The 54,981-nt window shown below is 54.5% G+C and carries 55 protein-coding genes and 2 pseudogenes (1 of these 57 cut by a window edge); 22 read left to right on the top strand and 35 right to left on the bottom strand.

From position 1 onward, the window contains the following. Positions 1-131 precede the first annotated feature (131 nt). The 18 genes and pseudogenes from AB1724_15280 to AB1724_15195 all read right to left on the bottom strand — a co-directional run bounded on the left by AB1724_15280 (position 132) and on the right by AB1724_15195 (position 11,865). The gene (locus tag AB1724_15280; GenBank protein MEW6079171.1) at positions 132-602 is read right to left on the bottom strand and encodes a DNA phosphorothioation-associated protein 4; all 471 of its coding nucleotides are present in this window, start codon (positions 600-602) and stop codon (positions 132-134) included. Continuing rightward, complete coding sequence (locus AB1724_15275; protein ID MEW6079170.1) at positions 603-2,630, bottom strand: AAA family ATPase; 2,028 nt, start codon at positions 2,628-2,630, stop codon at positions 603-605. It lies immediately after the preceding gene. Further along, positions 2,617-2,784: a hypothetical protein gene (locus AB1724_15270; GenBank protein ID MEW6079169.1), complete on the bottom strand. Its 168-nt coding sequence runs from the start codon at positions 2,782-2,784 to the stop codon at positions 2,617-2,619. Before AB1724_15270 ends, AB1724_15275 begins: the two co-directional genes overlap by 14 nt. Positions 2,785-2,808: 24 nt before the next feature. Then, entirely contained in the window at positions 2,809-3,696 is an 888-nt protein-coding gene (locus tag AB1724_15265) for a phosphorothioated DNA-binding restriction endonuclease (protein ID MEW6079168.1), read from the bottom strand. 154 nt (positions 3,697-3,850) lie between these two features. Beyond that, complete coding sequence (locus AB1724_15260; protein ID MEW6079167.1) at positions 3,851-4,351, bottom strand: hypothetical protein; 501 nt, start codon at positions 4,349-4,351, stop codon at positions 3,851-3,853. A gap of 68 nt (positions 4,352-4,419) precedes the next feature. Continuing rightward, positions 4,420-4,710: a 3'-5' exonuclease gene (locus AB1724_15255; protein MEW6079166.1), complete on the bottom strand. Its 291-nt coding sequence runs from the start codon at positions 4,708-4,710 to the stop codon at positions 4,420-4,422. Then, positions 4,703-4,960 (bottom strand): annotated as a pseudogene (locus AB1724_15250) (restriction endonuclease). The gene AB1724_15255 and the pseudogene AB1724_15250 overlap by 8 nt, the downstream one beginning before the upstream one ends. Before the next feature lie 237 nt (positions 4,961-5,197). Further along, positions 5,198-5,554 carry a four helix bundle protein gene (locus tag AB1724_15245; GenBank protein ID MEW6079165.1) on the bottom strand — a complete coding sequence of 119 codons (357 nt, stop codon included), beginning with the start codon at positions 5,552-5,554 and terminating at the stop codon, positions 5,198-5,200. Between the two features lie 3 nt (positions 5,555-5,557). Beyond that, on the bottom strand, positions 5,558-5,866 hold the full coding sequence (locus AB1724_15240) for a hypothetical protein (protein ID MEW6079164.1): 309 nt from the start codon (positions 5,864-5,866) through the stop codon (positions 5,558-5,560). A 319-nt stretch (positions 5,867-6,185) separates the two neighbouring features. After that, positions 6,186-6,422 carry a hypothetical protein gene (locus AB1724_15235; GenBank protein ID MEW6079163.1) on the bottom strand — a complete coding sequence of 79 codons (237 nt, stop codon included), beginning with the start codon at positions 6,420-6,422 and terminating at the stop codon, positions 6,186-6,188. 66 nt (positions 6,423-6,488) lie between these two features. Then, a pseudogene (locus AB1724_15230) lies at positions 6,489-6,836 on the bottom strand (Abi family protein). Continuing rightward, positions 6,829-6,987: a hypothetical protein gene (locus AB1724_15225; protein ID MEW6079162.1), complete on the bottom strand. Its 159-nt coding sequence runs from the start codon at positions 6,985-6,987 to the stop codon at positions 6,829-6,831. Before AB1724_15225 ends, AB1724_15230 begins: the two are co-directional and overlap by 8 nt. Before the next feature lie 164 nt (positions 6,988-7,151). Next, the gene (locus AB1724_15220; GenBank protein ID MEW6079161.1) at positions 7,152-9,002 is read right to left on the bottom strand and encodes an NERD domain-containing protein/DEAD/DEAH box helicase; all 1,851 of its coding nucleotides are present in this window, start codon (positions 9,000-9,002) and stop codon (positions 7,152-7,154) included. Between the two features lie 368 nt (positions 9,003-9,370). Next, positions 9,371-9,607 (bottom strand): hypothetical protein, encoded by a 237-nt coding sequence (locus AB1724_15215; protein ID MEW6079160.1) that lies wholly within the window; start codon positions 9,605-9,607, stop codon positions 9,371-9,373. A gap of 435 nt (positions 9,608-10,042) precedes the next feature. Beyond that, positions 10,043-10,732 (bottom strand): hypothetical protein, encoded by a 690-nt coding sequence (locus AB1724_15210; protein MEW6079159.1) that lies wholly within the window; start codon positions 10,730-10,732, stop codon positions 10,043-10,045. A gap of 7 nt (positions 10,733-10,739) precedes the next feature. Further along, positions 10,740-11,114, bottom strand: coding sequence for a DUF5615 family PIN-like protein (locus AB1724_15205; protein ID MEW6079158.1), 375 nt, complete (start codon positions 11,112-11,114; stop codon positions 10,740-10,742). A gap of 4 nt (positions 11,115-11,118) precedes the next feature. Next, positions 11,119-11,346, bottom strand: a complete 228-nt coding sequence (locus AB1724_15200) for a DUF433 domain-containing protein (protein MEW6079157.1) — start codon at positions 11,344-11,346, stop codon at positions 11,119-11,121. 210 nt (positions 11,347-11,556) lie between these two features. Then, entirely contained in the window at positions 11,557-11,865 is a 309-nt protein-coding gene (locus tag AB1724_15195) for a hypothetical protein (protein ID MEW6079156.1), read from the bottom strand. A 225-nt stretch (positions 11,866-12,090) separates the two neighbouring features. On the opposite strand from AB1724_15195, the gene AB1724_15190 reads away from it, so the two are divergent. Together AB1724_15190 and AB1724_15185 are read left to right on the top strand one after the other, a co-directional pair. After that, positions 12,091-12,822 carry a TerC family protein gene (locus tag AB1724_15190; GenBank protein MEW6079155.1) on the top strand — a complete coding sequence of 244 codons (732 nt, stop codon included), beginning with the start codon at positions 12,091-12,093 and terminating at the stop codon, positions 12,820-12,822. Between the two features lie 265 nt (positions 12,823-13,087). Continuing rightward, the gene (locus tag AB1724_15185; GenBank protein ID MEW6079154.1) at positions 13,088-14,113 is read left to right on the top strand and encodes a hypothetical protein; all 1,026 of its coding nucleotides are present in this window, start codon (positions 13,088-13,090) and stop codon (positions 14,111-14,113) included. Between the two features lie 16 nt (positions 14,114-14,129). On the opposite strand, the gene AB1724_15180 is transcribed toward AB1724_15185, so the two are convergent. Together AB1724_15180 and AB1724_15175 are read right to left on the bottom strand one after the other, a co-directional pair. Then, positions 14,130-15,407, bottom strand: coding sequence for a glycosyltransferase N-terminal domain-containing protein (locus tag AB1724_15180; protein ID MEW6079153.1), 1,278 nt, complete (start codon positions 15,405-15,407; stop codon positions 14,130-14,132). 25 nt (positions 15,408-15,432) lie between these two features. Beyond that, positions 15,433-15,669: a hypothetical protein gene (locus AB1724_15175; GenBank protein ID MEW6079152.1), complete on the bottom strand. Its 237-nt coding sequence runs from the start codon at positions 15,667-15,669 to the stop codon at positions 15,433-15,435. Between the two features lie 360 nt (positions 15,670-16,029). Here AB1724_15175 and AB1724_15170 point away from each other — a divergent pair, with 360 nt between their 5' ends. The 3 genes from AB1724_15170 to AB1724_15160 are packed head-to-tail and all read left to right on the top strand — an operon-like array spanning position 16,030 to position 20,966. Then, positions 16,030-17,616 (top strand): radical SAM protein, encoded by a 1,587-nt coding sequence (locus AB1724_15170; GenBank protein ID MEW6079151.1) that lies wholly within the window; start codon positions 16,030-16,032, stop codon positions 17,614-17,616. A 13-nt stretch (positions 17,617-17,629) separates the two neighbouring features. Then, positions 17,630-19,432 carry a tetratricopeptide repeat protein gene (locus AB1724_15165; GenBank protein ID MEW6079150.1) on the top strand — a complete coding sequence of 601 codons (1,803 nt, stop codon included), beginning with the start codon at positions 17,630-17,632 and terminating at the stop codon, positions 19,430-19,432. Positions 19,433-19,436: 4 nt separating this feature from the next. Further along, complete coding sequence (locus AB1724_15160) at positions 19,437-20,966, top strand: radical SAM protein (GenBank protein MEW6079149.1); 1,530 nt, start codon at positions 19,437-19,439, stop codon at positions 20,964-20,966. Positions 20,967-20,997: 31 nt separating this feature from the next. Here AB1724_15160 and AB1724_15155 read toward each other — a convergent pair whose 3' ends face one another. After that, positions 20,998-22,404, bottom strand: coding sequence for a radical SAM protein (locus AB1724_15155; GenBank protein MEW6079148.1), 1,407 nt, complete (start codon positions 22,402-22,404; stop codon positions 20,998-21,000). A gap of 165 nt (positions 22,405-22,569) precedes the next feature. Here AB1724_15155 and AB1724_15150 point away from each other — a divergent pair, with 165 nt between their 5' ends. From AB1724_15150 to AB1724_15135, 4 genes are read left to right on the top strand one after another with little or no spacing between them, the layout of a single operon-like run. Next, positions 22,570-23,619 carry a 3-oxoacyl-ACP synthase III gene (locus AB1724_15150; protein ID MEW6079147.1) on the top strand — a complete coding sequence of 350 codons (1,050 nt, stop codon included), beginning with the start codon at positions 22,570-22,572 and terminating at the stop codon, positions 23,617-23,619. Next, the gene (locus AB1724_15145; protein ID MEW6079146.1) at positions 23,619-24,524 is read left to right on the top strand and encodes an alpha/beta fold hydrolase; all 906 of its coding nucleotides are present in this window, start codon (positions 23,619-23,621) and stop codon (positions 24,522-24,524) included. The genes AB1724_15150 and AB1724_15145 overlap by 1 nt, the downstream gene beginning before the upstream one ends. Positions 24,525-24,583: 59 nt before the next feature. Next, the gene (locus tag AB1724_15140) at positions 24,584-26,230 is read left to right on the top strand and encodes a fatty acid CoA ligase family protein (protein MEW6079145.1); all 1,647 of its coding nucleotides are present in this window, start codon (positions 24,584-24,586) and stop codon (positions 26,228-26,230) included. After that, a complete protein-coding gene (locus AB1724_15135; GenBank protein MEW6079144.1) occupies positions 26,227-27,228 on the top strand; it encodes an NAD-dependent epimerase/dehydratase family protein in 1,002 nt (333 codons plus the stop codon). Before AB1724_15140 ends, AB1724_15135 begins: the two co-directional genes overlap by 4 nt. A 20-nt stretch (positions 27,229-27,248) precedes the next feature. Here AB1724_15135 and AB1724_15130 read toward each other — a convergent pair whose 3' ends face one another. Beyond that, entirely contained in the window at positions 27,249-27,722 is a 474-nt protein-coding gene (locus AB1724_15130) for a LysM peptidoglycan-binding domain-containing protein (protein MEW6079143.1), read from the bottom strand. 220 nt (positions 27,723-27,942) lie between these two features. On the opposite strand from AB1724_15130, the gene AB1724_15125 reads away from it, so the two are divergent. Continuing rightward, positions 27,943-29,142, top strand: coding sequence for an aminopeptidase (locus tag AB1724_15125; protein ID MEW6079142.1), 1,200 nt, complete (start codon positions 27,943-27,945; stop codon positions 29,140-29,142). A gap of 15 nt (positions 29,143-29,157) precedes the next feature. Here AB1724_15125 and manA read toward each other — a convergent pair whose 3' ends face one another. The 10 genes from manA to AB1724_15075 form a co-directional block, all read right to left on the bottom strand. After that, entirely contained in the window at positions 29,158-30,372 is a 1,215-nt protein-coding gene (gene manA / locus AB1724_15120) for a mannose-6-phosphate isomerase, class I (GenBank protein MEW6079141.1), read from the bottom strand. Between the two features lie 27 nt (positions 30,373-30,399). Beyond that, positions 30,400-31,707 (bottom strand): HEAT repeat domain-containing protein, encoded by a 1,308-nt coding sequence (locus tag AB1724_15115; protein MEW6079140.1) that lies wholly within the window; start codon positions 31,705-31,707, stop codon positions 30,400-30,402. A gap of 93 nt (positions 31,708-31,800) precedes the next feature. After that, positions 31,801-32,715 (bottom strand): formylglycine-generating enzyme family protein, encoded by a 915-nt coding sequence (locus AB1724_15110; protein MEW6079139.1) that lies wholly within the window; start codon positions 32,713-32,715, stop codon positions 31,801-31,803. A gap of 208 nt (positions 32,716-32,923) precedes the next feature. Continuing rightward, complete coding sequence (locus AB1724_15105) at positions 32,924-33,124, bottom strand: cold-shock protein (protein MEW6079138.1); 201 nt, start codon at positions 33,122-33,124, stop codon at positions 32,924-32,926. Between the two features lie 271 nt (positions 33,125-33,395). After that, a complete protein-coding gene (locus AB1724_15100; protein MEW6079137.1) occupies positions 33,396-34,124 on the bottom strand; it encodes an energy-coupling factor ABC transporter ATP-binding protein in 729 nt (242 codons plus the stop codon). Position 34,125: 1 nt separating this feature from the next. After that, positions 34,126-34,875: a cobalt ECF transporter T component CbiQ gene (cbiQ, locus tag AB1724_15095; GenBank protein ID MEW6079136.1), complete on the bottom strand. Its 750-nt coding sequence runs from the start codon at positions 34,873-34,875 to the stop codon at positions 34,126-34,128. A gap of 10 nt (positions 34,876-34,885) precedes the next feature. Continuing rightward, positions 34,886-35,572, bottom strand: a complete 687-nt coding sequence (locus AB1724_15090; GenBank protein ID MEW6079135.1) for a hypothetical protein — start codon at positions 35,570-35,572, stop codon at positions 34,886-34,888. 46 nt (positions 35,573-35,618) lie between these two features. Then, the gene (gene cbiM / locus AB1724_15085; GenBank protein MEW6079134.1) at positions 35,619-36,209 is read right to left on the bottom strand and encodes a cobalt transporter CbiM; all 591 of its coding nucleotides are present in this window, start codon (positions 36,207-36,209) and stop codon (positions 35,619-35,621) included. 35 nt (positions 36,210-36,244) lie between these two features. Next, the gene (locus AB1724_15080) at positions 36,245-37,021 is read right to left on the bottom strand and encodes a DUF4198 domain-containing protein (protein ID MEW6079133.1); all 777 of its coding nucleotides are present in this window, start codon (positions 37,019-37,021) and stop codon (positions 36,245-36,247) included. Positions 37,022-37,219: 198 nt separating this feature from the next. Then, entirely contained in the window at positions 37,220-37,864 is a 645-nt protein-coding gene (locus AB1724_15075; protein ID MEW6079132.1) for a YkgJ family cysteine cluster protein, read from the bottom strand. Between the two features lie 234 nt (positions 37,865-38,098). Between AB1724_15075 and dksA the strand changes: the two genes are divergently transcribed. Genes dksA through AB1724_15055 form a run of 4 tightly spaced genes read left to right on the top strand, consistent with a single transcriptional unit; the run spans position 38,099 to position 41,069 of the window. Further along, on the top strand, positions 38,099-38,461 hold the full coding sequence (dksA, locus tag AB1724_15070) for an RNA polymerase-binding protein DksA (protein ID MEW6079131.1): 363 nt from the start codon (positions 38,099-38,101) through the stop codon (positions 38,459-38,461). Continuing rightward, the gene (locus tag AB1724_15065) at positions 38,451-39,347 is read left to right on the top strand and encodes a PHP domain-containing protein (GenBank protein MEW6079130.1); all 897 of its coding nucleotides are present in this window, start codon (positions 38,451-38,453) and stop codon (positions 39,345-39,347) included. The genes dksA and AB1724_15065 overlap by 11 nt, the downstream gene beginning before the upstream one ends. An 8-nt stretch (positions 39,348-39,355) precedes the next feature. Then, positions 39,356-40,054, top strand: a complete 699-nt coding sequence (gene rnc, locus AB1724_15060; GenBank protein MEW6079129.1) for a ribonuclease III — start codon at positions 39,356-39,358, stop codon at positions 40,052-40,054. Continuing rightward, positions 40,047-41,069: a radical SAM protein gene (locus AB1724_15055; protein MEW6079128.1), complete on the top strand. Its 1,023-nt coding sequence runs from the start codon at positions 40,047-40,049 to the stop codon at positions 41,067-41,069. The genes rnc and AB1724_15055 overlap by 8 nt, the downstream gene beginning before the upstream one ends. Position 41,070: 1 nt before the next feature. Here the strand turns inward: AB1724_15055 and AB1724_15050 are convergent, their stop codons facing one another. After that, a complete protein-coding gene (locus AB1724_15050) occupies positions 41,071-42,042 on the bottom strand; it encodes a magnesium transporter CorA family protein (GenBank protein ID MEW6079127.1) in 972 nt (323 codons plus the stop codon). 367 nt (positions 42,043-42,409) lie between these two features. Here AB1724_15050 and AB1724_15045 point away from each other — a divergent pair, with 367 nt between their 5' ends. From AB1724_15045 to AB1724_15020, 6 genes are all read left to right on the top strand, one after another. Beyond that, positions 42,410-43,147 carry a CsgG/HfaB family protein gene (locus AB1724_15045; protein ID MEW6079126.1) on the top strand — a complete coding sequence of 246 codons (738 nt, stop codon included), beginning with the start codon at positions 42,410-42,412 and terminating at the stop codon, positions 43,145-43,147. A gap of 54 nt (positions 43,148-43,201) precedes the next feature. Next, complete coding sequence (locus tag AB1724_15040; GenBank protein MEW6079125.1) at positions 43,202-46,987, top strand: hypothetical protein; 3,786 nt, start codon at positions 43,202-43,204, stop codon at positions 46,985-46,987. Positions 46,988-47,004: 17 nt separating this feature from the next. Beyond that, positions 47,005-47,991 (top strand): hypothetical protein, encoded by a 987-nt coding sequence (locus tag AB1724_15035; protein ID MEW6079124.1) that lies wholly within the window; start codon positions 47,005-47,007, stop codon positions 47,989-47,991. Continuing rightward, the gene (locus AB1724_15030; protein ID MEW6079123.1) at positions 47,975-48,694 is read left to right on the top strand and encodes a CsgG/HfaB family protein; all 720 of its coding nucleotides are present in this window, start codon (positions 47,975-47,977) and stop codon (positions 48,692-48,694) included. Before AB1724_15035 ends, AB1724_15030 begins: the two co-directional genes overlap by 17 nt. A 140-nt stretch (positions 48,695-48,834) precedes the next feature. Then, entirely contained in the window at positions 48,835-50,136 is a 1,302-nt protein-coding gene (locus AB1724_15025; GenBank protein MEW6079122.1) for a lipocalin family protein, read from the top strand. Between the two features lie 24 nt (positions 50,137-50,160). Continuing rightward, complete coding sequence (locus AB1724_15020) at positions 50,161-51,252, top strand: lipocalin family protein (GenBank protein ID MEW6079121.1); 1,092 nt, start codon at positions 50,161-50,163, stop codon at positions 51,250-51,252. A 101-nt stretch (positions 51,253-51,353) separates the two neighbouring features. Here AB1724_15020 and AB1724_15015 read toward each other — a convergent pair whose 3' ends face one another. Next, positions 51,354-52,325, bottom strand: a complete 972-nt coding sequence (locus tag AB1724_15015; GenBank protein MEW6079120.1) for a DHH family phosphoesterase — start codon at positions 52,323-52,325, stop codon at positions 51,354-51,356. 208 nt (positions 52,326-52,533) lie between these two features. Between AB1724_15015 and AB1724_15010 the strand changes: the two genes are divergently transcribed. Next, on the top strand, positions 52,534-53,781 hold the full coding sequence (locus tag AB1724_15010) for a nucleoside transporter C-terminal domain-containing protein (protein MEW6079119.1): 1,248 nt from the start codon (positions 52,534-52,536) through the stop codon (positions 53,779-53,781). Positions 53,782-53,813: 32 nt separating this feature from the next. Beyond that, entirely contained in the window at positions 53,814-54,374 is a 561-nt protein-coding gene (locus tag AB1724_15005) for a carboxymuconolactone decarboxylase family protein (protein ID MEW6079118.1), read from the top strand. 63 nt (positions 54,375-54,437) lie between these two features. On the opposite strand, the gene AB1724_15000 is transcribed toward AB1724_15005, so the two are convergent. Then, a protein-coding gene (locus AB1724_15000) for an ABC transporter ATP-binding protein (GenBank protein MEW6079117.1) crosses the window boundary here: on the bottom strand, positions 54,438-54,981 show its final stretch. The gene runs 569 nt beyond the window's last position; only the last 544 of its 1,113 coding nucleotides appear in the window; its start codon lies off the right edge, out of view; the stop codon is at positions 54,438-54,440.

Raw genomic sequence — 54,981 nt, 5'->3', positions numbered from 1 at the left:
TTCTTGACGCGTTTTACCATCTGGGTACCTCCTTTTATATTGTCGGTTCTTCGTCAAACCTCAATATAACAGGAGCCCCAGATGGTTCCTTCTATTTTATGCTAATGGCCGTGCAAAATTCAGGTATTATCTTAAAAAGGGACTTCTGAAAGAACCTGTTCAGAATCTATGGCGTTAGCAAGAAAACCTTCTTCCTTAAGTGCTGATATAAGTGCTTGATAACCTATCGTGTCATCTGGCTTTCTTTTTAACCATGAGTCAATAATTTCGAAGCCACCATTAGCATATTCTTCAAAAATTATTAAAACTTCATTTTCATTCTCATCTCGGAGAATTTCAATAGATTTTTCTTCGACTAATGCTATAAGATTGAATAGATCAACTGTAGTTGGATGGCCGGAAAAAATACGGCCATCAATTTCTAGCGTTTGTTCTTTAGGTTTAAAGGGAACTCTTTTCTCATATTGAAAACCCAACACAGCCGCAAAACACATAAATTCTCGCATTGTTGGGAAAATGGATCTTGCGGATAACTCATCTCTATTGTCGCAGAATGATCTAACGATTGTTTCATATTTAATGGAACGTCTTACCCCCCTCATTTATAAAATCCTTTCTATTCGAGATAAATTCTTCTCACAGTTATAAAACAATCTATCATATGATTTTCCATTTAAAAAAATTGTGTCGCTGCTTTTTTTATCACGGCGAGAGCCTTTATTCTCTGCAATCAAAATATATTCAGCGCCTATAAAAGGACGAATGGCATCAAGAACAGTTTCATCACCTTGAGAGCTTGATACAAGCATAACAATTTGCGAAGCCATTTGAGGTATTTGTTTTGCTATTGACGCTTTATACTTTTTATCTAATTGCCCATATGGTGAATCAAGGATTAAAGGGGCAATTGTTCCAGGCCTAATGATTTGGCTTTCCAAATCAATTAAACTTTGAGAATATTTTATAAGGGATGATAGAAACATCAAGCTTAAAATCTGATTTTCACCATCACTTTTAGGTACAGGCAACATACTGTCAGAATATAGTAGTTCTATTGAAAAGTCATTATTAAATCTGAAAGAATAATCTTTCCTAGCTGTTTCTTCTAACATTATGTTTACCAATTTAGATATTTCTTCTCTTGCACTTACTTCATAGTCTTTCAAAATTATTTCAAGCATAAGAAATGCTGTTTGAGCGAGTTGTCTCCTAATAAAAATCTTCCTCACTTTCTGGCTTTGACTAGCAAGAACAGCCAACTCTTTTTCTACAGATGGTATTCGTTTTTCAGTCTGTTTTATTATCGTATCACAGTTGCCAATTGTTATTTGAAGTTTACTTAGCTCTTTTTCAATATTATCTCTAGCTTTTTCTTGTTCATTAATTTCTTGGATATTAAGATTTGTTATCTGACTTTTTAATTCTTGAATTTTTTGCTCTAACTTTGACAACTGGTCATGATCACGTGCAATACGCTTTTGTAAATCCTCAAAAGCACTGGGCGCATCCCCTGCTTTCTTCTGGAGGTATTGAATCGTCGCACGTGATCTTGTTACTTTACTTAATAAATTTGCACTACTTGCTTTATTTAGCAATGCAGTGACTGATCTCCACTCTTGGCTTTCAGGTTCAATCCTTCTGCCACATATACATATTTGTGCTGACAATATATCTTCAACAAACTTCTCATCATAAGGGCTTGGAATTCTACCTTTAATTTCTTCTTCGTTTATAAAATCAAGTGTAATTTGCGAAAGTTTTTTACTTACAATTGATGTTGCATAAGCACTAATCCATTTAATTAAATTCAATTCTCCTTCTTTAATATCAGCTAGCTTTTCCTTGTATTCATCTTCTTTTGATAATCTTTGTGAATGTATTTCTTTAGCCCTTATATTTTTTTCTAATTTCTTATTAATTTCATTTTTTAATTTTACTTGAGTTTCAATTTCTTCTTCAGTTTCATCCTTCTTAGCTTTATATTTATCAAGTTTTGTTTTAAGTTCATCCAACTCTTTCTCTTTGTTCTTTATTTGTTCATCATCTGCACACGAACCTATTTTACTGTCGAGTTTTCCTACAATAAATTTTAAATCACTCATAGCTGTCTCTGCAAGCTCACAGCCAAGCATGTTTCTTATAGCCTTACCAATTAATTTATAATTTTTTTCGGCAGAGAATCTTTCTGCAGCTTCTCCATCGAAAAAAAAGTATTTTGCCATTTCTTTAGGAATAACGGAGTTTATAAAAGATACTGGTGCATTAAGAGGGGTAGATATGCTATTGGATATTTTTAAAACACTGAAGTCAGAAGGATTTTCTTTCTTCCCTTCAACAAAATGTCTTTGAGCATTATAAAAAGTACCCTCATGTTCAAAATCCACTGAAACAGAAGCATCCTTTTTCCCTTCTGCAATTGCTTCAAAATTTATAATTTTTTCCTTTTGTTCAAATTTGGATGTAACCAAGTTAAAAAAACACCATAATACAGAATTTAAAATTGTTGTTTTGCCAACACCATTTTCAGCATGTATAAGTGTAACATTTTTGTCTTTATTTGTAGTCAACTCAATATATTGGTTACCATAAAATTGCCTAAAATTATATAAGCTTATTTTATTGATTTTCATTGTCTATTTCCTTAACAGAAAAATTGTTTATCAACTCAGCTAGTTCTTCTCTTCGTTTAGTCTTTTTATTAACATCTTCGTCAGAATACTTTCTCTCTAACGTCATCAGCTTTAACAAAAAATTTATCGCAATATTTTTATCAATTTCAATCATAACTCCTCCTAATATCCATATATTTTAATATTCTCTGGCTCGCCCCTTAAAAACTTGATTTTCATGCCACTTAAGATATTTCGGTTTTGGATAATATGTTTTTCGCAAGGGAGGGGAGATCATTTTGGTATGAAAGGCCAACACCCAATCGTTGAATCCTTGTGTGCCATTGACAATTTCCGAAACAACTATTTTCATTTTGTTATTAACTGTAAATGCGCCTCTGTCAAATAGCTTGTGATGCAGAGAGCATAAAGCTAAACCATTATCCTCTTGGTCTGGCCCATCAGCTTGATACCATTGAATATGCGCTGCCTCCAAAGTCACTAGGGTATCGCCCACCCGCACATTGAAGCCACACACTGCACATTGGTACTGATAAGCTTGCATAATTCGATTACGGAAATTAGGGTCTCGAAATTTTGTTTTAAAAGAAATGTTTCCAATATCTAAGCCAACTGCCTGGAGAATATCTTCATGAATGGAGCTTGGAAAACTGGTATCCAGAATACGAAAGACGACATCAGAGACAAACTTCTTATCCGAAATAAAATGATGAAAAACGTCTTGAGGCAAGCCGCCACTGACATTATGGGTAATTAAGTCTGTCCTGCGGGCATCACCAGAAGAGGTCAATGCCACTTTATGTGGTTTGTCCACTTCCCAAAGGCCATCCTCTTGAAGTCGCCAGAAAGAATATTGCGGGTGATAGTTTACCCTCTTTGGCCCGAATTCTATTAGCAACTTTCTTAGGTTTTGATCTATTTCTGAATAGGGAACAAGGCGTTGCCCGGTTTGGAGAAGACGGGCAATTGAATACAAGAGTAGAAGATGTTTGTGCGGGGCTCGTACCCCCCCACGTTTATAGACATTTAAGTTTGCTATGCGATTTTTGATTTCAGTTTTATTCATTATTACTGTTGTTATAGTTTCAAAAAACTGAAATCGGCACATTCCCTCCCTGGCTTGTTGTCGATTTTGTTATTTTTTTATATCGTATTTATGCTGATTGTGCAATACAACCCCTGTTGACGGCATATTCTTGACTCAAAATATATGGGAAGTTTCAAACTGTATGCGCTCCCTGATTTAATTTGCCCCAATCGTTTTTGAACGAAATTAAATGATCAACACTTACATTCGTCCCAACACGGTTCCGGTCTTCAAAAATTAACGTATTGGTTTCGTCTATTCTTGCTCTTTTATTTTTTTTACGTAATTCCGAAATACGCATCTCCATTACAACTCTAAAATCTTTCGGGTTTACAATATAAAAATCAGCTTCCTCACTATTTTGCTTGCCGGCATAATCAACAAATACGATGAATACGTTATTGCCTGTTATCCCTTTAACTTTCGGCCAGAAATCTTGTCTCTTTGATTTTACTTGGATAGTAATTTCTCTTTTGCCAATTTGCACTGTCATTGGGCTTCGTAAATCACCTTCCTGCAAATTCACTATTTCGTCCTTAAAATGCTCAAGCAACTTTCCTTTTACGAGTTGTTTGGAAACCAATTGTAGTTCGTGTTTACCTAATTGGGTAAGTCTTACATTGCTGTGTTCCATTTTTGATCCTTTTTTTTTGTCTCTAATCGATACTTATCTTCTCACTTGATAGTAACATCCCTATCTTACTAGCATTCTTTAAGCCGTTCAACAACCCCACCCTCCCCTACATGCGGAACAATCAGCCGATACCGGGCGCGGGTGATGCCGCCCACGTAAATCAGGCGGTCGATCTGTTCTGCGGCCCAGCCTTCGGCGTTGGGGGCTAGGTAGTCCAGGCCCGGGAGGAACACCACCGAACAGTCCAATCCCTTGGCGCTGTGGATGATGGAAATGACGGCGCGGTTGGTGGTGATGTCGTAGGCTATCTTGGAGCGGAGGTCCTGCTTTTCGTTTTTCCAGTTGATGAGACTGGTCAAGTTCCCAGAGACCGTCGGACTGAAGGTGCCAGAACGGGAATTCGGGGTGATAGCTTTTTCTGGCCGGGCCGAATTCCATCAGCAGTTTTTTCAGATCCTGATCGGCTTCGGCATAGGGGATAAGGCGCTGGCCGTTTTGCAAACGGCCAAGGGCATATAAAAGAAGAAGGGGTTTGTGGGGAGCGCGTATTCCGCCTCTTTTCCAGACGTTGAGGTTGTCGATACGGTTTCGGATTTCCGTTTTGTTCATTATGGTATTGGTATGTTTTTATAAAACTGATGACGTCACCCCCCTTCCCTGGTTTACTGACGATTTCGTTATTTTCTATACCATATTCGCGTTGAATAGGGAATAGGGAATTGGGAATGGAGAATGAAGAATAGGGAATGGGGAATAGGGAATGGGGAATAGTGAATGGAGAATAGTGAATGGAGAATGGGGAATGGGGAATAGGGAATGAAGAATGGGGAATGGGGAATGGGGAAATCATGGACTATTGGCCTTTGTATTTTTAATTATGCTTGTGAGAATAGCAATCAGTTCGTCCGACTCGCGAATAAGATCGACTAAACGTTCTCGGGAGATGGTCTCCGATTCCGCTAATAAACGGAGCCAGTAATGAGTTTCTCTGGCCTCTTTACAAGCGATTGATATTTTAGAAACAAAGTCAGCCCGGCTTTGCCCCCCCTGGCCTTCCTCAACATTGGCGCCTATTGAGGTGCCACTTCGCAGCAGTTGTTTTGCAATCGTGCGGGAAACCCCGGGCTTTTCATCCAGCGTTTGGCATAATTTGATAATACGCAACGCAAAATCGAATGTTCTTACTGTAATATCTTTTACCATTCACTATTCCTCATTCACTACGCCCATGGGTTTATGAATATCGCTCAGGGCATAAAACAGGGTTTGTTCTACGGTGCTGCATTTCTGGATAATGACGACATTGTGCCACCAGGGGATCCGGGCCAAAATGGCAACAGGTTGTTGCCGAAAAAGTAAAGCGGACCGATGTGCGTTTTGGGGTAATTGCGAAGCAGGCTGCTTCGCAATTGCATCCCCTTGAGAATAAAAGAGATACCATGTTTTTTTGATTACGGCTTCCAGCCGTTTGGATTCGACAAAATTTTTGGCCAGGGTAGTTGTAGACTCTGTCATTATTGATCGATTGTTAAATAACCCCGGACACTATTAAACGAAAGTGGCTTTTTGTTTAATAAAATATGGCTCGCTTTAGCCAAAACTTCGTCTGCCTTTCATGAAACTTCGTTCCGTCTTCGTCATACCGGAGAAAGCCGGCTTGACCAGGGGATTCAGGTAAAATGGAATATATTCATCTTACACTGGATCCCGGCTCACGTTCCGCTTCGCGTCACGGGCCGGGATGACCTCGGGAATGATGACAACCGGGACCGGCATGACGGGAATCGCAGGGCACGGCGCGCCGTGCCCCTACCGGTGCCGGGATGACCTCGGGTTATTGCCATAGCGTCAGTTCTTTCCATTTTTCATGAAACCCCATGGCAGCAGGCCGGATAAAGGGAGACTTTTCCAGTAACTGCTTCATCCTTTGCGGCCAGGTTGTTCCCGGGCTGATCTCTTTTAAAAAATACCCCAGCATGATGACGGTATTGCCCATATAGCGTTGTGTTTCCGGGTTTAGCATTCTGGCAAGGGTATCCGGTTTCTTTGGCAGTTTCACGGTAAATGCCATGCGACGATTCCAGAGACGTCCATGATGAGCCGTTATATTCCGGACAACGGTGAGATGATGCATAAAGGACTGGAAAACGACCTCATCTACACCATAGGGCCGGGCCAGGCGGTTTCTGTCGTTTCTGGATTTGAGGTTCTTGAACCAGAGCGAGAGCTGGCCAAAGGACATGATTTCGGCTGCTGCCCAGACTGGCGGCAAGTGAGGAACGTCATAGGTTTTTTTGTAATGTTCAATGAAAAGCTCGGTGCTTCGTTCCATCTCCTCTTTAAGGGAAGCAATGAGCCCGCGGTGTGCGTTATGATCACGACAATGAGTTTCATCCATATAAAAATGACTGCCATAGAGCACGCCAAGCTCATTGGCAAAATGCGCCCGGAAGGATATTTCCAGCCGCTCGATGGCTTCAAGCATGAGTAGAGGGAATCCAGTAGCCGCGGAACCGGAAGTAGCTGATATGGGAGAGATAACGAAAGACGCGATCCCGGTCGGTGATCTCCATGCCGCGGGAAACCAGCAGATCAATCTGGTCATCGATGGAAAGTGGAAGCTTGGTATATTTCATGCCAAGCCCCCAAAATAAGTAACCCGCCGGGGTGCGCTTGAATCAGAGGCGTGGCGGGTGTTGTTCAGAGTCTGAATTATGGTTAATAAGAAAACATTCTGATTGGCGATTGTCAACATTTTTTTACCCTAAAGAAGACATTATTAATATTGGTTATGTGCATGTTACAAGCAGTTTTTTAGCCTTTCTACTATTCTACGATCCTCCACATACGGAATAATCAGCCGGTAGCGGGCGCGGGTGATGCCCACGTAAATCAGGCGGTCGATCTGCTCCCGGGTCCAGCCTTCGGCTTTGGGGGCCAGGCAGTCCAGGCCCAGGAGGAACACCACGGAATAGTCCAGGCCCTTGGCGCTGTGGATGGTGGAGATGACGGCGCGGTTGGTGGTGATGTCGTAGGATTTCTTGGAGCGGAGGTCCTCGGACATCCACTGGCTCAATATGCCCTGCTGCGAGAGGGCGTCTTCCAGCATTTCCGGGAGGGTGTCGGTCCGGGTCTTGTCCGGTTTCTTCATGGCAAAGAGAAAGGCGATCTCGGAGAAGGGATAGCCCTCCTGCCTTACCAGGTCGGCGGCCCGGCGGGCGATGCCGGCGGTCATGAGGTCGAGGGTTTCAAACCGGCACAGCTCCGGCGGCGGGCCGTGAAAGACATAGGGGTCGCAGAAGAGCGGCATCTGGGGGTCTTCCGGGGCGTCGGCCGGGACGGGGCTGCTGCCGATGAACCGGGCCGCGAAGCCGGCGATCTCGACCGTGTTGCGGTAAACCGGGGTCAGCCGGTGGACCCTGCCCCGGGCCTGGATGCCCAGTTCGCTCCACCGGGTTCCGGGGTGGTAGATGTTCTGGTTCTCGTCCAGGGCGATGGTCAGGTTGCTGGTGACGGGGGAGAGCAGCCCGGTGATCACCCGGAACATGTCCGGGGAAAAGTCCTGGCCCTCATCCAGCAGGATGGCGTCATAGGTTTTACCGAAGGCGCCGACCCGGGACAGGGCTTCCTGAATGATGATGTCGTAATAACCGGGTTCCTCGTTTTCAAAGGATATTTTTTCCCCGATGATGTCGGCGCAGAGTTCATAGAAATGACAGACCCGGACACCGGGTTCGCCCAGGGGGACGGCCTTGGCGGCCAGCAGGCCCCGGATGTAGTTGACCAGGGGGATGTTGTAGCAGACAAAGAGAATGTTTTTGACGGCCGGGTTGTATTTCTGGAGGAAGACGGCCTTGTGGGCCAGGATCAGGGTCTTGCCGCTGCCGGAGGGGCCGATGATGATGCGGTGGCCGCCGTCGAACTGCCGGGCCAGGGCTTCCTGGCAGTTGTCCAGCAGCCGGAGCCGTTCGGCCTGGCTGAGGTGCACGCTGTCCCGGCCCCGGTCCGGCAGGTCGATCCGCACTTCCGGGAACAGGAGCTGCCGGAGGGTCACCCGGTCCGCGTGGGAGACGGTGAATTTAAAGAGGGGGGCAAAGCGCTCGGACAGCGCCGCGGAAAAGCATTTGCCGCTGCGGTCGCTGCAGATGTCCGATTGCGGGTGCAGGTCATCCCAGAAAAAAATCTTGTCCGCCGGGATGACGGCGTCCAGTTTTTTCTCCACGTATTCGTGCTTGTTGACGTTGGGCAAGACCACCCCCATGCTGATGGGGATTCTGGGGTTGCCGCGGTGGATCGGATCGGTGGCAACGAGCTTGCCGTCGGCGCTGATCTTGTGCTTGAGTTCAGAGACGTATTCCCGGGCCTGGTGGAAGGGGTTCTTGCGGGGTGAGGCCTGGCCGTTGATGTCCAGGACGAACTGGTGCGGGTTGGCTTCCCGGATCTGGTCCAGCACCCAGTCCTTGACCTCGAAGATGATCAGGCCGATGGCGTCCGAATAGAGGATGAAGTCCGGCTCCTTGCCGTTGATGTCCGGCAGGTACCAGGCCTGATAGGCGGCATCGGGCTTGGCCACGGTTGCCAGGAACCGGTAAAAGCGGCCCTCGCCTTCGGTGGTGAAGTCGCGGACCTCAACGGGGATCATGAGTGCCATAGTGCCTTATCCGTCACTGATGCGCGGAATTAAATTAATTTTCCGTTCAATTGCAAGTTTTGTTTCGTCCAATTGTCAGAGATAATTCGTCCAATTGCCGATTTACCGAATAACCAAAACCTCTTCTGCCTTGCATGAAACGTCATTCCGTCTTGCACTGGATCCCGGCTCACGTTCCGCTTCGCGTCACGGGCCGGGATGACCTCGGGGGTGTGTCCCCCGGCTCACGCTCCGCTTCGCGTCACGGGCCGGGATGACGGGAATCGTAGGGGCACGGCGCGCCGTGCCCCTACCGGATTCGGTACGCTATAGGCCGGGATTATTTATAGGGCGACCGCGGGTCGCCCCTACATGCCGCCCTGCGTTAGTCAAAAATCCGAATGATCCCCGTTTACGTCGTCATGATCTTCCGGATCGGGTCGGGTCATCTTCCTGTGATGACCGCGGTGTTCATCGAAAAGCGGGATCAGGTATTCTTCGTTGTGGTTGGCGCTTTTCCGGTATTTCCCGGCTCTCAAGGTTTTCTGATCCTGTTTGCGATATTTTACCAGGTAAAGAATCAGGCCGCCGACAACCCAGAAAAAAATCATGATCCATGCTGTCATCGCTTCACGCCCCCGATTTTTTTATATAAATTATTAAGGTTTTCGTGTCAATCAACCGGAAATATTAAGGGTACCTCTAAAAATAGTACGGGGTTGTGACAGATGCGGTCACATTTGCGGGATTTTTTTTTGTTAAGTTTTAAGGGTTAAGGGTTAAGTTTTAAGTTTTAAGTGTTAAGTGTTAAGGGTTAAGGGTCCCAACCGGGCCGGGTTAGGAACTAAACAGATAAATAACAATTGGTTGTGGTCTTGTTTGGTAGAAGGTAGTTTGTCATTTGATCTGGATTATCCGGTTAAACCGGATAATGACCTCGAAGGGGAGGCGGATGATGTCCGCGCGTAGGGGCACGGCGCGCCGTGCCCCTGCCGGTTTCGGCATGGAAGGCGGTTTGAGGGCCGGGATGGCGAAGGGTGAAGGATGCCGATGCGTGCCGGTCATCGGCGCCGCATATTCTGGTTCTGGTTGTTAATCGTGTTGAGGTCATCCATGAGGGTGTCGCTTGACCCTGCTCCGCGGGTATTCCGGTTTCTGGTGTTCCGGCTGTCACCCGCCCATGGATCGTCCTCCTCCTCGGCAAAGGGATTTTCCTCTTCATCGGTTTCGACGTTCTGGTTGATTATATTGCCCCGGGCGTCGACTGTTGTGTTGCCTGTTTTTGCGCCAGGAACAGGAACATAAGAAGAAGTGGCCGGATCCCAGACCATCGTTTGCGTCGTCGTGCGGCTGCCGGTTCCCTTGCCGGAAGGGTCATTCACATAAGATGAAGTGGTCGGATCCCAGACGGACGTTGTCGTGGTCGTTCTGTTGCTGGTTCCCCGCCGGTTATTCGGCTGGTTTGTAATGGTCTGCTTTTCATCCGACTGCGGATCATCATTCTCCGCGAAGGGATTGCCCGGGTCAAGCGTCTGGGTGGTCTGGTTGACAATGTTCCCCCGGGAGTCGAATGTGGTGCTGCCTGTCCCGGCAGCAGGGTCATCCGGGGCATAGGTTTCAATGGTCTGGGTGAGCACATTGCCCCTGGAGTCAATCATGGTGTTGGTGGTTGTTGTTACCGCATCGTCCGCCGGAACGGAGGACGGAAGTAGAATACAGACCATGGCCAGCGTAATGATGAGGATTTTCATGTACCCTCTATTTTTCTCTATTTAATGGAAGGATACGGGCTCGCGCACGATTCTCGTCAAGACTGATTAACGCGCCCTGTTTTAGAATTTGTTCGAACTGCTGAAGAGCGGAAATAATTAAATTGCCGAGGTGTTGAGGAGAAATATTCTGGGTTCGCACTTGGAAGACACTTGGGGAATGCGCATCCGTAGAAGCAAGAATGGCTCCGAAATCAAGATCATGGGTCAAAACCATAAAAGTGTTTGTTCGAGCCCAAGCCATGATTTCATGGTCAGTCGCGTCAGGTGCGCCAACATTCGACCAGTGGACCGCTTCATGACCTGCGTTTGTCAATAAAACGACCCAGCGTGGGGATAAATTCATGTCAATTAGGATTTTCATTTGGTCACATGGCCAGAGTGACTTCAATCTCTTCTACACGCCAGGCAGCATAACGAAGGGCCTCATCGATGTCACCGTTCTCAAGGTACGGATACATCTCCAATACTTCCTGCCTTGTATGCCCGGCAGCGATCAAGCCAACGATCATCCCCACCGTGACCCGCATGCCTCTAATGCATGGTTTTCCGCCCATCACTTCGGGATTAAAGGTAATCCGTGCTAATCGTTCCATCATGACTCCTAATCCGGTGTTTCATAAAATATTTCGACATGGATAAAAATATCTCTATTTCTTTTTATTTTGCCATATTCTTTATTAAACTCAAGCCATTTCCTTATTCTCTCCACTCTGATGAACCATGGCGTAAACCATTAGAGGATGACAATATAGGGTCCGATATGAAGGTCGCGAAAGGGGCGTTGAATGCAAACGGCGCGTAGGTTATTCCGTGCCGTTCTCGACAGGTTGCGCTTCTTCCTGTTCGTCGCGGGCTTCGGTGTCGACAAAATATTCCCGGAAACGCCAGATGGAGAACCGCACCTGCGTTTTACTGTCCGGTTTGGGCCAGGGGTTGTCGAGTTCAAACAGGACCAATCCCGGCCCTGACACTCTGGTAACCGGGTTCCGGCCGGATCCGATTTCCTTGACGGTATACACGTTTCCCTTGCGGGGCACCTCCCGGGCATAGTCCCAGACCTGGACCGGGAAGTCATCGTTGATGCAAATGACCAGTGAACCGGGAACGATCATGTGGGCCCTCCCCTGTTGATCCGTTGAAAAAACGATTTTATTTTGGTTTTTATAATAGCATATTTCCGTGACAGATCCGGTCACAGTTGCGAAATATTTTTTTATGGAATATGGAATATAGCAATTTTATCTGGATGCCGGCTCGGGGGCCGGCATGACGAGGTGTGAAGGATGCCGGCATGATTTATGGGCGACCGGCGGGTCGCCGTTACAGGAGAGAACAGGATGGAATTTCTGACTGATCCGCATATGTGGCTGGCGCTGGTTACCCTGACGGCGCTTGAAATCGTTCTGGGCATCGACAACATCATCTTTATCGCCATTCTGGCCGGCCGTCTGCCGGAAAACCAGCAGGCCGCGGGCCGCCGGGCCGGGCTGGGCATGGCCCTGATCACGCGGATCCTGCTGCTCTTTTCCCTGACGCTGATCATGCGGCTGACCGCGCCCCTGTTCACGGTACTGGGCAACGACATCTCCGGCCGGGACATCATCCTGCTGGGCGGCGGGCTGTTCCTGCTGGCCAAAAGCACCGTGGAAATTCATGCCCACATCGAGGGCGATGAGGAGGACAACGGCCCGGGCGGCAAAATGGACGCCCACCCGTCCTTCTTTTCCGTGGTCTCGCAGATCATGGTGCTGGACATCGTCTTTTCCCTGGACTCGGTCATCACCGCCATCGGCCTGGCCGAGCAGATCGGCGTCATGGTGGCGGCCATCGTCATCGCGGTGGGGTTCATGATGTTTCTGGCCGGAAGCGTCAGCGCCTTTATCGAAAGACATCCCACGGTCAAAATGCTGGCCCTGTCCTTCCTGCTGCTGGTCGGCATGGCGCTCATCGGCGACGGACTGGACCTGCACATTCCCAGGGGATACATCTATTTTGCCATGGGCTTCTCGATTTTTGTGGAAATGCTCAACCTGAAAGTCCGCGCCCGGGAGAAATCCGCCAACCGGTAAGATAAGCGCTCCCCTCTTCCGTGTTTTTCCCGGATGGAGCAAGACACATACCACATCAGGCGAACCGACCGGTTTCAACCGGTTTTGACGGATTTTGCCGGTCTGTTTTTTTGACTTTCCGCCTGCGTTTCAGCAGGATAATCAAAAATGATGCGGCACGCGGGCGACCGCGGGTCGCCTTTTGGAGGGCTGAAGCCCTCCGCTACATGGCTGTGCCGTATAAGTTTGTTTTGCTAAGGCCGTTAACCACGTAATTGGGGGGATCATGATGCGCAACAAACCGGGAATCCGCGGCATTGTCCGCTGGCTTCGTCTGTCCGTTATTATGGTTTCAGGGATCGCCGTCATGGCGGGCCTTTACGGGTGCGATGACTCGGATCACGACGGCAACGGCACGCGGGAACCGGCCGTGCCGGAGTTGCGGGCGATCAGCGCCGAACAGGCCGTTGAACTGGCCGCCTATCTGCGCCGGGTCCGGGTCCAGGGCGGCACCGGAGAGGTGCCTTCCCGGCAGCTGGTTGAAGCGGACGCGGCCGACGAAACCGGCGGAGAAACCCCCATCGCCTGGGCCATGATCAATATTTCCTGCGAAGAACGGGCGCTGGTTCTGCAATACGCCGCCGCTTCGTCCTCTTTCCCTCTGCCGGAGGAGCCCTTTGTCATGCGCGAACAGGACATAACCGCCGAATCAGTGCAGGCCCTGGCCGACAACCCGGGAATCGACACGGCCACCATCAATATCGCCGGCCCGCTGATCATGGAGGCGGCGTTCACCGATCCGGACGGATCGGAACTGCCCGGAGAACCCGCCATATTTTACTGGCCCTATCACAAAGGCACTGTCGTCAACGTCGAAGGGACGCTGAAGGTCATCGATCTTTCCACGGGGGACGAGCCCCTGGATATCGACCAGTGGGCCCACTGCCTGGTCGATGAATCGGTGGATTGCCATCACATGGACGAGGACGAGTTCATCACCATGAAAGGATACTGGAACAGCATGATGGGCGCGGCTTATTTACCCCAGGATCCGCCCGAGCGGATCTGCGGGTACACCATCACCCCCATGTTCACCTTCCGCTGGGATCAGACGCCGATGGACCTGGTGGAACAATTACAGTGGACGCCCGACGCCATGGTCACCCAGACGGAAGGGTTCCGGTCCCTGATGGCCATGGATTACGGCGTGACCGTCGATGAGGAGGACGCGCCCGGTTTCACCTGCGCCTATACCCCCCATGACACGGACTGGCTGTGCCAGTACCGGGACCCGCCCTATTGCGGCCAGTAGGGGCAAGGAACGGGCATTAATCGAGGGCTTCCAGGATGCGGCGGCAGGCCTGGGCCGTGCCGCCCTGGCGCTGGCTGATAAAAGCGGCGGCCTGGTCCCGGATGGTTTGCCGGGACGGCGGGGCTTCCAGGAGAACGACCAGTTCGGCTGCCGCCGCCTGCCAGTCCGGCGTTTTGCGCACCAGGCCGGCGGAAAACAGTTCCTCGCCCACCCAGGTAAAATTGTCCCAGTACGGCCCGATCACCGGCACCACCCCGTGGACCAGGGGCTCCAGGAAGTTCTGCCCGCCCAGGGGCGCCAGGCTGCCGCCCACGAACACGGCCGCGGCTTCGGCATAGGCGGCGTTCAACTCACCGAAGGTATCCCAGAGTACGACCGTGTCCGGCCCGGCCGGGCCGGCGGAAAGCGCGGAGCGAAGGACCCATTTTATTCCGGCTTTGGCAAGCAGCTGCCGCCAGGCATCGAGGCGGTGCATGTGCCGGGGGAAAAGGCCCACGACCAGGCCCGGCAAAAGGCCGGTGATCAGCCGGATCATGTCCAGGACCAGGGGCTCCTCTTCCTGGCGGATGGAGCCGAAAACCAGAAATCGCGAATCCTTCGGCAGGAGGTTCCGGATCGCGAGGGCGCTTTGCGATTCCGGGCCCTCCACGCGGACGCCGTCAAACTTCATGCTGGGCATGGTCTCGACCCGGTCGGGCCCGAACAGGGCCGCGAACCGTCCGGCATCGTCCGGGGACATGGCCAGCACCTTGTCCGGGGCCAGTGCCTTGCAGAATCCGGGCAGGAGCCGGTACCGTTTCAGGCTCCGGTCCGTCATGCGGCCGTTGACGATCATGGTTTTGCGGTTGTACCGCTTAAGCGCGTAGAGCAGGCCCGGCCACAGTTCGCTTTCCAGCAGCACCATGACCCGGGGCTGAATGTGGCGCACGGCCGCGTCCATCACCGACGGCCGGTCAAAGGGGCAGAACATCAGCGCGATGGAAAGTCGCGACGCCTGAGCGGATTGATCGGCAGCGGCTTTCGCCAGGATTTCCAGGCCCTGGCGGGTGTTGGTACTGACCAGGACGCGCAGGTCCCGGTCCGGCGGCAGGCCTTTGATCAGGGAAACAGCCAGGTAGGCTTCACCGGCCGAGGCCGCCTGGATCCAGATGTCGGCCGGCCCCGGCGGCCGCTGGACAAAGGCCCGGGCCGGGTAACCGTCCTTGAGCCGCGGCTCGATTTTGAGCAGGGGCATGGCCAGGCGCCAGCCGGCCTCGTACAAACGGAAAGCAATATTCAGGGTGCCGCTCTTCAATATAGTATTCTCCGGAAATATCGTGTCAATTCAGCAGCGAAAATATGCTCAGGTACAGGCCGACCAGGAAGGCGGCCACCAGGCCGGTCGTGAACAGTTTGAAGTTGTTGCCAGACCGGATAGTTGCGGCCGCGTGATCGTCATCGCCCCGGCCGGTTGCCTGTTTTTCGCCGCCAAACCAGGTCCAATGCCACAGCCATGAAACGCCGAAAAAGCCGAATAGCATAATGAAAAATATAATGATTTTAATTATTACCGGCATATTCCCTCAATCCTGCGACATGGTCTGGATCAAGCGTCCGCATACAGGCCGCGTGTGTTTTTGTTTATACCGTTTTCCGGTTTAGGTGTAAAGAACGGGGTTCCAGGGGGCGGTCATTTGCCCTGTAGGGGCGACCGGCCGGTCGCCCCTACGTACCGGGGTGCAAGCGAAGCCTTCCGCTACATTCAGGCCGAATATTATTTCACAAAAAACATTAATGTAGTATTTGTAACTTGTTGTAAATTTGATAAAATTAATACAAAAAATCCCCACACGCCCTGCCCGGCGGCCATCCCGCATGAATTGACAACCGGCCGGAATTTTGTTATGCCATACAGGCTTTAACAATTAGGAGTCACCATGCCGCCACGGGTTCTTTTGAGTTCCGTGTTCAAGCCCTTTGCCGTGGACAATATGTACGGCCGCGTGGACTCGAAAATCGAACTGTATCACAACCAGATCACCAAATATCAGGGCGTGTTTTCCATGCGGTCCTTCATGGACTCGTACGGCCTTCATGTCATTGCCAGCAATATTGACGTGCCGGCCACGGTCCTGGATTTCCCCACCCTGCCCCGCTTCATCCGGGAAGTCAAAAAAGGCTATGATATCATCGGCATCAGCGGCATCATGCCCAACTTCCAGAAAATAAAGAAGATGGCGGAAACGGTCCGGGATATCTCGCCCCGTTCCACCCTGGTCATCGGCGGGTTCTGCGCGGGATTGCCCGATATTAATAAAATGATGGATGTAGACCATGTCTGCGTGGGCGAAGGCATCGGCTTCATGCGCCGGCTGCTGGGGCTACCGGAAGCGTTCGTTTACAAAAATCCCGATGTCGTCAGCCAGATGCGGGAGGTCCTGGGGGTCCCCCTGTGGCGTGCCTACACACCGCATATCGTGGTCGGCCTGGGCTGTTCCTATGGCTGCGATTTCTGCTCCCCGAGCCATTTCTTCGGCCGGCGTCATATCAAATTTTTCACCAGCGGCAAGACCCTGTATGATGAAATGGTACGGGTCAAGCGGCGCTTCAAAACCGATATCGTCAGTTTCATCGGGGACGACAATTTCCTCCTCGACCGGCAGCGGGCCGAGGAACTGCGGGAATGCGTCATCGCCGGCAAGGAAACGTTCAACATCTTTCTGTTCGGCAGCGCCGACCAGGTGGCGGCCTTTGGTCCGGAACGGCTGGCGGAGATGGGCACGTCCATGATCTGGATCGGCCGGGAGGGAAAATTCTCCGGGTATGCCAAAAACCGGGGAATCGACATGAAATCACTGATTGCCGAATTGCGGTCGGTGGGCATCAAGACCATTCTCTCGTCCATTCTCCTGCTGGAAGAACATGATAAAAAGACCATCGGGGAGGACATTGACGAGCACCTGGCCTGCAACCCGGTCTTCAGCCAGTTCGCCCATTATTCACCGGTGCCGGGCACGCCGCTTTACGACCGGCTGGAAAAGGAAGGCCGGATCCTTCACCAGATTCCCCTGGAGGAATGGCACGCCTTCCGCCAGCCCTGGTTTGTGCATCCGTCCTTTACCCTGGTCGAGGCGGAGAAGGTCCAGAACCGGGCCTATACCCGGGATTTTTTCGAACTGGGCCCCTCCACCCTCCGCTTCATCGCGGTGGAACTGGAAGGCTGGCGGAACCTCAGGGACTCGGACAAGCCGCATTTACGCCAGCGGGCCCGGGCCGTTGCCGCCGGGGCGTGGAAACTGCAGTCCATCGCCCTGGCCATCCGGCACCTGGCGCCGACGGACCATATCCGCGACCTGGCCGATGAGGTGCTGGCCGGTATGGCCCGGGATTTCGGACCGCCCCGGCTGCCGCAGCAGGGCATTGCCGCCGGGCTTTACCTGTCCGGCCGGGCCAGGCAATGGCGCACCGCTTTCTTCGGAGACGCGCTTCAGCCGCCGACCCGGATGGTGAAATACAATCAATGAGCCGGAGCATCCCTTGAAGCCAGTTCTGACAAAGTTCGGCATCTGCCTCGCGCTTGTGATCATGACCGGTTGCGTCTACTGGCAGATCCGCCATCACGGCACGGTCAATACCGACGACTTTCACATCACCACCAACAAGTTCGTCGATAACGCATACTCGTATCAGGGCCTGCTGGAGGGGATGAGCACCCTGGTGGCCGGGATCTGGATGCCCCTGGTCTATCTGTCGGCCGGCGCGCAAATGGAGTTCTTCGGCCGTGATTTCGGCCTCTATCACCTGGTGGCGGCCGGCATCCATGCCGCCAACGCCGTCATCCTGTTCCTGCTGCTGTTCCAGATGACCGGGGCCTTGTGGAAAAGCGCCCTGGCCGCGGCGCTGTTCGCGGTCCATCCCTTAAACGTCGAACCCGTGGCCTGGCTGGCCTGCCTCAGGGTGATCCAAAGCGGTTTCTGCTGCCTGCTGACCCTCTATTTTTATGCCCTGTATGCCGCCCGCCGCTCCAGCTTTTATTACACCCTGTCCCTGTTCTGGTACGCGGCCAGCCTCTTTTCCGTGCCCATGTTTCCGGCCGTGCCGTTTCTGCTGCTGCTGCTGGATTTCTGGCCCCTGGGGCGGCTGGGGGGAAAAGAAAAAATCGGGCGCGCCGTCTGGGAAAAATTTCCTTTCTTCGGCATCATGGCTATTCTGCTGGCCATCGTCATGTTTTCACACAACCTGTCAACGTCTCCCGGTATCGACCCCTATCCTCTGCCTGAACGCATTTTAAATGTCTTTTATGCCTATGTCGGTTTTATCCAGCAGACCCTGATTCCGTTCAACATCGCCGTGTACTATCCGTTCCCGGACAGCTTCCCTTTCTGGAAAACCGGCGGCGCCGTCCTGGCGCTTTTCATCATTACGGCGATCTCTTTGCGCCGGGTTCGCCGTTATCCTTTTCTGATCATCGGCTGGCTGTGGTTTGCCGGCATGATGTTCCCGCTTTCCGGGATCGCCCAGATCGGCACCCAGTCCCGATCCGACCATTACGCCTACATTCCCCTCATCGGACTGCTGATTTTCATCGTCTGGGGAGCGGCGGCCGTGGTCGAAAAGCGGCGCCTTCCCGGAAAACCGGTCGCCGTCGCCTCCGTCATCGTCATTGTCCTGCTGGCCTTTGTTTCCTGGCGTCAGGCCGGGTACTGGAAAGACTCCGAGACCCTCATGCGTCACGCCCTCAAGGTCACCCGGAACAATTTCGAAGCGCACAATTACCTGGCCCAGGCCCTGGCCGATCAGGGCGACCTGGACGCGGCCGTCGATCATTTTAAAAAGGCCCTGGCCATCAAACCGGACCATTTGAAATCCCACATCAATCTGGCCAATGTCTATATCAGCACCGGGCAGGCGGACAGGGCCATCTACCATTTGAACCGGGCCCTGGAAAAGGACCCCACCGACGCCCGCCTTTACAACAACCTCGGCGCGCTTTATGAAAAGACCGGGGATGCCCGGGCGGCCCTGGTAAACTACCGGAAGGCGGTTGCCCTCAACCCCGGATACGCGCCGGCTTATGACAACCTGGCCGTGGTGGAAGCCAATACCGGGGACCTGGCCGGCGCCGTCGGCCATTTCCAGCAGGCCCTGGCCATCAATCCCCGGTCCGCCGGAACGCACTTCCGGCTGGCGGTGACCCTGGTTCAGGCCGGTCGGGAAGAAGAAGCGAAACAGCATCTGCTCACGGCCATTACCCTGGACCCGGCTAACCCGCAGTTCCGGGAACTGCTGAACCTGTTCAGGCAAGGTCGGCCTGCCGCCTTAACCGGAACGGAGAACTGACGACATGACGCTGAGCCGTTTCCGCCCCATCCGGCGGGTGATGCTGATTTTCCCGCCCATGTATGACGTCAAGGTGCTGGACACCATGGTCTGCCCGCCCATGGGCATCGCCTCCCTGGCGGCCTTTATCCGGGACAGGGTCGAGGTGCGGCTGCTGGATTGCGTGGCCGAAGCCTGGACACAGAAGGAGGCCGTCACCCCTGAAGTCGAACGGGTGGGACTGACCGACGACCAGATCATCGAAAGGATCCGCGCCTGGCAGCCGGACCTGGTCGGCCTGTCGTGCGTCTTTTCCAACCAGATCGGCTGCGTGGCCCGGCTCAGCCGCCGCATTAAAAACGATATCGGCCGGGAGGTACTGGTGGTCACGGGCGGCACCCACCCCTCTTTTCTTCCGGAAAAAACCCTGGCCGACACGGATGTGGACATAGTGGTTCTGGGAGAAGGAGAGCTGGGCTTACGCGACATTATCGAGTCGCGCGACAGCGGAGGAAACCTGGCGGCAATCGACGGCATCGCCTACCGGGACGGGGATCGGATCGTCGTCCATCCGCGGACCACCTGGATCGAGGACCTGGATACCCTGCCCTTTCCGGCCCGGGACCTGCTGCCCCTGGAAAAATATTTTCAGGCCCGGATGCCCATGGCCTATCACTGGCGCAAAACCAGAAACGTGCCGATTATTTCCAGCCGGGGATGCCCCAACCGTTGCGCCTTCTGCTCTTCCTGGCGGCACTGGGGAGGGCGCTTCCGCAAGCGCTCGGCCGAGAACGTGCTGGCGGAGATCAAACATTTAAAAGAAGCCTACGGCATCCAGGAATTGAAATGGCAGGACGATAACCTGACGGCGGATAAAAAACGGGCCGTGGAAATATTTTCAAAGATGGTGGAGCGCGGGCTGGCCATGCCGTGGAACACGCCCAACGGAATCGCCATCTGGACCCTGGACGAAGACCTGATCCGGCTGATGAAGCAGAGCGGATGCTATGAGATTTCCCTGGCGGTGGAATCGGGCGACCCGGAAACCTTCGAGCGGTTTGTGGGCAAACCGTTCGCCCTGGACAAAGCCAGGGAGGTGGCCCGGCTGGCCAGAAAGCACCGCATCGCCACGGTCGGCTATTTCATTCTCGGGTTTCCGGGCGAGCCCTTCGCCCAGATCGAACGCTCCATGAAGTTCGCCCTGGACCTGAAGATCGACTATCTGTCTCCCTTCATTTACATTCCCATCCCCGGTTCCCGGCTGTGGGACGAATGCCTGGCCGGCGGGTTGATTTCCGAACACTACGCCTTTGAAGAATCCAACAACTTCTTTGAGCGTAATTTCAATTCGGAGATGTTCGAGATCGAAAAGCTCTACCGGCTTCAGGCCCGGTCGTATATCACCAACCTGATCAAGCTGCCCTTTCGAAATCCCCGGGAGTTCGTGGCCTGGTACGGCCGCCGGCTGCTGACCCATCCGGAATTCTTCCGGGATTTCTTTACCCGCCTGTGGCGTTTCCGGATCATGAAGAAGCTGGGCCGGAAGTCCGTCTGAGAAAAGTTCCCGGCACTGAACGTCGGTAAGATCAATTGACGATCCGGCCTTCGGCGTAACGGATGATCCGGGAAATCTTCTTTACCGACGGATGGGTCAGAACCCCTGTAATGACCGGGGCCACGCGATCGAGAACGTTCTTCCTGACCCGGGTGCCCATCCAGGGGTGAAGGGAGTTCTTGACGCCCGCCCGGAAAATCAGGTTGAGCATGACCATCAGGATATGCGGCGGGAACAGCGTGCGCCGGAAGATGCTGGGCAGGTCGTAGACACTTTTGTAAACCGCCGCGTACATGGCATCGATTTCCGCGGCCCGCATCCGGGGCGTGTCCATGACGGCATGGGTGCCGTCGTAGAAATGCCACTCGTCTTTGAGCCGGATGCCCCTGGCCCGGCACTTGTCGTACAGGGGGGACCCGGGCACCGGCGTCAGGATGTACAGCAGCAGCAGGGAAACGCGGGTGCGGTTGCAGAACCGGATAATGTCCCGGGCCGTGCGGGAATCGTCGTGGTCAAACCCGATAATCATGCTGATCCAGGGTTCGATATGGTTCCGTTTCAGGTTCCGGATGGCCTCTTCGGCCGGGAACTTCAGGTTGAGGCTTTTACCGGATGACCGCAGGTTGTCGGGGTCGACGGATTCAATGCCGAGATACAGAAACAGGCAGCCGGCATCGGAGGCGGCCCTGACCAGTTCCGGATCATTGGCCGCCGACAGGTTGAATTGTCCGCCCCACAGTTTTTTCAGCGGTTTCATCCGCGCAAACAGTTCCAGGACGTAGTCCCTGTCGGCCGGCAGATTGTCATCGACGATAAAGATAAAATCGCCGGCCTGCCGCATGTCATTGATTACATCGGCCACCGGCCTCTGGCGGTGCCTGCCGCCATGGAAAGCGGCCACCGAGCAGAAATCACAATGATTGGGACAGCCCCGGGTGGCCTGGACGGGATAAAAAAAACAAAAGTAATTCTCTTTCTTGAGCAGGTCGTACCGGGGCGCGGGCAGATGGTTCAGGTCGATCCGGCCGCTGTTTTTATAAATTCCGGAAAGCCGGCCGGCAGCCAGATCGGACAGGATCTGATCGATCAGCCCTTCGGCTTCGCCCTGGACAACGGCATCGCAATGTTCCAGGGCTTCTTCCGGCAGGGCGGAGACATGGAATCCGCCCATGATGACCGGCACGCCCTTTTCCCGGAACCGGTCGGCGATCTGGTAGGCCCGGGGAGCGCGGGCGGTCATGGTGGTGATGCCGACCAGGTCCACCGGGTCTTCGTAGTCAAGGGGCTCCAGCCCCTCTTCAATGATACGGATGTCGTGCTCCGGCGGAAAAAGGGCCGCCAGATAGGGAAGCGTGAGACCGGGGAGCATCTCCTTGTTGAGTTTCACCAGATGCCCGCCGGCATCGGGATGCCCGGGATTGATCAGTTTGATTTTCATAGCCATCGCCTTCCGGTTGTTTTTCTACCACAAATCACAACAACCGTACAGGGGGTTGGTTGAAGGGCCGCCGGGGAGGAAAAGACTTGACAGCTGAACGGGTTCGATTATAGCGTATGACGTATTTTTCGGACCACGACCAACCACAGGGAACCGTTGCCAACCATGCGTTATCAACATGTTTTCATCGATGCTTTCGGATATGAACTGGCCCCAAACGTGGTCAGCTCGGTAGAGCTGGAAGAACGGCTGGCGCCGCTGTATAAACGCCTGAACCTGCGCCAGGGACAACTGCAGGCCCTGACCGGCATCCGGGAGCGCCGTTTCTGGGATCCGGGCGAACCCATGTATACCGGCGCCGTCAAGGCCGGAAAAAAGGCCCTGGCCAATTCCCAGGTTAAACCCGGCGATATCGGCATGGTGGTCTACTGCGGCGTCTGCCGGGACAACATGGAACCGGCCACGGCCTGCTCGGTGGCCCACGGGCTGGGCGTAAGCCCCGAAGCCCGGGTGTTCGATATTTCCAACGCCTGCCTGGGCGTGGCCAGCGCCATGATCGAAGTGGCCAACGCCATCGAGCTGGGCCAGATCCGGGCGGGCCTGGTGGTCTCGTGCGAATCGGCCCGCCAGATCGTGGACCTGACCATCGACCGCATGAACCGGGAATGCGACATGGAGTCGTTCAAGAAATGCATGGCGGTCCTGACCGGCGGGTCCGGGGCCGTGGCCGTCATCATGACCGGGGACAGTCTGCCGCCGGCGCCCTACCGCCGGCACCGCCTCCTGGGCGGGGTGGTGCGAAACGCGGTGGAACATCACCGGCTCTGCATCTGGGGGCCGGACACCGGCGTGCCGGCCAGCGCGCCCTATAAAATGGAAACCGACTCGGTGGGCGTGCTGAAAAACGGCGTCAAGCTGGGCCAGGAAACGTTTGCCGCCTTTAAAAAGGAACTGGGATTCCGGGACGACCAGCCGGACAAGGTCATCTGTCACCAGGTCGGCGAAGCCAACCAGCGGGGCATCCTCAAAGCCATCGGCGTCTCCCCGGAAAAAGATTTTCCCACCTATCAGTTTTTCGCCAACATGGGCACGGTCTCCCTGCCCGTCACCGCCGCCATTGCCGACGAGCGCGAATTTCTCAAACCCGGGGACCTGGTCGGTTTTCTGGGCATCGGCAGCGGCCTCAACTGTCTCATGCTGGGAGTGGAATGGTAATGACCGCTACCGTCGACATGTCCCCGTTCGCGCATCTTTATCCGTTTACGTCCCATTTTGCCGTGATCAACGGGCTGCGGTATCATTATATAGATGAAGGCGGCGGCGACCCGGTGCTGATGCTCCACGGCAACCCCACCTGGTCGTTTTACTACCGGGCGCTGATCAAAAAGCTGTCGCCGCGCTACCGGGTCATCTGCCCGGACCACATCGGCTGCGGCCTGTCCGACAAGCCGTCCGCCGGAAGCTACGGCTACCGCCTGGAAAACCGGGCCGACGACGTGGCCGAACTGATGTCACAGCTCGGCATCAGGGAAAACCTGACCCTGATCGTTCATGACTGGGGCGGGTTCATCGGCTGCCTGTACGCTCTCCGGCACCTGGAAACGGTCCGGCGGGTCGTTATCACCAACACCGCCGCTTTCCTGAAACCGGCCGGCAAGCCCCTGCCCCTGAGGCTCTGGCTGCTCCGCTACCTGACCCCCCTGGCCGTGCCGGCGGTGCTGGGCGGCAACCTTTTCTGCCGGGCGGCCCTGGTCATGGCCCCCCGGAAGCGGCTCGCCCCGGACGTGAAAAAGGGACTGATCGCCCCTTACAACAGCTGGGCCAACCGGATCGCCACCCTCAAGTTCGTCCAGGATATCGCCGTCAGCCCGGCCGATCCCAGTTATGCCGCGGGCCGGTTCCTGGAAGAGAACCTTCACCGGCTCAAGGGACGGCCCATGCTCATCTGCTGGGGGAAACACGATTTCGTTTTTGACGACACCTATTATAATGAATGGCGGCGGCGTTTTCCGGAAGCCGAATGCCACCTGTTTGAAAACGCCGGCCACTATCTGCTGGAAGACGAACCGGAAAACGTGCCGGCGGTGATCGACGCTTTTCTGAAGAAAACGGACCGATGATCAAATTCGACGCAGAGGACGACCTGACCCGGGCGGCGGCGGAAATTGACGGCCCGCCGATGGTAAACATCGCCACCCGCCTGAAGGAAATGGCGGCGGCTTATCCCTACAAAAAAGCCGTGATCGCGCCGGTGGGCAAAGACACCGGAGGCCGGATCACCTACGCCCATTTCACCTTCGCCCAGCTGGACGCCGATTCCAGCCGCATCGCCGGCGGCCTGGAAAGAGCGGGCATCGGCCGCGGTACCCGCACCATCCTCATGGTACGGCCGAGCCTCGACTTCTTTTCCCTGGTCTTCGGCCTGTTCAAAGCCGGCGTCGTGCCGGTGGTGGTGGACCCCGGCATGGGCGTGGACCGCATGCTGACCTGCTTTGCCGAATGCCGGCCCCAGGCGTTTATCGGCATCCCCCTGGCCCATGCGCTCCGGGTCATGAAACCCAAATTTTTCAAGACCGTCCGGGCCTGGGTCACCGTGGGCCGGCGCTGGTTCTGGGGCGGGCCGACATTGCGGCAGATCCGCCGGGCGGGGTCGGACGATTACACCGTGGCCAGAACCCGCCGGGACGAGACGGCCGCCATCCTGTTTACCACCGGCAGCACCGGACCGGCCAAGGGCGTTGTCTATACCCACGGCAATTTCGACGCCCAGATCCAGCAGATCCAGGACCATTTTCAGATCGGACCCGACGAGGTCGACCTGCCCACCTTCCCGCTGTTCGCGCTGTTTGATCCGGCCCTGGGCATGACCGCCGTCATCCCGGATATGGACCCGACCAAACCCGCTTTCGTCAACCCGGAAAAAATCATCGAAGCCATACTCAACCACGGGGTGACCAACATGTTCGCTTCCCCCGCCCTGCTCAACCGCGTGGGCGGGTTCTGCCGCCGGAAAAACATCCAGCTGCCGCCCCTGCGGCGGGTGGTCTCGGCCGGCGCGCCGGTCCATCCCGCCAACATTGAACAGTTCTCCCACGCCCTCCTGGAAGACGCCGAGATCCACACGCCCTACGGCGCTTCCGAAGCGGTCCCCATCATTTCCATGGGCAGCCGGGAGATTTTGTCCGAAACGCGAAAAATGACGGAACAGGGTTTCGGCAACTGCGTCGGCCGACCCCTGTCCAACGTCACCGTCCGGCTGATCCGGATCACGGACTTGCCTATTGAGGAATGGGACGACGGCCTGCTGGTGTCCCAGGGCGAACCCGGGGAAATCGTCGTCAAGGGAGACCATGTCACGGCCGCTTACTACAGCCGGCCCAAAGACACCGCCGCCGCCAAGATCCCTGACCGTGACGGGAGTTTCTGGCACCGCATGGGCGATCTGGCCTGGATGGATCAGCAGGGCCGCTTCTGGTTCATCGGCCGGAAAAATCACCGGGTCATCACGCCTCGCGGCGCCCTTTTCACCATCCCCTGCGAGGCTATCTTCAACAACCATCCGGACGTGGCACGGAGCGCCCTGGTCGGTCTCGGCAAACCCAAAAACCAGATCCCGGTGATCTGTATCGAAGTGGCCAAAGGAAAGAAAATCAACAAAAAACGATTGAAGGCCGAATTACTGGAACTGGCCGGAACCCACCCGCTGACCCGGGAAATCGAGTATATCCTGTTCCATAACGGTTTCCCCGTGGACATCCGGCACAACTCTAAAATCTTCAGAGAAAAACTGGCGGTCTGGGCCCAGAGGAAAATAAAAACGACATGACACCGACCAACCCGAAAAAAATCCTGGTGACAGGCGGCGGCGGTTTTCTGGGATCAGCCATTGTCAGACGGCTGGTCGTCAGAGGCGACCGGGTCACCACCCTGTCCCGAAGTTCATACGCCGGCCTGGAATCAATGGATGTCCGGCAGATCCGGGCCGATATCAGCGATGCCAACGCCGTTATTCTGGCCTGCCGGGGAATGGACATGGTCATCCATACCGCCGCCAAACCGGGCGTCTGGGGGTCATACGATGAATATTACCGCCCCAACGTCATGGGCACGGAAAATATCGTCGCCGCCTGCCGGCACCATCATATTCCGGTACTGATCCATACCAGCTCACCCAGCGTGGTGTTTACCGGCGGCGACATGGAAGGGGTGGATGAGACCGTTCCCTATCCGGAAACCTTTCCCACCCATTACACCAAAACCAAGGCCATGGCCGAAAAAATGGTGGTCTCCGCCGCGCGGCAGAAAGACATCACCGCCGTTGTCCTGCGGCCTCACCTGATCTGGGGTCCCGGTGATCCCCACCTGGTGCCGCGGGTGCTGGCCCGGGCAAAAAAACTGGTCAAGGTGGGCAACCGCAACAACCTGGTGGATACCATCTATATCGAGGACGCGGCCGCGGCCCACATCCTGGCCGCCGACCGGCTGGCCGCGAACCCGTCCCTGTCGGGGCGGATCTATTTCATCAGCCAGGACGAGCCGATTCCCATGTGGGACATGATCAATGGTATTTTAAAAGCCGGCGGCCTGCCGCCTATTACCCGGACCCTGCCGGCCGGGATGGTCTGGGGGATCGGCGCGGTACTGGAAGCTTCTTATAAAATGATGGGGATCAAACAAGAACCGCCCATGACCCGCTTCGTGGCCAGGGAGCTGGCCACGGCCCACTGGTTCAATATCTCAGCGGCCAAGCGGGATCTGGGCTATCAACCGCGCTACACCATCCAGCAGGGCCTGGATCAGCTGGCCCGCTGGCTTCGACCCTGAAGGGCATCTCTACCCTGGAGTTACTTTACCCGCAGTTTCTGACCCGGAACGATCACGTCTTCTGTCAGGTTATTCATCTTCTTTAACGCGGCCGGTTCCAGGTCATACTGGCGGCTGATGCTGTAAATCGTGTCGCTTTTCTGGACCAGATGATATCTGGCCCGGTCCGCGGCCGGGGCTTTCTTCCCGGTATCGGGCGCGGGCAAGGTAACGGTCCCGGTCGAATCCGCGGCAGGAGCAGTTCCGGTCGCCGGGGCATTACCCTGGGAATTCTCATGCAGTTTACTCATGCGAACCAGCAGCTCCGAATGCCGACGTTCGCTCTCCTCCATGAACCGTTCAAACTTTTTATTGCGCTCATTATATACGTCGTTGCTCAACTCCAGAGTGGCCACGCGCGTTTCGAGGCGTTTCAAACGGGCGGCCGTATCTTCCGAATTTTCGTCGGGCGGCGGCGACTGGCATCCGGCCGCCAGGAAAAATAATGAAACCATGAAAACACCGGACCATATTATTCTGCCATCAGTCGGAATGATTCTGTTTTTCCCCATTTGATCCTCCCTGCCTGCTGAAAAGGCCGTCAAACTTCTGGACAAATTCACATATTCTGGTAAGGTACTCCACGAGCGGGAATAGCGATATTACCACCATATGACGGGAACGCTTTGATGTCAAACAAAACAGGACGATACCATTTCCAAGGAGAGCGGTAAGATGCTGACGGAAAAACAACTGGATCGATACGCGGATGTGCTCCTGTGGGGCCTGTCCACTTCCCGGAAAAAACATTTTCAGAAAAACGATATTGTTGTCATCCGTTATAATCTTCAAGCCGTACGGCTGGCGGAAATTCTTTTTGAAAAGCTCCTGGCTTCCGGCAGAAACCCTATCCCCCGCAGTGTTCAGACAGCCAACATGGAGCAGCGCTTTTTCATTCTGTCCAACAACGATCAACTGATCTTCAAGGCTCCGGGAGAGCAGGAACTGATCCGCCATCTCAACGGGTCCATCGCCATTATCGCGCCCGAATCTCTGACGCATTTAAGCGGGGTCGATCCCCGGAAAATCGGAAAGGCGGCCACCGCCAGAAAGCCCCTGCGGGATATACTGGAAAAACGGGAAAACCGCGGCGACTTCAGCTGGACCCTGGGTATGTTCCCCACGGCCGCCCTGGCCGGACATGCCGGGATGTCACAGGCGGAATATGCCCGGCAGATCGTCCGGGCCTGTTTTCTGGACAAGGTATCGCCCGTGTCCCACTGGCAGGAGATTTTCAAAAAAGCGCAAGTCATCAAGAAATGGCTGAACAGCATGAAGATGAAATCCATCCGGATTGAGTCCAAACGGATGGATCTTCTGATCACGCCGGGAGAAAACAGAAAATGGGTCGGCATCTCCGGCCATAACATTCCCAGCTTTGAAATTTTTCTCTCGCCGGACTGGCGGGGAACCAGCGGTGTCTACTTTGCCGATATGCCGTCCTACCGCGACGGAAATCTGGTGAAAAACCTGAGAATCGAGTTTAAATCCGGCAAGGCGGTTACCATCACCGCCGAAAAAGGGGAGCACTTCGCCCGCAGGCTCCTGGCCACCGACCCCGGTGCCGGACGGCTGGGCGAATTTTCGCTGACCGACAGGCGTTTCTCCAAAATCGACCGCTTCATGGCCAATACCCTGTTTGATGAAAATTTCGGCGGAAGCCATGGAAACTGCCATGTCGCGCTGGGCTCGTCCTACGCGGATACGTACACGGGTAATCCGGCCGAACTGACATCCTCCCGGAAAAAGAAACTGGGATTTAATGAATCCGCCATTCACTGGGATGTCATCAATACGGAGAATAAATGCGTGACGGCTCTGTTGGATAACGGGCGGAAAAAAATCATTTACGAGAATGGCCTGTTTGCGGTATAGCCCTTGTCGGTTCCGTTACTGGCTGTCAGATTCCGGCACCGCCGCCTTGTAAATCAGCGCCTCTCCCGTAACGTGATACCCGCCCACGGACGCCGGGATGAGAACGGAATCCCCCTTTTTAATTACCGTCCGGTCTTCACCGCCCTGTTCGGCTATAACGGCTTCCCCCTCGACGCACAGCAAAATGGATACCCGTCCCTGGTGCGCGGGCAGGCATGGCTGACCGGATTTCACCCGGATTACCGACAGGACAAACTCCCTTGCCCCGGTTTCATAAATTCCTTCGCATCCTTTTTCGATCGGCGACACCAGCCGGGGTTTTGTCGCCGTGAAATCCAGCAGGCGCATCAGTTCATCCTTATCAATGTGTTTGGAGGTTAATCCTCCGCGCAGGACATTGTCGGAACTGGCCATCAATTCGATGCCCACGCCCTCCAGATAAGAATGCATGACTCCGGATGGAAGGAAAATCGCCTGCCCCGGCGCCAGTTTCAGAAGATTGAGAAAAACCGGCGCGAGGATCATGATATCATCCGGAAAATACCGGCTCAGCCGGAAGATCCAGTGACAGACCGGATCGACATCGCGCTTCGTCCCGGCATATGCCACTGCCCGTGAAATCAGAGGATGAACCCTATCCCCGGAAACGGCCAGAAGCCGCTGAAAAAAATTTTTCAGACCGTCAGTCTCGCCGGTATTGACAAGGCCGTTGAGCCATTGACCGTCAGGATCGGGGAATATGCGGGAAAAATCGGCCGAAATCTCTGACCAGGGTCGGAAGCCGCATAAAAGGGAAAAAGGAGTCAGGGCGCACAGGCATTCCGGTTTATGATTGGGATCGCGGTAATTCCGCCGGGGCGAATCCAGAGGAATACCGGCCTGGTTTTCCCGGGAAAAACCTTCTCTGGCCCGGGTACTGTCCGGATGGACCTGGATGGAGAGCGGTTCGGCCGCGGCCAGGACCTTGAACAGGAACGGCAGGGTATTTCCAAACGCTGCCGCCGTCGCGCTGCCCAGAATCATGTCAGGCTGCTGCCGAATGAACTGATCCAGCGGGACAGACAGTCCCCCGTCCATTACCCGGGACGGGGCTGAAGGATGAGCGCCCATCCACAATTCAGCGCAGGGAAGATTTTCAGAAGAAGAAAGGCGGAGCAACTCCGGAATGGCGGTACGGGAGCCCCAGGCATAATGCCGAATGACGTTCCGCAGCGGTAGAATCCGTCCCATAGGCGGCGTTCAGCGCTTTCCGGCTGGTTACTTGCCGTTCATGGCGTGCAGGGCATTTACCGCTTCCTGCTTTACTTTCAGGGACTTGTCTTCCAATGCCACTCGATGCAGCGCCTGGAAGACCTTATCGCTGCGAATTTTGTATTCAGACAGGGTTTTAACGGCGCCAAAACGGACGGCCTCGTCCGTGTCATCCAGGCAGGCGATGATCTTCGGCAGCCATGACTCCCGGTTTTCCGGTCTCACCTTCCGCAACGCCAGCACCGCCGCTTCCCGGGCGGTGGCTTTCTTATCACTCAGGGCTGTGTCCAGGGCCTGCATGGCGGCGTCCCCGTCAGGCTGGATCTTGCACAACGCAACCACGGCTTGCCGCCGGACGTCATAATCAATGTCCTTGAGGCTGGCATCCAGCAGCGCCGGCACGGCGGCAACCGCGGGAGGGCCGAAATTCCCCAGGGCCTCGGCCGCCGCCAGGCGCACGTCAAAGTCCGGATCGCCGTAAATAGTGCCCTTGTATGCCATCTGTTTGGAGTTAGAAGGGAGAACGGCGGCAAGGCCGTCACGGAAGACAATCAGTTCCGGATTGCCATTGAGAACCTGGATTAACGTCTCCTGGATTGCCTTGTCTTCCGGCGGGCCGATTTTCTCCATGGCTTTGACGACTTCCGTGCGGACCTGGAAATCTTTGCTGTTCATGAGCCGGATCAACGCCGGGGTGGCCGTCCGGGCATCAGGCCCGATATTGCCAATCGCCCTCACCGCGCCGCAACGTATCTCATCATAATGCGCATGCCGGTTTGATTGGTCCTCTATGACACGGACCAGCGCCGGTAGTCCGGGCATGGCATCCTTCCCGAGGTCGACAAACTGGTTAACGGCCTCCCGCTGGACCAGCCAGTCGGAGGATTCAAGACGTATGGTCTGCACCACCAAACGGATTTTCCGGTTTTCCTCGTTATCTTCGATATTCTCCCCTGTCAACGCCACGGCTTCCAGGGCATCGGCTACGGCCAGACGCACGTTGACGTCCTCTTCTTTACTGACTCCGGCCTTCATCAGGTCCGGCACCGCGTCCCTGGCGTCGACACCTATGGCGGTCAGGGCTTTCAGCGCTTCCAGGCGGATCTCGGGGTCCTGGTTTTCAAGGGCCTTGACCAGCGACGGCACGGAGGCAATCGTCAGCAGATCATCTTCGGAATCGATATCATAAGCAGTATACCATGGCTCCGACTGATGCCAGGGGAGATACGCACATGAAGCAAGCGCCAGCGGAACGGAAAGAAAAATGACGCCTGCCAGGATAGTACCCTTTATTCGTGCATTTTGAAGCCGCATGAAAAAACTCCTTCTTCAAATTTGGTAGCTGACCTGTCTTGTCCGCAAATCAATTCCCTCAAACAACCCCGCCTGTGATCAAATCAGAACCAACTACTCATCCAGCATTTTAACCAGGCGGAGGCCTAAAGTTTCATTCCTGTAATCGGGCGCTTCACGTCCCCGGAAGGCGCATCGGCAATACTTGGCGCTGGACATCCAGCTCCCCCCCCGGTAAACTTTATATTTTCCGCCTTTGGGTTCATCGGGTGAATCGACGGTTTTGTACATCGGAAACGTCTTGTGCTTGACAGCGTATTTTTCATAACCGTCCTGGCACCATTCATTGACGTTACCATGAAGATCATAAAGGCCCAGTTTGTTGGGAGGAAAACTCGCCACCGGCATGGTTATCTCGCGGAACACCCCTTTTTTGCAGCCGAGCAGCGGATAATTACCGTCATAATTGGCCTGATCGGTGGACAGGCAATCCCCGGTGGAAAAAAGATCAAAGGTCACGATTTTGATCCCCCTTTTGATGATCCTGGAAATATCCGACAGCCCGGCCACATCACCAAACGGACCCCGGGACGATCCCAGCCGGCAGACATATTCCCATTCAGCCTCGGTGGGCAGGCGATACTTCTGGGATCCTTCGGCGTCGTTGAGCCGCTTGACAAACTCCTGGGCGTCATTCCAGGAAACGTTCTCGACGGGATAATCGTCGCCGTGTTCCTTGAATTGAAAGATGGATGGATTTTCCGTCATCACCTGTTTCCATTGTCCCTGGGTGACTTCGGTTTTCTGCATGTAAAATCCGTTGGTGATTTCAACCCGGTGTTCCGTTTCATCGTCAAACCGGACGGCGGCATAAGAAGGGCTGCCCATGACAAAGGTTCCCGGAGGAATATACACAAAATCCATCCGGAACTCATTGGAGATCAGATCTTCCGGGGTTGTCTTAAAGACCGAACAGGCGGCAAGACACAATATTATCGCGAAAAATAATATCACACCTTTGATTTTCATCGGCTTCCTTTCATATTGATCGAATCGGCCCGACAGAAACTGCCGCTGGTCGATCCTGGCCTCTGGAACACAACAACTGAACAACGATCTGGCAGACAACCTCTCAACAATGGGTTGGCTTAAGAATAGAGAAGAAGGCATTTTGTTGCGTCAACCGACAAAATGCCTTCTTCCATGACAACAAAACGATGTCAGGCCTAATCCACCATCAGGCCCTGACGACATTCCTGGCGGCAGGTCCCCTGTCGGTATCCTCGATTTCAAACGAAACCCGGTCCCCCTCCGACAGCGTTTTAAATCCGGACATGCTGATTGCGGAATAATGAACAAAAACATCATTGCTTTCATCTACCGCAATAAACCCAAACCCTTTTTTTTCATTAAACCATTTTACGACCCCGTCTGCCAACTTAACCCTCCTTAATTACTTGCTTTTCCCAGTCCCACCGGAATTTTTTATTCTAACTTCCCGGCGCAACTGCCTTTCATACCGTTTATAACCGGAAAACCGCCGATAGCGGGGAAACCCCCTTTGAACTTCCGATATCGGCATACCGCATATCCGGATATAAAACAGCACCCCCTAACCGTCTTTTTTTTATACCACTTCAATTATAAAAAATCAACTTTTTTTAACAATTTGGAAAAGTTTTGCACGAAAGGCAATAGTGAAGCCGGCATCAGTGCTGATGAGGACGGTCACCGAACAGGTGGGCATGTTCGTGCTGATGGTGATGAACGTGAGGATCCAGAATGATTTTCCCCTGATCGAGGGTATAGATGGCGCGAGTTGTCGACAGCAGGAAATCAATGTTATGCGAAATGATGATATAGGACAGATCGATCTGCCGCAGGATATCCGGAATGATCTTGCGCGTCCGGATATCCAGTCCGGTCAGCGGTTCATCGAGCAGCAGCACCTCCGGCTTCATGGCCAGGACGGCGGCCAGGGAAACCAGCCGCTTTTCTCCGCCGGACAACTGGAAGGTGATTTTATCCTCGTAGCCGGTCAGGCCGAGAAATGCCAGGGTTTTTCTGGCGATTTCCATGGCTTCGGATTTAGGCTTTCCCATATTCATCGGGCCGAACGCCACATCCTCCAGCACCGTTGGGCAGAACAGCTGGTCGTCCGCGTCCTGGAACAGCAGCCCGATCCGTTGCCGGATACGGACAAAATCCTTTTCCCGGCGCGCCGGCTGGCCGAAAATTTTCACCTCTCCCTTATCCGGCCTGATCAACCCCATGATCATGAGAAAAAAAGTGGTTTTGCCGCTGCCGTTGGGCGCCAGCAGACCCACCCGGTCGCCGCTGAAAAAAGAAAAATCAAGCCCTCTGAAAACCGGGTCGGCGCCGGGATAGGAAAATTCGATACCCGATAATTCAATGACAGGCTGACGTTGATGGCTCATGCTATCTCCATTCCAGGTAACCGACACCGGCAATTACCGAAATCATTATCAAAAAAAACAAAAAAGCGGAACGGGAAGAAGGAAACTCCGCCAGGCTGTGAAAACGGCCGTTATAGCCACGGCAACGCATGGCAAAATAAACCCGCTCCGCCCTTTCCGTGGCCCGGACAAACAGCATGCCGACGATATACGCATAGGTCCGGTAGGAATGAATCGTCGTCCGCGGGACAAACCCCCTGATTTTAACGGCCCGGATAATCCGCTCATACTCCTGCTCGATGACAAAAATATAACGATAGGTCAGCACAAACAAGGCCACAAACCGGTCGGGCAGCCGCAACCGATGAAGGGCATGCCCCATGGTAACGAACGACATGGTCGACACAAGGGTCACCAGCAGCATCAGAATCACATTGCATTTAATCGTCAGGATCGCCGCCATGGTCACTCCCTGCCGGCTAATTTCAAGGCCGCTGACGCGCAGCAGCGGATCACCGCCCCAGGTCCAGGGCAGAAAAAGCCAGAGCAGAAGCACAAACCCGTTTACCGGAAGCAGTCGTCTGAAAAGGGAAACCGGATTGAGCCGTGCCAGTAAGACCAGAATCACGGCGGCGGCAAGAGAGGCCAGCAGCGCGGGAAAATGGAAACAGAGGGCCACGGTAAAAGAAAACAGCACCGCGACAATGAGACGGATCCGGGGATCGGTCCGATGAATCAGTGAATTTCCGGAGGCAAACGGTTCGCCGATCATTCCTTCCCCTTTACTTTTTTCCCCGGGCCTTCAGCCAGGCCAGCAGGCCGGTCAGACCAAAGATATAACCCAGGCCCGCCACCACATCATCCAGACCGACGGTCATTTCCTCGCGGATGGAGACCAGCATATCCATGATCGGGGAAAGTTTCCGGTCAATGGCTTCCTCTACTATCTTCCGGATATCCGCTTCATTGGCGATCGACGGCGTTTCCTGCCGGGCACTACCTTCTACCGCTTGTGGAGCGATGGATTCCGGCCGTGCCTCATCCGGCGGGCTGACGTCAACCGGCTCTTCCGGTATCACTCCCATGGCCTGCCCGACCTCCTCCCGGCTAAGCTCCCATGAAGCTTGATGCCCCATGCCGGCATGCAAAACGATTTTCAGCGCGGATGGAGACTGCAGGAGGGAAGTGAGGGGAAAAGAAAATTCACCCTGACGGTCTGTCTTGCCGCTCAGGATTTCCCGGCCGGTTTCATCCAGCACGGAGACACCGCCTTCCGAAACCCGGGCGCCGCCGGGGAATTTGCTTTGAGTAAAAACGGTGTCCCCTTCGATCCAGGCAAACAGGACCACCCGGTGGGCAAGAGCCTCAGCCGCCATGATCGAAAGCAGAGCGGCAACCATCAGGCCAAGGGCCGTTATCTTCCGCATCACTGGAAAAAATAAATAATTATTTTCAAATAGTTTATTCATAATTTTTCACATTCTTGTTTAAAAAACCATTCCCGGTGGGCGCGGATCAGAGCAGCAGAGCCGGCTTTACCTTTTTTAAAAAAGCAATGGCAAATCCCGTGACGATCCCTTCAAGAATAATTACCGGCACATGGGCAACAATGATCATGACCGCCAGTTCCTGAAAATTCTTTTCGGAAAAGACCAGGGCCGCCGCGGCCAGCAGCGCACTGATGACAATGGCCAGCATGCCGCAGGCAAACGCCGCCGCCACCTGCAGAAAAGCGCTTCGGTTCAGCCATCGGAAAACATAGCAGCAGGACACGGCCGGTATGGCCATGATCAGGGTATTGACGCCCAGGGTGGTAAGCCCGCCGAACTGAAACATGATGGCCTGAAGCAGCAGGGCGACAAAAATGGCCGGGAAAGCCGACCACCCCAGAATCACGCCGACCAGACCGTTTAAAATCAGGTGAACGCTGCTCGGGCCCAAAGGGATATGGATCAGAGAGGCCACGAAAAATGTCGCCGACAGGATGCCGGTTCGGGCCACTTTTTCAGGATCCATGGTTTTAATCCCCACGGCTGTCCCGGCCAGGGCGATCGCGCCGCTGCCTGCCAGCACCTGCCAGGAAAGAATACCTTCGGAAATATGCATGCTCATTACCCGGAAAACGGATTGTGGACAACGTCCTATCTGCGCCAGTCTAAAAATTCAACCCAGATGACGCCGCCCAGTTCAACGTCCTTTTTAACGCCGTCATGTTCGATCTGGTAGTCCGCCGGATTGAGCGCGGCAAATCCCCACCACCCTGCCACGGGCGCGGCATAAGTAAAAACGCCGTTGGGATCAGCCTTGATGGTCTGGGTAATCATGTAATCCGACGGGGCGGTCGCCTTCTTGTCCTTATTGTAGTATTCCACCTCGACTTCCGCGCCCGGCACCGGCTTGCCGTTCAGAAGGACCACGCCCTGAAAAACATTGCCGGCATATAACCCGAAAGGCTTAGACAGGGGAACGATTTCCGTCTTCAGGCCCGTTGGTTCGTCCCAGCCTTCATCATCACCGAACGCGGCCACCACGGTCTTGGTATAATGGGCAATAAAGCAATCTTCCGCCGGCTCCCAGTAGGGCTCCGGTTCCATGCAAAAGGCATATGCGCCGGGTTTTTTCACGGTATACGGCATCTGCCAGCCGGTCTGACCCATGACGCTGATTTTCTTCAACTGGGGTTTGAGATCCTCCTTTTTATTATCATTAAGGACCATGAATTGTCGGGGCGGCGCCAGTTCCATGCCTACGCCTTCAAACGGATGGGAAAAGGACACAGTGACCGTTACCGAACGGGGATCACCCTGCATTACCATGGAATCCGACGGGATCACCATGCCGAAATGAGCCGAAGCCGGTCCGGTCATGGCACAAAGCAGCAAGCCCATCGCGCATACAATCATTTTTTCAGCTTTCATTTTTTTCTCCTCTTGTCGCTACCGCGGCAAAAAAAAACCACGAGACTGTATCTTCAGATACAATTGCCTTCGTGGTCGGTTGTTATTACAGCCGGATGATACCGCTAACGCGACGGGCTTCTGCACGTCATTGCTTAATTTTAATATCGTTCCCGGCCCTGCCTGTCAACTGAAAATTATAAAGGCTATCGCCGGAAACTATCCGGCCTCTAAAGCCTGGTCCGCAAGCGCTATACCAAACCTTTTTATTGTTGCCTTCAATGGATATCCGAACAAAAACGCCAGAAGAGAATCGTCCGCCAGCTTTTTCTCCACCACCAGATCGCGATAGGCCATGTCATACCGCACCAGATAGGCCAGTTCCGTCATGTTCCGGTCGCGAGCCAACCGGCCGATACGACCGTAATCGCATATCTCCTGATGGGCCGCTGTTGCCGCCAGTAGTTCCGGTTTTTCCTCCAGCAGATCCTGACGCTGCAGTCGTCCGGTATCGTAAACATCCGCTATGGCTTTCGTATCCCAGCATTGAAGTTTCCGGCATTCCAGAGGGCGCGAAGAATAAACGGCGCAGGCATGATCCTTTTCCCGGAAAAAAAGACAGGTCGTCGTAAAAGGCCGGCTCCTGATTTTAATGATATCCTCTTTCACGCACACGACACGATCACCGATATTATCCCGGGCCGGCTCTCCCCGGCGTATCGTAAACAGATCGGACAGAAGAATGGCCCCGCGTTCGACCAATTCCCGGTCCTCAAAATGAAGACAGGGGCCGCCCTTCCGGCAACAAAGGCCGCATCTCCGGCAATTCGCCGGTTGAAAAGGCTGGCCATGCTTCCGGCTCACTGTGTTACTCCTTTTTAAGGAAACTTATCAGGATAATTACGAATCCTATTTTCATGGTACCCGCCGGGTCGGTTTTTGTCAATGAATGCCATCCGCGGTCAGGCCGTCAATATTTACGGAAAGAAAAAAAAATAATTTTTCACTTTACATCCTTTTCTTGTTTTGTTAATCGGTAACGTTTATATTTTTCGATATATGCGTTTTCAATCCACAGTAAAACAGTGCGGGGGTAAGATGAAGAAAAAAGATATCGAATATTTCAAGGCACTTCTCACTGAACGTCTGAGCGAACTGCTAAACCAGGCCGACGACACGGTGGCCGGCATGACCGTTGAAGATGAATCCTTTCCCGATCCTACGGACCGGGCCTCTCATGAATCCGACCGGAACTTCATGCTGCGTATCCGGGACCGGGAGCACAAGCTGATTAAAAAAATCAGGGCCGCTCTGGATCGAATCGAGGATGGCACCTTCGGCCAGTGTGAAATGTGCGAAGAAGACATTTCCATCGAACGGCTTAAGGCCCGTCCGGTCACCACGCGCTGCATCAAGTGCAAAACCAAAGAGGAGGAGATGGAGAAAATCCTTGGCCTGTAAAGACCATCGGTTCATTGATCTTCATATCCATTCCACCGCATCGGACGGATCATTTCAACCTTTTGAAATAATTTTACTTTCTATCAAGTCCGGGCTTTCGGCGATTGCCCTTACCGATCATGACACCACCGACGGCTGCAAGCAGATTCTGGCCCAGCCGCCCCCTCTGCCGCTGGATTTTCTGACAGGCGTCGAAATCAGTGCCGCCGCTCCCGCGGGCCTCACCCGGGCCGGGAGCATCCATATGCTGGGATATGACCTCGATGTGCATGATCCCAGCCTCAATCAGGCCCTGGCGGATTTGAGGAAGGCCAGAAACGACCGTTCCCCGAAAATGATACAGCGCCTCAAGGAAATCGGTTTTGACCTGTCTATTAACGACGTCGCGCCCTTTGCCCGGGGAAACCAGGTGGGCAGGCCGCATATCGCCCAGGCCATGCTGCACAAAAAGTTAGTGGCTTCCATCGATGAGGCGTTTGACCGGTATCTGGGGAAAAATGGAACGGCTTATGTAGACAAGCAGCGTATCCCCTGTCAACGGGCCATCGAACTGATTGTCGGTGCCGGCGGCATCCCCGTGCTGGCCCACCCCGGGCTTATCGAATCGGCGGAGGAAAACGAGATCAGATCGCTGGTGGGTATGCTGAAAGACACCGGCCTGCGGGGAATTGAAGTCTATTATCCGGGGCACTCCGCCGACCAGACGGACCGTTTTTTAAAGCTGGCCCGGGACTTTCACCTGGTCGTTACCGGCGGCAGCGATTTTCATGGCGATCTCAATCCAAAGATCAAACTGGGAAGAGGAACCGGTGATTTATTTGTCGGCTATCCGGTCTATGATGCACTGATCGCCTCCAATAGAAACAGGGAGGCAGCTCCCGTCTGAAAACAGCCATGGACATCAGTGAACTGGAAAACAAAATCGGTTACAGGTTTTTGTCTCCCCGCCTTTGCCAACAGGCCATGCGCCACCGTTCCTATATCAACGAACAGACGGAAAGCGGCCTTGAAGACAATGAACGGCTCGAGTTCCTTGGAGATGCCGTTCTTTCTCTGTGCGTCAGCCACCTGCTGATGTCTTCCTACCCCGAGCTCCAGGAAGGGGCCCTGTCCAAGATCCGCGCCAGCCTGGTCAATGACCAGAGTCTGGCGGTCCGGGCCCGCTCTCTGTTTCTGGGATCATTTATTCTACTGGGCCGGGGAGAAGAAATGACCCAGGGCCGCGACAAGGACTCCATCCTGGCCGGCGCCTTCGAAGCCCTGATGGGAGCGATTTATCTGGACGGGGGACTGGACGCGGCCCTGGCGCTGGCAACCCGTTGTTTCAGCGGCGATATCCGCAAGTTGAACCTGTCCGACATCATCCAGGACCACAAAAGCAGCCTGCAGGAATATACCCAGGCGGTATACAAGACATCGCCTGTTTATGAAATTATCGGGTCCTACGGTCCGGACCACGAAAAAAAATTCCGTTACAGCGTTACCGCGGGCGATATTGTCGCCGAAGGAACCGGCAGCAGCAAACAGGCGGCCCAGCAGATGGCCGCCCAGGAAGCCCTGAAACGAATCCAGTCATCGACCGAAAATGAATAACCGTCCCAGTCCCCTGGTGATCCCGATTTTCATTCCTCACGCCGGCTGCCCTCACCGCTGTGTGTTCTGCGACCAGACCGCCATCACCGGCATTGAAACGACGCCTGCCGTTGCCGATATCCGTCCTGTTCTGCGCCGGTTTCTGGCCTATAACCGCCGGAAAAGGTCACCGGTGCAGGCGGCTTTTTTCGGCGGCAACTTCCTCGGCCTGGCCCCGGACCGCATCATCGACCTGCTGAAGGAAACCGACGACTGCGTGAGGGAAGGGTTGATCGACCAGGTCCGGTTCTCCACCCGCCCGGACACGATCACGGAACAAACCCTGGATCTCATCTCCGGTTTTTCCGTAAGGGCTATCGAGCTGGGGATTCAATCGATGGATGACGGGGTGCTGTCCCTTTCCCGACGGGGGCACACGGCCATGCAGAACCGGAAAGCGCTGCAGCAGTTAAAGGAGCGGGGCTACGAAACCGGCGCCCAGATCATGACCGGTCTGCCCGGAGATTCCGGCCATCCATCCGTTCAGACCGCCGAAATCCTGGCGGCCCTGGCACCGGATTTTGTCCGGATTTATCCCGCCGTCATCCTTGCCGGAAGCACGCTGGCCCGTTGGCATCAGGACGGCCGCTATACCCCGCCTTCCCTGGACGATGCCGTCCGCCTGGTGGCCACGCTCCACGAAATTTTCACAGCCCACGACATTCCCGTAATCCGCATGGGGCTGCAACCCACCGAAGATCTGGAGTACGGCGGCGCGGTTCAGGGAGGGCCCTATCATCCCGCCTTCGGGCATCTGGTCCAATCGGAAATTTTTCTGCGAAAAGAAATCCGGGCTGTCAGCGATCTCTCCGGCCATACCGCTGAAATCACCTTGATTGTCAATCCCCGTGATGTTTCCGCGGCCAGAGGCCAGAAAAACAGCAACATCAGGCGCCTGGAAAAAACATGCGGGGTAAGGGCAATCCGCGTGATCGAAGACGAATCGCTTAATCCGGGACAATTGATCTGCCGGTAGGCTACAGGGGACCGCCCCCCCCTTCTTTCCGGCGCCTTCGCTCGCCCCGCCTGTCAATAAGCCGCGTCACCAGTATCCACGTCAGCCATCCGAAAAAAGCCATGCCCAGGCAGAAAAGGCCGTAGGATATCTCCCAGGGCAGCCGCCTGGTCATCATGCTCCACTCGGACATGCCGCCGATACTGGCAATCAGGTTCAACGGGAGAAAAACGATATTGATCAATGTCAGGTTTTTCAGGAGGACGTTCATGTTATTGTTGACGATGGTGCCCCGGGCATCCATGAGACCGCTGAGAATAGAGCTGTATATATTGGCCTGACGGGCCGCCTGGTTATTTTCAAGGATAATATCGTCCAGCAGCTGGCGCTGCCGGTTATCCAGACCGATGGCGCCGGCCATGGCTAGCAGCTTGGAAAGCACGGCGCCGTTGCCTTCAATGGCGTCAACGTAATATACCAGACTTTCTCCCAGAGCGAACATCTGCAGCAGGTGTTTGTTTTCCATGGACACGGTGATCTTTCTCTCCAGTTCGCTGCTCATCTGCTTGATCACCCGGAGATGACCGACGTAGTGACGGATAGTATGAAGCAGGAAACCAAGCAATACGTCCTTGACGTCCCGGCAGTTACGGAACTCCCGGGCTGAAAAGACGGTCTGCCCTTCGCTCATCACAAATGCCATCCGGTCGCCGGCCAGAAGCAGGCTGACCGGGAAAACCCCCAGTTCAATGGCCTCGGATACCCGGGCGCTTCGGGGAATTTTCCAGATAATAAGCGTTCGTTCGGAAGAGGTCTCCGCGCGCGGCACCTCATCAGAATCAAGGGTGGAGGACAGGTCATACTCGTCCAGATGGAACTGACTCCGGATGAGCGTTTTTTCTCTTTCATCAGGAGCGACAAAAACGAGAACCTGACCGTGTCCCTGGCCTGACGGGACAATCCCCGTCTCTTCGACGACAAACGAATTCATCATTAGGGCACCTCCTTTCCTTCAAGCCGCGGAAGCCGTCAATTCCAGAAAACCGCCGCGGCGTCAACGCTAAAAGCGCTATCTATCATCAGTCGGCGCGCTGATTATTACTGCTGCCTGACACCCCTGTCAACACGAGTCTGCTCCTGGCCGATTCTTTTCCAGGCGGGCCGGGACCATACCAGATATGGCATCGGGAAATATATTGACATACAAGACATCTGTTGCTATATTATAAATAAATGAATATTTCAGACCATAAAGCCCCTTTTTGTATCCGGCAACAGTTCTAAATTTGAAATAATTATTTTTTATGAAAAGAGTCGCGCCATCATCCCTATTGCTATCCCCAACCATCAAGGAGTCTTCCATGCACAAGAAACACCAGAGAACCGGCCTGTTTTTGTTGTCTGTTTTCCTGTGGGTCGCGGCAGCCGGATGCGCCCAGAAGTACACCACGACCTTTACCCCGCCCGAACGGCAGGCCCCTGAAACCCTGGACATGGACTATTCGGGTCCCAGGGCCAATATCGCGGTGGGCGACTTCACGGTCAAGGCCAGCGGCGCCACGAATTATATCGGCGACGGCCTCAGGGAAATGCTGGAAAGCGCCCTGTTTGAATCCCTGCGGTTCAACGTGCTTGACCGCCTGGATCCCCAGGGGCTGAAGGCCGAGCAGCAGCTCAGCTATTCCAAGATGGCCAAAAGCGACAGCCCTAAACTGGGGGCCCAGATGGAAGTGGCGGAACTCATGTTCTACGGCACCGTCACGGAATTTGAAGCCGAATCCAAAGGTGTCGGCGTGACTGCCCTCGCGCCCCGTGTCCCCGCCTCGGCTTCGGCTGGAGCCAAAAACGCCCACATGGCCATTGATATCCGGGTGGTGGACGTGGCTTCCGGCCGCCTGGTGGCCGCCAAAAGAGTGGCGGGGTCGGCCGCTTCCTATAAGGCCACGGCCGGCGCACTGCTGGGCGGAGGCGAAACGGCCATGCCGGTGAGCCTCGGCGCCTATAGCAACACCGCCATGGAACTGGCCATCCGCGACTGCATTTACCGGTCCGTTATCTATGTCTGCAACTCGCTGCCCAGGGAATATTTTCAGTATTAACCTGTTAAAATTAAAAATATTTATTAAAATAATATACTAATCATGAGTGGCCCTATGAAAAACTATTTGATCGGTAAATCACGCTTTGTATCCGGTAAAAAAGTTGCGCTGACCGCACTTTTGTTCTTTGTTTCAACCCTTATCCTGCCCGTTGTTTCGGCGAGGGGTGAAGCCGCCTCCGATCTGCTGGGCAACATGACGTGTGAACAGGTGAAAGCGCTTGCCCAATCCGCCCCGGCCACGCTTTTTGAGATGTGGGCGGAAAGCGGCAAATTCGGGTCCAACTCGGCCCTGGCCAAAGAACTGGTAGACCGGGGGAATATCGCGGGGGTTCTGGATAACATCGGGGAGTTAACGACCATTATTCAGGGCCTGGAGGAAGCCGCCAACGGGGACCCGAAAAAAGTGGCGGAAATTTTTGCCAACTGGCTGCTTGACAAAGCCCTGACCGCAACCGGTTCCGGAATCCCCGGCGCGGTATGGACCGTATGCAAAACACTCAACGATTTTGCCGTGGCCCTTGACGAAGAAATACTGGACATTAACATCAAAACTTTCGCACAATTTGCGGAAAAAGACCCCAACCTCCTCGGGCCGAACAGTACGGATTATTTTTTAAATAATTTTTTGGAAATAGACAAAAGTTCCGGAGGTATTCTTGATCCGACTTATAATCTGACAAAAAAAAGAGCCGCTTTCTATTCATACGCCAGCAAGAAATTAGGGGTTGATTTACCGCCGGTTAATGAGTGGAGAGACCCTAAAAACTGGAATTATGTCCGTTCCGCCGCCAGAAGCATGCTCAATGATGTGGAAAAGGAAGTCGAAAAAAGAAAAAAATTCCAACAACTCCAGGGCGAGCTCAAGATACACCTTGAGCAGTTGAAGCGGGAACAGAGTGTCTTCAACACCTTCGAAAGCCTGCGGGCCCAGGTGAATGCCATGGTCTGCCAGGACCCCACCAAGGATTGCATATCGGCTTACACCGCTACCTTGAATACGCTTGAAAGCCTGATTGTGGACGCGGGGGACATTCAAAAAACCCCTGATGGAACCATGAACGGGATCAAAAGCACCACTGACGCCATCAATCTTGATCTCGACGCCATCTCCCAGAAAATAGACAAGGACAAGCAGGCTATTGAACAGTTCTGCGCCAAAGGGAAGCAGGATCTTGAAGCGGCCAAAAACACCCTGGACAAGGCAAAGTCGGCCGCCGCGGAAACGGCCGCTCAAGCGGTCGCGGCCGGCGGATATAAAGACAAAGCCTGCGCGGCAAAAACCGTGGACGCGGCCGGGGAAGCCGCGACCAAAGCCCGGGACGCCGCCGACAAAGCCGGCCGGCTGGTCGATTCCATTTCCTCATTCAATAGTAATTTAAGTCAATATACCCCTCCCGCGGCCGCTGACTTCTCAAGTGTCGAATCCCGGTTAGCCGCCCTCAACAAGGATCTGTCGGCTCTTGATGCGTCAATCCGCGAAAATTTAAAGAAAAAAGAAGCCTTCATGGCCGCCATGACCAAGGCCAATCAGGAGGCCGCTGATCTGGACAAGATTTGCAAGGGGGCCAAAGACCTGGGGCTGGTCAACCAGGCCATGGGACGGGTAGGTCAGGTGGCCGCAAAAGTACCGGATCTGCGGGCGGATATAAACACGCTGGCCTCGCTCCAAAGCAAGGCCGGACAGATTCAGTCCCGAATCAGCAGCATGAAAAGCGCGGAACAGAAAAACCGCCAGTGTTTGAGTGGTTTGCCGGACAGTACCGCTCTGGTTAAAGAAATCCAGTCCTTGGAGGTAACCGCCAAGGCCGATCTGACCAAAGCGCTTGATCATGCCGCCGCGGCGGAAGCCTGTCATGAAAATCTGAAAAACAAATGCGGCCCCAATGAACGCCTGGACAATAACGGCAACTGTGTGTGCGTGGACGGGTATGAGAAGGTAGATGGGGAATGCCAAAAAAAATGCGGTCCCAATGAGGAAAGAGACGCCTCCGGGGGATGTGATTGCAAGCCCGGTTATGAAAAAATTGACGGGAAGTGTGAAAAAGAATGCGGCCCCGATCAGGAACGGAATGCGGCCGGGGAATGTGACTGCAAACCCGGTTATGAAAAAATTGATGGCAAATGCCTTAAAGAATGCGGCCCCAATCAGGAACGAAATGCGGACGGGGATTGTGAATGCAAACCCGGTTTTGAAAACGTTGATGGAAAATGTGTAAAAGAATGCGGCGCCAATGAAGAACTGAATGCCGACGGCAAATGCGACTGCAAATCCGGCTATGAACGCAATGATGACGGAAAATGCGAACCGGCCGGTCAGAAATGCCAGGGCGATGACGACTGTCCTGTGGACTATGCCTGTAAGAACGGCAAGTGCGTTTACCAGCCCAAGCCGCCCTGCCAGGACGACGTTGATTGCCCGGTGGATTACGTCTGTAAAAACGGCAAGTGCGTGTATAAACCCAAACCGCCCTGCCAGGGTAACGACGACTGCCCGGTAGACTATGTCTGCAAGAACGGCAAGTGTGTCTACCAGTCCAAGCCGCCCTGCCAGGGCGATGACGACTGTCCCAGGGATTATGTGTGCAAAGGCGGCAAATGCGTTTATCAATCCAAACCCGACTGCGAGGGCGACGACGATTGTCCCAAGGGCTATATCTGCAAGAACGGGAAATGCGTCTTCCAGAAAGCCGACTGCCGCCGAGACGGTTGTCCCACCGGTTACCAGTGCGATTCCAAAACCGGGAACTGCGTTTTCATCAAATCCGGATGTTCGGGCGACAGCGACTGCAAGAAGGGGTATGTGTGCTCCGGCGGCAAATGCGTCTCCCCCTTTGACGATGATTACGATGATTACACCAATACCATGGGCGACCGGGACGACGACCGGGGCCAGGACCTGGCTGACACGGTCTCTTCCAATCAGACATCCGGCGGCAGAAAGGGAGGATATACCTCCAACGACCTGAACGATGACATGGACAATGTTCAGGACGGCATAACAGCCGGATGCCGGAAAGATTCCGATTGCAAATCCGGCTATGCCTGCCAGGATGGAGAATGCGTGAAAAAACAGCGCTGCACCGATGACAGCGACTGCGGCCAGGGCAAGACCTGCAAGAACGGCCAGTGCGTAAAAGTAACGGACTGCAAGAAAGCGGGTGACTGCCCGCCGAACCACACCTGCAAGAACGGCAAATGCGTGCCGGTAACCGACTGCAAAAAGGCCGGCGACTGTCCCCAGGGCCAGGTCTGCAAAGACGGCAAGTGCATTGCCCAGACCACACAGAAAGCCACCCTTTCCGTGTCACCGGCCAATATGGCGGTGGTGTTGAACGAAAGTGTCAACCTCAAAGCCACCTTCACGGACACCGACGGCAGCACCAAGGATGTTACCGGCGAGGCGAACTGGAACCCCTCCCCCAATTTTTCCAAAGGGACCATCGGCGTTTACACGGTTACCGCCTCTCACAAAGGGCTGACCGCCACTTCACAGATCACGGTGGTCAAGGAAAAAGGCATGGATGATATCACGGTCAACCAGAAGAACGTCACCGTCACCTTCTGGGATCACGGTGTGGAAGACGGCGATATGATCGACATCCTTATTAACGGGGAAGTGGTTTTCGGCGGCATCTCCCTGACGAATGCTCATCAGAGCAGGACAATCAAGATGAGCGCCGATATTGTCGTGGTCGGGTTCAAAGCGCTGAACGTCGGCTCCATACCGCCCAACACAGCCACGGTGACCTTCACCAGCGTTACCGCCGGGAAAGACACCCAGACATACGAGTTGAACCAGGACCAGGAAGCGAACATGAACATGACGTATAAACCATAAGTATGGAATAATCGGGAATGATACCTTCATGCTACGCCGGAACCGAATCCGGCACGATCAAAAGGCGAGGGAAGGGGTTTCATCTTCCGGGCACAATCCTGCCGCTCTGCGTGCTGCTCGTCCTGCTTTTCCAGACGGCAGCGGCTGCCCAGAACCGGGCCCTGCCCGCCACCGCGCCCCGGTCCCGGCAGCTTATTGATGTGAGCCGGGCGGACGAACCCTGGGTGCGAGACTGGGACGTCACCCATACCGCCGTGATGATTCCCGGCGGCGGCAAGGCCGGGTTCTATGATCGTCCTCCCCGCATGGGCGACGCCGTTCCCCATCCGGGCCGCATGGGCATCCTTTACCTTTATCCGGAAAGCGATTACAAGCCCGCCCGAATTTTGCAGCGGAACGTGAAGGTCACCCCGGCCACCGCCGCGCTTCTTATCGGCGCCTGCGCCAACCGTACCCCCCGTGGGGAATGGAACCTGCGGGTTCTGGTGGATGACAAACCCCTGGGGGGCGATGTGGTCATTTCCGACCGTGACGGCTGGCGGGATATTGTCCTCAACCTTTCCGGGTACATGGACCGGCGGGTGGACATTGAAATTCAGGGGCACACCTCCCTGCGGCGCGGCTCCCACATTTACATTGATTATATCGAACTGGCGGATCCGGCCGAGTCTCCCGTGTCCGAACTGGAAGACACCGAAGAGGACGACGGCGGCCCATATGATTTTTCCTCCACTGACTTCGAGAATCAAGTGGACGCTGGCAATCAATCTGATGGCCCGGTATATTTTGACGTCTACTACGAGAATTTCCTCGAGCTCATGATGGAACGCCAGGACCGGAGACGTTATGATGATTACTATTACAATCCACGCTACCCCTATTACCCTCCCCCATGCGTGAGACGATATGACGACTGCGATCGGAGATATTATGGTTACCCCTATCCGAACCGGAAAACATGGTATAATCGCTATGAGCATGATCGAGATGAACATGATCGCTGATCACGCCTCCTGGAAGAAAATCCTCTTCGGGCTGACATTTGTGATCGGGGTGTTGCTTTTGATCCCTCCGGCATCAGTCGCGGCGGAGGAATTCGATATCCCCCTGGGGTCCGCTTATCAGGGCGCCAAATGCATGGCGGCGGTCGAGGATTTCGCCATGGAAGTGCCCGGCGCGCCGGATGACGTTAAAAACGGGCTTCAGGAGATGCTCCAGACGGCCCTTTTTGAGAGCAATTATTTTATCCTGGTAGACCGGTCGGATCCCCAGGGGATCAGCGCCGAGTTGCTGCTTTCCGACTCTTTTATGGCCGATCCGGATACCATTCTGGAACAGGGGCAGCTGGACCCGGCCGAAGTGATGATTTACGGGACACTGACCGCGCTTGAGGGCGGCGGCGCCGGCCTCCGGGTCAAGGCGCCCTGGATTCCATTGACGGTCGGCGGCACCTATCATGAAGCCCGGGCCGACATCGACGTGCGGGCGGTTGACGCGGCCAGCGGCCAGGTTATTGCCACGGCTCACTTTTCGGGTTCCGCCTCATCCGGGAAAAGCAGCACGGCGGCGGTTTTCACGGGAGTGAAAATGCCCGCGCAACTGGAAATGTTCGTGAACACTCCACTGGAGCTCTGTCTTCGGGACTGTATTTACCGGAGCGTGGTTGAACTTTGCAAGACCATTCCTCCCCAGTATTTCAAACATTAAAATAGATAAGGGCAAGGTCCAGGGTGCGGGTGGAAGGGTGCAAGGTTTTTGAAAATTTTAATCAAATCCTGTTGAGGTTTTAACAGATAAACATCATAACAATGGATGACAACCATCCGAACAAAAAATGGAGGAAGGAAATGAAGCAAAAAAATTATCGTCATGTGCGGTGGATACTCTTTCTGCTGACCCTGGTGCTGGTCGTTTCCACCGGCGGAACGTCCGCCCTGGCCGCCACCGTGATCAATCACACCGCTCCGGAAGGTAATTACATCCCCGGCTTCCGGATCAACCTGGATGCCGCCATCCAGAGCGCCGGCGGTCTGCTGGCCGTCCGCTGCTATTTCAAGACGAAAAATGACCAGAACTTCGCTTTCGTCGACATGTTTGACAAAGGCGGCGGAAATTATCAGGCCGTCCTGCCCGCTCCCTGGGTGAATTCCGAGGCGGTGGAATACCTGTTTGTGACCGTGGACAAGGACAAGAAGGTTACCCGGTCCGATGTTTACACGCTGGAAGAAGGCCAGACCAAAGAGGCTGCCCAGTGGAAGGACGCCAGCCAGGTCAAGGAAGTGCGGCTGGACTCCATGCAGGAAGGCATTGAAGACTGCGAACTGCTCCGCCGTCAATTGAGAACCAGCCACGGTAAAAAGCTTCCCAAGTACCAGACCGCCGATGACGCCAACTCCCTGGCGGTTCAGACCGAAATGAACCCGGCCCAGGTCCCGTTGAACGGCTTCTATGACAAAGCCGTCATTACCGAAGTCCCTGACAGCGCCAAGTATGGCGCTGCTGCCCTCGGCACCGCCGGCGGCCACAGCACGGCTTTCTGGGTTGGAGCGGGTGTTCTTGGCGCCGCCGCGGTAGGCGGCACGATTGCCGCTTTTTCCGGCGGCGGTGGCGGCGGCGGCGGCCATCATAACAACAACTGCACCCCGGAAGTCTGCGGCGACAATATAGACAATGACTGCGATGGACAGGTCGACGAAGGTTGCGGCACCGGCCCCACGGAAATCTGCGGCGATGGCATCGACAATGACGGCGATGGCCAGATCGACGAAGGCTGCAGTACCACCACGGAAGTCTGCGGCGACGGCATCGACAATGACGGCGACGGACAGATCGACGAAGGCTGCAGTACCGGCCCCGAGCCGTTAACTTCGGACACCATCGTGGGTTTCTGGAATTTTGACGGTTATCGTTATGACGGTATTCACCGCTGGGGCGATATTACCTTCAACAGTAACGGTACTCACACTTATAACGTCGTGGACGCGGACGGACAGAACACCGGCAGCGGCACCGGGACCTGGTCTTTATCCGGAAGTGCCTTGATCATCACCTTTTCAGGTATGTCCACCTGGGATGGCTTTGCATCCGGAGACTCCGAGAGCTTTTACATGAGTACTTACTCTCACGGTAACTACACCTTTACCCGGTAATTTGAACATGAGGTGAGGCATATTATGAATCAAACAATAAACCGTCGTGTTCAGTGGGCACCCCTTGTGTTGTACCTGGCGCTGGCCCTTTTCACCAGCGGAGCTTCCGCTCTGGCTGCCGCCGAAATCAGCCACACCGCTCCGGAAGGCAATTATATCCCCGGCTTCCGGATCAACCTGGATGCCGCCATCCAGAGCGACGGCGGTCTGCTGACCGCCCGGTGCTACTTTAAAACGAAAAACGACCAGAACTTTGCTTTTGTCGACATGTTTGACAAGGGCAATGGAAACTATCAGGCAGTGCTGCCCGCCCCCTGGGTAAATTCCGAAGCGGTAGAGTACCTGTTTGTAGCCGTGGACAAAGACAAGAAAGTCGCCCGGTCACAGGTGTATACGCTGGAAGAAGGCCAGACCGAAGAGGCTGCCCAGTGGAAGGACGCCAGCCAGGTCAAGGAAGTGCGGCTGGACACCATGCAGGAAGGTATTGAGGACTGCGAACTGCTCCGCCGCCAGCTTCGTACCAACCACGGCAGGAAGTTGCCCGAATTCCAGACCGCCGATGAGGCAAACCCCTTGACGGTTCAGACCGAGATGAACACGGCCGAGGTACCGATGAACGGCTTTTATGACAGGGCCGTTATCACCGAAGTGGCCGACAGCGCCAAATACGGTGCAGCGGCCATTGGAGCGACCGCCGGATGGTCAACCGCGGCGATTGTGGGAACCGGTGTCGCCGCAGCCGCGGTGGTTGGCGGAACGGCCGTCGCCCTGTCCGGTGGTGGCGGAGGCGGCGGTGGGAACAAACAGCCGGAGGATTTGACGGAAAGGACCATCACCGGTCCGTGGTCGGTTACCGGCAATTCCATCTATGACTGGACAACATCCGGTGACATGAATTTCAATGATAACGGTTCGTTTACCTACAATCTGCACAGCATCCTTCCGGATAATTCGACCACTGATTCCGTCGGTAACGGGCAGTGGACTCTGGTCGGAACAACCCTGACGCTTAATTTTGACGGCGGCGCGGTCTATAACGGCACGGCCAGCGGGGATTCCGACGCCTTTACCATGGTCGATAACAATATCGGCTGGACGCTGTATTTCTCCAGGTAATCAGCAAAAAAGTCCGGGGAACGACGGCATAAGCTGTTGTTCCCCGGACTTTTTCCAAAAACTCACGCCCGGGAAAAACCGGGACCAGTGACTCAAAACAGCTAAAACTGCCGGACGATCCATTCCTGGATATCCCGCCCGATTTTCATTCCGGTCGTTTTCGAAAAAGCATCCATATCAATTTCGGCCCTGGCCAGCCCCTTGTGACCGCCGGCCGGCCCCATGGCTCCGAAGATTCTGGCGGCTGTTTTGCCGGCGTTCCGGCTGACACCGTCGTTTCTGAAAATCACCACCAGTTTGCCGTCATAAACACCGGAAACAACACTCCAGCGGATGGCGCTGACGCGCATGAAAAAATCAGCGAGGATAACGCAAACATCCGGGCTGTCCACCTGATCCAGGTGAACAAACACCTTATTTTTCCTGATGACATGACGGTCCAGCGCCCGTGAAAAATATTTTAAAAAATCCCGGCTGATCTCCTCCTGCTCGATCCGGCGGGCCAGATACACATTGGTATGCCGGTAAATGTATTGAAAGGCCCGGATATCCTCAAGCAGCACTCGCCGTTCGAAATCACCGGTATCGACTTTAATCCCGATAAAAAGCGCCGTAGCCAGTTTCATGGCCGGCACAATCCGGGCGGCTTTCAGGTACTCAATCATCATGGAGGAGGTGGCGCCATATTCCGGCCGTACATCCACATATCCTGCTGCCGGTGCCTTTTTTGACGGGTGATGATCAATGATTACATCGGGGTTGAACGCTGAAAATCGCTCGTTATGATCCGGCTGGGAATCCACGATCACGAAACGGTTATACTGACCGATGACCACCTTATCAAGATGAACAAGCCGGGCATCCAGCAGGCGTACCATGGCGATATTGTCCGGCCGCTCCATGACATTGATGCTGGCCAGGGTCACGGAAGCGACTTTTTTCCATAACAGCCTCCTGACAGCCATGGCGCTGGCGATAGCATCCGGATCGGCATTAATCACCACCAGGACATGGTCTCCGGCCTGGAAACGGGCATAAAACAGTCGCAGCCTTTCCAGATTGGATGTGGGCATATATCAGTCTTCTCCGGGGGAAAAAGGTCGTTTCATATAGAGAGTGTTGCCGGTGTCATTAAACCGGTTTATCCATATATTTACCTGAATCTGGCGGTGAAGTAAATCAGATCCCTTAACAGCGTATATTTCATGGACAAACAAGCTGCTTCCATTATATTACTGGAATACATTATCATCAGGGGAAACGGGAGATAAGGAGCGGAAAATGATGCTGCAAGGGGCCGTGGGTATTATCGCATTTGTTCTTCTGGCCTGGTTGATCAGCGAAAACCGGGGACAGGTTCGCTTCACGACCCCTTTGATCGGTATCGGCCTGCAATTCGCCCTGGCGGTGGTATTTCTGAAATCTCCCGGATCCATCCAGTTTTTTAAAATGCTCAACCGGGTCATCTTGGCCATTGAAACAGCCACCAACGCGGGGACATCCTTCGTGTTCGGCTATCTCGGCGGCAGCACGTCCCCTTCCCCCTTTGACATTACCAACCCGCAGGCAACCTTCATTCTCGCCTTTCAGGCCCTGCCGATTATTCTTATCATGAGCGCCCTGTCGTCGCTCCTGTTTTACTGGCGGGTATTGCCCGCCATGGTCAACGCTTTCTCCTGGCTTCTGGGCAAGGTCACCGGCATCGGCGGCGCCGAAGGCGTCGGTCTGGCTTCCAATATCTTTCTCGGCATGGTGGAATCACCCCTGTTGATCCGGCCTTATCTCAAAACCATGACCCGCAGCGAACTCTTTTCCGTCATGACTTGCGGCCTGGCGGGCATCGCCGGCACGGTCATGGCCCTGTACGCCAGCTTCCTCAGCAAAGTGCTTCCCGAAGCCATGGGCCATATTCTGACGGCCTCGGTCATCAGTGTGCCGGCCTCCATCACCATCGCCAAGATCATGATCCCCGAAACCGGTTCCATCACCGACGGCAAGGTCGTTCCTTCGCAGAACGCCAGAAGTTCCATGGACGCAATTACCCTGGGGACCATCGAAGGCGTGCAACTGCTGATCAATATTGTGGCCATGCTGATCGTACTCGTGGCCCTGGTTTATATGGCCAACCTGGGATTGAGTTTTCTGCCGTGGTCTGACGGAAATCCGCTCACCCTGCAGCGCCTGCTGGGATACCTGATGGCGCCGGTGGTCTGGCTCATGGGCATCCCCTGGAGCGAGTCGGTGACGGCCGGCACTCTGATGGGCACCAAATCCATTTTAAATGAACTGCTGGCCTATGTGGAAATGGCCCGTCTGCCGGAAGGCGCCTTGAGCTCCAAAAGCCTGGTCATCATGACCTATGCCCTGTGCGGTTTTGCCAATCCCGGCAGCCTGGGCATCATGATCGGCGGCATGGGGACCATGGTTCCGGAACGCCGGGATGAGATCGTTTCCCTGGGAGTACGGTCAGTCGTGGCCGGCACCATGGCCACCTGCATGACCGGCGCAGTCATCGGCCTAATTGTGTAAACCCATAACCCGAATGAATGAGGAAAAATATCATGGCACCCCGTATCGAACTGCCGTCTTTAGAAGAACTGCCGCAGGAAATCGGCGACCTGTTGAAACTGCTGCCGCCGCTGAACGCCTTCCGCATGATGGCCCTGGTCACCAACAGCTTCAAGGGTTTTCTCGACCTGGCCGGATCGGTGCTGTCCGGCGCGGATTTCGACGCCCGCCTGCGGGAAATCGCGGTGCTGCGCGTCGTCCGGGTGATGAACTGCAAATACGCCTGGAGCCACCATATGACGGTGGGGAAAATGACCGGCCTGACGGATGAGGAGATCCGCGCCATCCGTGATGAAAACCCGGTGCGGTCCCTGGACGCGGAAGGCAATCTCCTCTGCCGGGTGGCCGACGAGATCACTACCAGCGTCCGCCTGGGCGATGAATCACTGGCCGCCATCAAAAACCGCTACGGTAACAACGGCGCGGCTGCCCTGATCCTCTGTTGCAGTTACTTCAACATGCTCGGCCGCTGCCTGGAAAGCATGCGGGTACCGCTGGAAACCGAAGACGTGGACAGCGCCATTAAAACAATTTTCGAAAAGCCCGCGCCTTGACGGCCGCGTGTATATTCGAGTCGCCGAAAAACCGACAGGCTTTTTTAAACCTGGCTTGCCCGGTCACCCTAACCCGACTGGGTTTTCGCGGGGAAAAACAATGATGTTGGGTTCCCAGAAGGCGATGCGGACTGTTTTTCCCGGAAACAGGTCGTGCCGTTCTCTGAGGTACGGGGGCAGCTTGATTTCAAAGTCATACGCTTGCGAACTGCTATTGCTCTTAAAATAAATCAGGCAGTATTCGGGAAAAGAAAATATAGAGACAATGACTCCGGCAATAACATTGTCCTTTAACTGGTCCCGCAACGGGCGCCCTTCCTTGATGATTTTCACATCCTGCTGACGGATGCACAGAGCCACCTTCTCTCCGTCGGGAATTTTCCCGGACAAAACAAAACGAAAAGCATCGGTATCTACAACCGTGCCGGCGGTGTGGGCGCGGGCCGTACCTGAAAAAATATTCCTATAATTCAGATAGGCGGCCACTTCCCGTGTGGCCGGTCGCTCGAAAATCTCATTTTTGGCACCGCTCTGATGAATTTCACCGTTTAGAATAACCGACAACCTCTCGCCCAGACTGTAAGCTTCTTCCAGGTTGTGGGTAATA

The sequence above is a fragment of the Thermodesulfobacteriota bacterium genome, assembly GCA_040753795.1.
Lineage (GTDB): Bacteria > Desulfobacterota > Desulfobacteria > Desulfobacterales > Desulfosudaceae > JBFMDX01.
This window is presented reverse-complemented; position numbering and strand designations above follow the sequence as displayed.

Excerpts from the sequence above, each read along its gene's own strand:
- AB1724_15280 (MEW6079171.1), bottom strand. The coding sequence starts at position 602 with ATGAGGGGGGTAAGACGTTCCATTAAATATGAAACAATCGTTAGATCA.
- AB1724_15275 (MEW6079170.1), bottom strand. The coding sequence starts at position 2,630 with ATGAAAATCAATAAAATAAGCTTATATAATTTTAGGCAATTTTATGGT.
- AB1724_15270 (MEW6079169.1), bottom strand. The coding sequence starts at position 2,784 with ATGATTGAAATTGATAAAAATATTGCGATAAATTTTTTGTTAAAGCTG.
- AB1724_15265 (MEW6079168.1), bottom strand. The coding sequence starts at position 3,696 with ATGAATAAAACTGAAATCAAAAATCGCATAGCAAACTTAAATGTCTAT.
- AB1724_15260 (MEW6079167.1), bottom strand. The coding sequence starts at position 4,351 with ATGGAACACAGCAATGTAAGACTTACCCAATTAGGTAAACACGAACTA.
- AB1724_15245 (MEW6079165.1), bottom strand. The coding sequence starts at position 5,554 with ATGGTAAAAGATATTACAGTAAGAACATTCGATTTTGCGTTGCGTATT.
- AB1724_15240 (MEW6079164.1), bottom strand. The coding sequence starts at position 5,866 with ATGACAGAGTCTACAACTACCCTGGCCAAAAATTTTGTCGAATCCAAA.
- AB1724_15235 (MEW6079163.1), bottom strand. The coding sequence starts at position 6,422 with ATGGCATTTACCGTGAAACTGCCAAAGAAACCGGATACCCTTGCCAGA.
- AB1724_15225 (MEW6079162.1), bottom strand. The coding sequence starts at position 6,987 with ATGAAATATACCAAGCTTCCACTTTCCATCGATGACCAGATTGATCTG.
- AB1724_15220 (MEW6079161.1), bottom strand. The coding sequence starts at position 9,002 with ATGGCACTCATGATCCCCGTTGAGGTCCGCGACTTCACCACCGAAGGC.
- AB1724_15215 (MEW6079160.1), bottom strand. The coding sequence starts at position 9,607 with ATGACAGCATGGATCATGATTTTTTTCTGGGTTGTCGGCGGCCTGATT.
- AB1724_15210 (MEW6079159.1), bottom strand. The coding sequence starts at position 10,732 with ATGAAAATCCTCATCATTACGCTGGCCATGGTCTGTATTCTACTTCCG.
- AB1724_15205 (MEW6079158.1), bottom strand. The coding sequence starts at position 11,114 with ATGAAAATCCTAATTGACATGAATTTATCCCCACGCTGGGTCGTTTTA.
- AB1724_15200 (MEW6079157.1), bottom strand. The coding sequence starts at position 11,346 with ATGGAACGATTAGCACGGATTACCTTTAATCCCGAAGTGATGGGCGGA.
- AB1724_15195 (MEW6079156.1), bottom strand. The coding sequence starts at position 11,865 with ATGATCGTTCCCGGTTCACTGGTCATTTGCATCAACGATGACTTCCCG.
- AB1724_15190 (MEW6079155.1), top strand. The coding sequence starts at position 12,091 with ATGGAATTTCTGACTGATCCGCATATGTGGCTGGCGCTGGTTACCCTG.
- AB1724_15185 (MEW6079154.1), top strand. The coding sequence starts at position 13,088 with ATGATGCGCAACAAACCGGGAATCCGCGGCATTGTCCGCTGGCTTCGT.
- AB1724_15175 (MEW6079152.1), bottom strand. The coding sequence starts at position 15,669 with ATGCCGGTAATAATTAAAATCATTATATTTTTCATTATGCTATTCGGC.
- AB1724_15170 (MEW6079151.1), top strand. The coding sequence starts at position 16,030 with ATGCCGCCACGGGTTCTTTTGAGTTCCGTGTTCAAGCCCTTTGCCGTG.
- AB1724_15160 (MEW6079149.1), top strand. The coding sequence starts at position 19,437 with ATGACGCTGAGCCGTTTCCGCCCCATCCGGCGGGTGATGCTGATTTTC.
- AB1724_15155 (MEW6079148.1), bottom strand. The coding sequence starts at position 22,404 with ATGAAAATCAAACTGATCAATCCCGGGCATCCCGATGCCGGCGGGCAT.
- AB1724_15150 (MEW6079147.1), top strand. The coding sequence starts at position 22,570 with ATGCGTTATCAACATGTTTTCATCGATGCTTTCGGATATGAACTGGCC.
- AB1724_15145 (MEW6079146.1), top strand. The coding sequence starts at position 23,619 with ATGACCGCTACCGTCGACATGTCCCCGTTCGCGCATCTTTATCCGTTT.
- AB1724_15140 (MEW6079145.1), top strand. The coding sequence starts at position 24,584 with ATGGTAAACATCGCCACCCGCCTGAAGGAAATGGCGGCGGCTTATCCC.
- AB1724_15135 (MEW6079144.1), top strand. The coding sequence starts at position 26,227 with ATGACACCGACCAACCCGAAAAAAATCCTGGTGACAGGCGGCGGCGGT.
- AB1724_15130 (MEW6079143.1), bottom strand. The coding sequence starts at position 27,722 with ATGGTTTCATTATTTTTCCTGGCGGCCGGATGCCAGTCGCCGCCGCCC.
- AB1724_15125 (MEW6079142.1), top strand. The coding sequence starts at position 27,943 with ATGCTGACGGAAAAACAACTGGATCGATACGCGGATGTGCTCCTGTGG.
- manA (MEW6079141.1), bottom strand. The coding sequence starts at position 30,372 with ATGGGACGGATTCTACCGCTGCGGAACGTCATTCGGCATTATGCCTGG.
- AB1724_15115 (MEW6079140.1), bottom strand. The coding sequence starts at position 31,707 with ATGCGGCTTCAAAATGCACGAATAAAGGGTACTATCCTGGCAGGCGTC.
- AB1724_15110 (MEW6079139.1), bottom strand. The coding sequence starts at position 32,715 with ATGAAAATCAAAGGTGTGATATTATTTTTCGCGATAATATTGTGTCTT.
- AB1724_15100 (MEW6079137.1), bottom strand. The coding sequence starts at position 34,124 with ATGAGCCATCAACGTCAGCCTGTCATTGAATTATCGGGTATCGAATTT.
- cbiQ (MEW6079136.1), bottom strand. The coding sequence starts at position 34,875 with ATGATCGGCGAACCGTTTGCCTCCGGAAATTCACTGATTCATCGGACC.
- AB1724_15090 (MEW6079135.1), bottom strand. The coding sequence starts at position 35,572 with ATGAATAAACTATTTGAAAATAATTATTTATTTTTTCCAGTGATGCGG.
- cbiM (MEW6079134.1), bottom strand. The coding sequence starts at position 36,209 with ATGCATATTTCCGAAGGTATTCTTTCCTGGCAGGTGCTGGCAGGCAGC.
- AB1724_15080 (MEW6079133.1), bottom strand. The coding sequence starts at position 37,021 with ATGAAAGCTGAAAAAATGATTGTATGCGCGATGGGCTTGCTGCTTTGT.
- dksA (MEW6079131.1), top strand. The coding sequence starts at position 38,099 with ATGAAGAAAAAAGATATCGAATATTTCAAGGCACTTCTCACTGAACGT.
- rnc (MEW6079129.1), top strand. The coding sequence starts at position 39,356 with ATGGACATCAGTGAACTGGAAAACAAAATCGGTTACAGGTTTTTGTCT.
- AB1724_15055 (MEW6079128.1), top strand. The coding sequence starts at position 40,047 with ATGAATAACCGTCCCAGTCCCCTGGTGATCCCGATTTTCATTCCTCAC.
- AB1724_15050 (MEW6079127.1), bottom strand. The coding sequence starts at position 42,042 with ATGATGAATTCGTTTGTCGTCGAAGAGACGGGGATTGTCCCGTCAGGC.
- AB1724_15045 (MEW6079126.1), top strand. The coding sequence starts at position 42,410 with ATGCACAAGAAACACCAGAGAACCGGCCTGTTTTTGTTGTCTGTTTTC.
- AB1724_15040 (MEW6079125.1), top strand. The coding sequence starts at position 43,202 with ATGAAAAACTATTTGATCGGTAAATCACGCTTTGTATCCGGTAAAAAA.
- AB1724_15035 (MEW6079124.1), top strand. The coding sequence starts at position 47,005 with ATGATACCTTCATGCTACGCCGGAACCGAATCCGGCACGATCAAAAGG.
- AB1724_15030 (MEW6079123.1), top strand. The coding sequence starts at position 47,975 with ATGAACATGATCGCTGATCACGCCTCCTGGAAGAAAATCCTCTTCGGG.
- AB1724_15025 (MEW6079122.1), top strand. The coding sequence starts at position 48,835 with ATGAAGCAAAAAAATTATCGTCATGTGCGGTGGATACTCTTTCTGCTG.
- AB1724_15020 (MEW6079121.1), top strand. The coding sequence starts at position 50,161 with ATGAATCAAACAATAAACCGTCGTGTTCAGTGGGCACCCCTTGTGTTG.
- AB1724_15015 (MEW6079120.1), bottom strand. The coding sequence starts at position 52,325 with ATGCCCACATCCAATCTGGAAAGGCTGCGACTGTTTTATGCCCGTTTC.
- AB1724_15010 (MEW6079119.1), top strand. The coding sequence starts at position 52,534 with ATGATGCTGCAAGGGGCCGTGGGTATTATCGCATTTGTTCTTCTGGCC.
- AB1724_15005 (MEW6079118.1), top strand. The coding sequence starts at position 53,814 with ATGGCACCCCGTATCGAACTGCCGTCTTTAGAAGAACTGCCGCAGGAA.